This window comes from Haloferula sargassicola (assembly GCF_040362925.1).
Lineage (GTDB): Bacteria > Verrucomicrobiota > Verrucomicrobiia > Verrucomicrobiales > Akkermansiaceae > Haloferula > Haloferula sargassicola.
The window spans coordinates 1-57,671 of record NZ_BAABRI010000013.1 but is presented as its reverse complement, the minus strand read 5'-3'; the positions used below and the strand labels follow the sequence as shown (position 1 = coordinate 57,671).

General features: G+C 65.1%; 47 protein-coding genes, 1 tRNA gene and 1 pseudogene (1 of these 49 running past the window's edge). 38 read left to right on the top strand and 11 right to left on the bottom strand.

The window, feature by feature from the left end; genetic code table 11:
• Positions 1–884, bottom strand: partial view of an ABC transporter ATP-binding protein gene (locus tag ABXH26_RS12330; RefSeq protein ID WP_353567374.1) — the beginning only. Its footprint begins 997 nt before the window's first position; 884 of the gene's 1,881 nt are visible here — the first part of the coding sequence; the start codon lies at positions 882–884; its stop codon lies off the left edge, out of view.
• A 204-nt stretch (positions 885–1,088) separates the two neighbouring features.
• Between ABXH26_RS12330 and ABXH26_RS12325 the strand changes: the two are divergent.
• The 7 genes and pseudogenes from ABXH26_RS12325 to ABXH26_RS12295 form a co-directional block, all read left to right on the top strand.
• Positions 1,089–1,754: pseudogene (locus ABXH26_RS12325) on the top strand (ABC transporter ATP-binding protein); the annotation flags it as partial.
• A gap of 89 nt (positions 1,755–1,843) precedes the next feature.
• Positions 1,844–2,578, top strand: a complete 735-nt coding sequence (locus ABXH26_RS12320) for an ABC transporter permease (RefSeq protein WP_353567373.1) — start codon at positions 1,844–1,846, stop codon at positions 2,576–2,578.
• A gap of 40 nt (positions 2,579–2,618) precedes the next feature.
• On the top strand, positions 2,619–4,562 hold the full coding sequence (locus tag ABXH26_RS12315) for a Gldg family protein (RefSeq protein ID WP_353567372.1): 1,944 nt from the start codon (positions 2,619–2,621) through the stop codon (positions 4,560–4,562).
• 28 nt (positions 4,563–4,590) lie between these two features.
• A complete protein-coding gene (locus ABXH26_RS12310) occupies positions 4,591–5,892 on the top strand; it encodes a DUF4340 domain-containing protein (RefSeq protein ID WP_353567371.1) in 1,302 nt (433 codons plus the stop codon).
• Positions 5,893–6,022: 130 nt separating this feature from the next.
• Positions 6,023–7,609 carry an NAD(P)/FAD-dependent oxidoreductase gene (locus ABXH26_RS12305; RefSeq protein ID WP_353567370.1) on the top strand — a complete coding sequence of 529 codons (1,587 nt, stop codon included), beginning with the start codon at positions 6,023–6,025 and terminating at the stop codon, positions 7,607–7,609.
• Positions 7,610–7,698: 89 nt separating this feature from the next.
• Positions 7,699–7,773: transfer RNA gene (locus tag ABXH26_RS12300), tRNA-Met, on the top strand.
• Between the two features lie 169 nt (positions 7,774–7,942).
• Positions 7,943–8,176 carry a hypothetical protein gene (locus ABXH26_RS12295; RefSeq protein ID WP_353567369.1) on the top strand — a complete coding sequence of 78 codons (234 nt, stop codon included), beginning with the start codon at positions 7,943–7,945 and terminating at the stop codon, positions 8,174–8,176.
• 883 nt (positions 8,177–9,059) lie between these two features.
• Here ABXH26_RS12295 and ABXH26_RS12290 read toward each other — a convergent pair.
• Positions 9,060–11,480 carry a discoidin domain-containing protein gene (locus tag ABXH26_RS12290; RefSeq protein ID WP_353567368.1) on the bottom strand — a complete coding sequence of 807 codons (2,421 nt, stop codon included), beginning with the start codon at positions 11,478–11,480 and terminating at the stop codon, positions 9,060–9,062.
• Positions 11,481–11,839: 359 nt separating this feature from the next.
• Here ABXH26_RS12290 and ABXH26_RS12285 point away from each other — a divergent pair, with 359 nt between their 5' ends.
• On the top strand, positions 11,840–13,675 hold the full coding sequence (locus tag ABXH26_RS12285; protein ID WP_353567367.1) for a phosphoenolpyruvate carboxykinase (GTP): 1,836 nt from the start codon (positions 11,840–11,842) through the stop codon (positions 13,673–13,675).
• Positions 13,676–13,779: 104 nt separating this feature from the next.
• Here ABXH26_RS12285 and ABXH26_RS12280 read toward each other — a convergent pair whose 3' ends face one another.
• Complete coding sequence (locus ABXH26_RS12280) at positions 13,780–14,496, bottom strand: phosphatase PAP2 family protein (RefSeq protein ID WP_353567366.1); 717 nt, start codon at positions 14,494–14,496, stop codon at positions 13,780–13,782.
• Positions 14,486–15,298, bottom strand: a complete 813-nt coding sequence (gene fabG / locus ABXH26_RS12275) for a 3-oxoacyl-ACP reductase FabG (protein WP_353567365.1) — start codon at positions 15,296–15,298, stop codon at positions 14,486–14,488. The genes ABXH26_RS12280 and fabG overlap by 11 nt, the downstream gene beginning before the upstream one ends.
• Positions 15,299–15,559: 261 nt before the next feature.
• Here fabG and ABXH26_RS12270 point away from each other — a divergent pair, with 261 nt between their 5' ends.
• Positions 15,560–15,763 carry a ChaB family protein gene (locus tag ABXH26_RS12270; RefSeq protein WP_353567364.1) on the top strand — a complete coding sequence of 68 codons (204 nt, stop codon included), beginning with the start codon at positions 15,560–15,562 and terminating at the stop codon, positions 15,761–15,763.
• A gap of 1 nt (position 15,764) precedes the next feature.
• On the opposite strand, the gene ABXH26_RS12265 is transcribed toward ABXH26_RS12270, so the two are convergent.
• Complete coding sequence (locus ABXH26_RS12265) at positions 15,765–16,400, bottom strand: YcbK family protein (RefSeq protein WP_353567363.1); 636 nt, start codon at positions 16,398–16,400, stop codon at positions 15,765–15,767.
• Between the two features lie 95 nt (positions 16,401–16,495).
• On the opposite strand from ABXH26_RS12265, the gene ABXH26_RS12260 reads away from it, so the two are divergent.
• Complete coding sequence (locus tag ABXH26_RS12260) at positions 16,496–18,349, top strand: glycoside hydrolase family 15 protein (RefSeq protein ID WP_353567362.1); 1,854 nt, start codon at positions 16,496–16,498, stop codon at positions 18,347–18,349.
• 6 nt (positions 18,350–18,355) lie between these two features.
• On the opposite strand, the gene ABXH26_RS12255 is transcribed toward ABXH26_RS12260, so the two are convergent.
• Positions 18,356–18,943, bottom strand: a complete 588-nt coding sequence (locus ABXH26_RS12255; RefSeq protein ID WP_353567361.1) for a hypothetical protein — start codon at positions 18,941–18,943, stop codon at positions 18,356–18,358.
• 90 nt (positions 18,944–19,033) lie between these two features.
• Here ABXH26_RS12255 and ABXH26_RS12250 point away from each other — a divergent pair, with 90 nt between their 5' ends.
• The 10 genes from ABXH26_RS12250 (at position 19,034) to ABXH26_RS12205 (ending at position 30,130) form a co-directional block, all read left to right on the top strand.
• Positions 19,034–20,425, top strand: a complete 1,392-nt coding sequence (locus ABXH26_RS12250; protein WP_353567360.1) for a sulfatase-like hydrolase/transferase — start codon at positions 19,034–19,036, stop codon at positions 20,423–20,425.
• 56 nt (positions 20,426–20,481) lie between these two features.
• Complete coding sequence (locus tag ABXH26_RS12245; RefSeq protein ID WP_353567359.1) at positions 20,482–21,270, top strand: hypothetical protein; 789 nt, start codon at positions 20,482–20,484, stop codon at positions 21,268–21,270.
• Positions 21,270–22,820: a sensor histidine kinase gene (locus ABXH26_RS12240; RefSeq protein ID WP_353567358.1), complete on the top strand. Its 1,551-nt coding sequence runs from the start codon at positions 21,270–21,272 to the stop codon at positions 22,818–22,820. Before ABXH26_RS12245 ends, ABXH26_RS12240 begins: the two co-directional genes overlap by 1 nt.
• The gene (locus ABXH26_RS12235; protein WP_353567357.1) at positions 22,817–23,554 is read left to right on the top strand and encodes a response regulator transcription factor; all 738 of its coding nucleotides are present in this window, start codon (positions 22,817–22,819) and stop codon (positions 23,552–23,554) included. Before ABXH26_RS12240 ends, ABXH26_RS12235 begins: the two co-directional genes overlap by 4 nt.
• Before the next feature lie 36 nt (positions 23,555–23,590).
• Positions 23,591–25,177 (top strand): family 43 glycosylhydrolase, encoded by a 1,587-nt coding sequence (locus tag ABXH26_RS12230; protein WP_353567356.1) that lies wholly within the window; start codon positions 23,591–23,593, stop codon positions 25,175–25,177.
• The gene (locus ABXH26_RS12225; RefSeq protein ID WP_353567355.1) at positions 25,174–27,651 is read left to right on the top strand and encodes a beta-L-arabinofuranosidase domain-containing protein; all 2,478 of its coding nucleotides are present in this window, start codon (positions 25,174–25,176) and stop codon (positions 27,649–27,651) included. The genes ABXH26_RS12230 and ABXH26_RS12225 overlap by 4 nt, the downstream gene beginning before the upstream one ends.
• A 93-nt stretch (positions 27,652–27,744) precedes the next feature.
• A complete protein-coding gene (gene queF / locus ABXH26_RS12220) occupies positions 27,745–28,104 on the top strand; it encodes a preQ(1) synthase (RefSeq protein WP_353567448.1) in 360 nt (119 codons plus the stop codon).
• Entirely contained in the window at positions 28,101–28,787 is a 687-nt protein-coding gene (queC, locus tag ABXH26_RS12215) for a 7-cyano-7-deazaguanine synthase QueC (protein WP_353567354.1), read from the top strand. Before queF ends, queC begins: the two co-directional genes overlap by 4 nt.
• An 87-nt stretch (positions 28,788–28,874) precedes the next feature.
• Entirely contained in the window at positions 28,875–29,711 is an 837-nt protein-coding gene (locus tag ABXH26_RS12210) for a MotA/TolQ/ExbB proton channel family protein (RefSeq protein ID WP_353567353.1), read from the top strand.
• A complete protein-coding gene (locus ABXH26_RS12205) occupies positions 29,711–30,130 on the top strand; it encodes an ExbD/TolR family protein (protein ID WP_353567352.1) in 420 nt (139 codons plus the stop codon). Before ABXH26_RS12210 ends, ABXH26_RS12205 begins: the two co-directional genes overlap by 1 nt.
• Positions 30,131–30,144: 14 nt before the next feature.
• On the opposite strand, the gene ABXH26_RS12200 is transcribed toward ABXH26_RS12205, so the two are convergent.
• The gene (locus ABXH26_RS12200; protein ID WP_353567447.1) at positions 30,145–30,384 is read right to left on the bottom strand and encodes a hypothetical protein; all 240 of its coding nucleotides are present in this window, start codon (positions 30,382–30,384) and stop codon (positions 30,145–30,147) included.
• Between ABXH26_RS12200 and ABXH26_RS12195 the strand changes: the two genes are divergently transcribed.
• The 9 genes from ABXH26_RS12195 (at position 30,289) to ABXH26_RS12155 (ending at position 42,253) form a co-directional block, all read left to right on the top strand.
• Positions 30,289–30,687: a hypothetical protein gene (locus ABXH26_RS12195; RefSeq protein WP_353567449.1), complete on the top strand. Its 399-nt coding sequence runs from the start codon at positions 30,289–30,291 to the stop codon at positions 30,685–30,687. The genes ABXH26_RS12200 and ABXH26_RS12195 overlap by 96 nt on opposite strands.
• Positions 30,688–30,811: 124 nt before the next feature.
• Positions 30,812–31,807 (top strand): AAA family ATPase, encoded by a 996-nt coding sequence (locus ABXH26_RS12190; protein WP_353567351.1) that lies wholly within the window; start codon positions 30,812–30,814, stop codon positions 31,805–31,807.
• 8 nt (positions 31,808–31,815) lie between these two features.
• The gene (locus ABXH26_RS12185) at positions 31,816–32,667 is read left to right on the top strand and encodes a DUF58 domain-containing protein (protein ID WP_353567350.1); all 852 of its coding nucleotides are present in this window, start codon (positions 31,816–31,818) and stop codon (positions 32,665–32,667) included.
• Between the two features lie 10 nt (positions 32,668–32,677).
• Positions 32,678–33,427: a hypothetical protein gene (locus tag ABXH26_RS12180; protein WP_353567349.1), complete on the top strand. Its 750-nt coding sequence runs from the start codon at positions 32,678–32,680 to the stop codon at positions 33,425–33,427.
• Positions 33,424–34,338: a vWA domain-containing protein gene (locus ABXH26_RS12175; RefSeq protein ID WP_353567348.1), complete on the top strand. Its 915-nt coding sequence runs from the start codon at positions 33,424–33,426 to the stop codon at positions 34,336–34,338. The genes ABXH26_RS12180 and ABXH26_RS12175 overlap by 4 nt, the downstream gene beginning before the upstream one ends.
• Complete coding sequence (locus ABXH26_RS12170; RefSeq protein WP_353567347.1) at positions 34,332–35,336, top strand: vWA domain-containing protein; 1,005 nt, start codon at positions 34,332–34,334, stop codon at positions 35,334–35,336. Before ABXH26_RS12175 ends, ABXH26_RS12170 begins: the two co-directional genes overlap by 7 nt.
• Before the next feature lie 53 nt (positions 35,337–35,389).
• Complete coding sequence (locus ABXH26_RS12165) at positions 35,390–36,085, top strand: hypothetical protein (protein WP_353567346.1); 696 nt, start codon at positions 35,390–35,392, stop codon at positions 36,083–36,085.
• A gap of 24 nt (positions 36,086–36,109) precedes the next feature.
• Positions 36,110–39,736, top strand: a complete 3,627-nt coding sequence (locus ABXH26_RS12160; RefSeq protein WP_353567345.1) for a hypothetical protein — start codon at positions 36,110–36,112, stop codon at positions 39,734–39,736.
• Positions 39,737–39,874: 138 nt separating this feature from the next.
• On the top strand, positions 39,875–42,253 hold the full coding sequence (locus ABXH26_RS12155) for a tetratricopeptide repeat protein (RefSeq protein ID WP_353567344.1): 2,379 nt from the start codon (positions 39,875–39,877) through the stop codon (positions 42,251–42,253).
• On the opposite strand, the gene ABXH26_RS12150 is transcribed toward ABXH26_RS12155, so the two are convergent.
• From ABXH26_RS12150 to ABXH26_RS12140, 3 genes are all read right to left on the bottom strand, one after another.
• On the bottom strand, positions 42,254–43,420 hold the full coding sequence (locus ABXH26_RS12150; RefSeq protein ID WP_353567343.1) for a rhomboid family intramembrane serine protease: 1,167 nt from the start codon (positions 43,418–43,420) through the stop codon (positions 42,254–42,256).
• Positions 43,421–43,480: 60 nt separating this feature from the next.
• Positions 43,481–44,038, bottom strand: a complete 558-nt coding sequence (secG, locus tag ABXH26_RS12145) for a preprotein translocase subunit SecG (protein WP_353567342.1) — start codon at positions 44,036–44,038, stop codon at positions 43,481–43,483.
• 68 nt (positions 44,039–44,106) lie between these two features.
• Positions 44,107–45,426: an NAD(P)/FAD-dependent oxidoreductase gene (locus ABXH26_RS12140; protein ID WP_353567341.1), complete on the bottom strand. Its 1,320-nt coding sequence runs from the start codon at positions 45,424–45,426 to the stop codon at positions 44,107–44,109.
• A gap of 105 nt (positions 45,427–45,531) precedes the next feature.
• On the opposite strand from ABXH26_RS12140, the gene deoC reads away from it, so the two are divergent.
• From deoC to ABXH26_RS12115, 5 genes are all read left to right on the top strand, one after another.
• Entirely contained in the window at positions 45,532–46,458 is a 927-nt protein-coding gene (gene deoC, locus ABXH26_RS12135; RefSeq protein ID WP_353567340.1) for a deoxyribose-phosphate aldolase, read from the top strand.
• A gap of 177 nt (positions 46,459–46,635) precedes the next feature.
• Positions 46,636–47,097, top strand: a complete 462-nt coding sequence (locus tag ABXH26_RS12130; protein WP_353567339.1) for a hypothetical protein — start codon at positions 46,636–46,638, stop codon at positions 47,095–47,097.
• A 13-nt stretch (positions 47,098–47,110) separates the two neighbouring features.
• The gene (locus ABXH26_RS12125) at positions 47,111–48,598 is read left to right on the top strand and encodes an aldehyde dehydrogenase family protein (RefSeq protein WP_353567338.1); all 1,488 of its coding nucleotides are present in this window, start codon (positions 47,111–47,113) and stop codon (positions 48,596–48,598) included.
• Between the two features lie 139 nt (positions 48,599–48,737).
• Positions 48,738–49,574 (top strand): aldehyde dehydrogenase family protein, encoded by an 837-nt coding sequence (locus tag ABXH26_RS12120; RefSeq protein WP_353567337.1) that lies wholly within the window; start codon positions 48,738–48,740, stop codon positions 49,572–49,574.
• A 90-nt stretch (positions 49,575–49,664) separates the two neighbouring features.
• Positions 49,665–50,723, top strand: coding sequence for an alpha/beta fold hydrolase (locus ABXH26_RS12115; protein ID WP_353567336.1), 1,059 nt, complete (start codon positions 49,665–49,667; stop codon positions 50,721–50,723).
• Here ABXH26_RS12115 and ABXH26_RS12110 read toward each other — a convergent pair whose 3' ends face one another.
• Positions 50,724–51,017 (bottom strand): c-type cytochrome, encoded by a 294-nt coding sequence (locus ABXH26_RS12110; RefSeq protein ID WP_353567335.1) that lies wholly within the window; start codon positions 51,015–51,017, stop codon positions 50,724–50,726.
• A 275-nt stretch (positions 51,018–51,292) separates the two neighbouring features.
• Here ABXH26_RS12110 and ABXH26_RS12105 point away from each other — a divergent pair, with 275 nt between their 5' ends.
• From ABXH26_RS12105 to ABXH26_RS12090, 4 genes are all read left to right on the top strand, one after another.
• On the top strand, positions 51,293–53,578 hold the full coding sequence (locus ABXH26_RS12105) for a GH92 family glycosyl hydrolase (RefSeq protein ID WP_353567334.1): 2,286 nt from the start codon (positions 51,293–51,295) through the stop codon (positions 53,576–53,578).
• 95 nt (positions 53,579–53,673) lie between these two features.
• Positions 53,674–54,828, top strand: coding sequence for an MFS transporter (locus ABXH26_RS12100; protein WP_353567333.1), 1,155 nt, complete (start codon positions 53,674–53,676; stop codon positions 54,826–54,828).
• 25 nt (positions 54,829–54,853) lie between these two features.
• Positions 54,854–55,954 (top strand): ROK family protein, encoded by a 1,101-nt coding sequence (locus tag ABXH26_RS12095; protein WP_353567332.1) that lies wholly within the window; start codon positions 54,854–54,856, stop codon positions 55,952–55,954.
• 6 nt (positions 55,955–55,960) lie between these two features.
• A complete protein-coding gene (locus tag ABXH26_RS12090) occupies positions 55,961–57,373 on the top strand; it encodes a glycoside hydrolase family 125 protein (RefSeq protein WP_353567331.1) in 1,413 nt (470 codons plus the stop codon).
• The last annotated feature ends 298 nt before the right edge of the window (positions 57,374–57,671 follow it).

Below are 57,671 nucleotides of genomic sequence, written 5' to 3'. Positions count from 1 at the left end.
ATGACCTTGAGGTGGAGCTTGGTCCAGCGGTTGACGCCTTCGAAGTAGCGGTTGGAAAGCAGGGCCTCGAGATTGAACGCGCGGACTTCGCGGGTGGCGGCGAGCGTTTCCGCCAGGATCGCGGTGTTGCTCCCGGCCTCCTTCTGCATGTTCCCCGCCCGGCGCATCAGTTTTTTCCCGAGGACGCGGATCGGGATCACCGAAAGAGGAATCGTGAGCAGGCAGCCGAGCACGAACAGGGCGTCCGGCTCGGTGATACTCTGATAGATCAGGAAACCCACGCTGAAGATCAGCGTGAGCGGCTGCTTCACGAGGTCGTTGCCGACGATGGTGATCACGCCCTGCAGCATGGTCGCATCCGAGCTGACGCGGCTGATCAGGTCGCCGGATTTCTTGCCGCTGAAAAAGCCGAGCGGCAGCTTCTGGAGCTTGTCGAAGACCGAGTGCTGGATCCGCTTCAGGATGTGCAGGCCGGTGGCGGTGATCCAATAGGTGTTGAGAAATCCGGCCAGCCCACGGATCAGCGCCGCCAGGGGGATCAGGATGGTCGCACCGATCAGCATCACCTGCTGGCTGTGCTCCTCCCCCACATGTTCCGCCACCCAGGCCCGGGTCTCCATGACCTTGTCGCGGCTTTGCATCTCGCTCTCGAAAGCCTTGTTCAGCACCCGGTTCCCCTCCTCCTCGCCAGCGGCTTGGTGGACGTAGGCGATGACCTGCTCGACCTCGGGCTTGGGGCCGAAGATGACGGGGAAGACCACCTTGACCAGCAGCGGCATGCCGAAGCCGCTCGCCGCCGCGTACACCGCCCCCGCCGCCAGGCCGGCCAGGAAGGTCGACCTCGCTTCCTTCAGGTAGGCGAAGTAGGGGAAAAAGCGTTTCATGCGAAGGGCGGACAGCCTCCCCTGCCCTTCCGATGCCGGCAAGCCCGATTCCCTCCGCGGTCCGACGCGTGGATTTCCCTTGCATTCCGCGCCCTTCGATTTTTTTCAGACGCACGTCGGAAGCGGCAACGCTTGAGCCTCGCACGACGGCCAGAAGGCATCGCCCCGCGGCTCGGGCCGTTCCGCGCCAAATCCATTTCCACCATGATCGAAGTCGAGAATCTAACGAAACAGTTCGGATCCAAAACCGCCGTCGACCACCTCAGCTTCTCGGTCCGGAAGGGCGAGGTGCTCGGTTTCCTCGGACCCAACGGCGCCGGCAAATCGACCACCATGCGCATGGTCACCGGCTTCCTGCCGCCCACCTCGGGCGTCATCCGCATCTGCGGCGTGCCGGTCATCGACCGCCCGAAGGAGGCCAAGAAGCACGTCGGCTACCTGCCCGAGTCCGCCCCGCTCTACAACGACATGACGGTGATCGGCTTCCTCAAGTTCGTGGCCGAAATCCGCGGCCTCCGCGGCAGCGCCAAGTCCCGCGCGGTGGAGAGCGCCATCGACACCTGCTTCCTGCAGAGCGTGGCCAGACAATCGATCGACACGCTTTCCAAGGGCTACCGCCACCGCACCTGCCTCGCCCAGGCGCTGCTTCACGATCCCGAGGTGCTGATCCTCGACGAGCCGACCGACGGCCTCGATCCGAACCAGAAGCACGAAGTCCGGCAGCTGATCCGCCGCCTCGGCGAAACGAAGGCCATCCTTTTCTCCACCCACATCCTCGAGGAAGTCGAGGCCGCCTGCACGCGGGCGGTGATCGTCGATCAGGGCCGCATCGTCGAGGACGGCACACCGCAGGAGCTGATCGCCAAATCCGGCACCGGCTCGTTGACGGACCTGTTCCGTCAGGTAACCACCCGCGACACCGTCGAAACCGCCGCCTGAACCCCCGCTTTCCACCTCCCATGAAAGACGTCTGGACCATCTACAAACGCGAGCTCGTCAGCTACTTCAGCCAGCCGATCGCCTACGCCATCATCGTCATCTTCCTGCTGCTCTCGATGGTGTTCACCTTCACCCTCGGGAACTTCATCGAGGCCGGCGACGCGTCGCTGACCTACTCGTTTTTCCTCTACCTCCCCTTCATCCTGATGGTGCTGGTCCCCGCCGTGGGCATGCGCCTGATGAGCGAGGAGCTGCGCACCGGCACCATCGAGCTGGTCGGCACCTACCCGATCTCGCTGTGGGCCGTGATCGTCGGGAAATTCAAGGCCGCGGCGACTGTATGGCTGATCGCGATCGCCCTGACCTTCCCAATCTGGGTCACCGTCAACTACCTCGGCGAACCCGACAACCTGGCCATCTTTTCCGGCTACATCGGCGCGGTGCTGCTGGCCTGCACCTTCCTCGCCATCACCCTGCTGGTGTCCGCCTTCACCCGCGACCAGGTGATTTGCCTGATCGTCTCGTCGGCCATCTGCATCGGTCTGGTGTTCGCCACCTTCGACCCCTTCGTCCGCCAGTACTCGAAAACGCTGAGCCCCGGCATGCGCGACGCGATCACGTCCCTCGGGGTCTGGGAACACTTCCTGTCGCTGGCCCGCGGCGCCTTCCGCCTGCAGGACTTCGTCTGGTTCGCCTCGATCATCGTCGCCTCGCTGTTCGGCACCTCCGCCATCCTGTCCGCGAAGCGCTCCTAATCCCCTTCCCGAATTCCCAAGCTCCACGCTTTTCAAAACCATGAGCAAGGACTCCAAGACCCTTCACCCCGTCGCCCGCGCCGGCCTCGCCATCGGCGCGCTGGCCGCCATCGTCGTCGCCGGCAACATGCTCGTCGCCTCCCTCGGCATCGGCCACAAGACCCTCGACCTCACCGAGGAAAAGGTCCACTCGCTGTCGGACGGCACCAAGGCCATCCTCCATGACCTCGCCGCGCCGGTCGTCATCCGCTACTACGCCACCCGTAGCAGCGACTACATGCCGGAAGAGCTCAAGCTCCACATGCGCCGCGTGGACGACCTGCTCGCCGAGTATCAGAACCTCGCCGGCGGCAAGCTGAAGATCGAGAACCTCGACCCGCAGCCCGACACCGACGCCGAGGACGCCGCCAACCTCGACGGCATCAGCGGCCAGCAGATCAACGACGAGAACCTGTATTTCGGCATGGCCGTGTCCTGCCTCGACCGCACCACCACCCTGCCGTTTCTCAACCCGCAGGATGAGACGATGCTGGAGTACAACATCTCGCGCGCCATCGCCGAGGTCAGCGCCACCCGCAAGCCGACGGTGGGTGTGATGTCCGCCCTGCCGATCAGCGGAGGCGCCCCCTCGATGCCCGGCCAGCAGCCGCAGCAGCCGTGGGTCATCTACAACCAGCTCTCGCAGTCCTATCAGGTCGAGGACCTGACCATGACCCCGGGCGAGATCGATCCGGAAAAATACAGCGTGGTGCTGCTCATCCACCCGGCCGAGATCACGCCGGAAGCCGAGTTCGCGCTCGACCAATACGTGCTCAAGGGCGGCACGGTCATCGCCTGCATCGATCCCTTCTCGGTGACCGCCCAGATGATGGGCGGCGGCAATCCGATGATGGGCCAGCCGGGCACCCCGACCTCGTCCACCCTGCCGACCCTCATGAAAGCCTGGGGCGTGGAGATGCCGACCAACCAATCGGTGGGCGACGCCAGCTACCAGACCAACATGAACCGCGGCCGGCCCGGCCTCGCGGTGCTGACCGTGCCGGAAGACGGCATGCCGCAGAAGGACAGCATCGTCACCAAGAACCTCAACAGCGTGGTCTTCTTCCTGCCCGGCGGCATGACCGCATCCGGCGGTGCCGGGGTGGCGGTCGATACGCTGGTCAATTCCTCGAAGGACTCCGGCCTGGTCGACAACCTGCCGGCCTCGCGCCTGGATCCCTCGTTGCTCACTTCCTTCCGGCCCGATGACAAGGTCTACGACCTCGTCCTCCACCTGCACGGCAAGTTCAAGACGGCTTTCCCCGAAGGCGATCCCGCCAAGGCTGCCGAGAAGAAGGACGAGAAACCGGATGACGCCACCGCGGACGCTGATGCCAAAAAAGACGAGCCCAAGGAAGAAACCGGGCCGAAGGCGCTCACCGAAGGCGCGAAGGAAGGCAACGTGTTCCTGATTTCCGACGTGGATGCCTTCTACGACCAGTTCGCCTACGCCGTGCAGCGCCTCGGCAACATGCAGCTCGCCCAGCCGATCAACGGCAACTCCTCGCTGCTCTTCAACCTGATCGACCAGGCGGCGTCCTCGACCCACCTGATCGGCTCCCGCAGCCGGGCCGCGACCAGCCGGCCGTTCACCGTGTTCAGCAAAATGGAGGCCGATGCCAACCAGCGGGTCGGCGAGAAGATCACCGAATTCGAGACCAAGGCCGACGAGGCCCAGCAGCGGCTCAACGAGCTGCAGGCGCAGAAGTCCAAGGGCAACGAACTCTACCTGACGCCCGAGCAGGAAAAGGAAATCCAGGCCCTCCGCGAACAGGAGGTCGATGCCCGCAAGCAGATCCGCGAGCTGCAGAAGGACCTGCGGCGGGACAAGGACCGCATCGCCGGCAACATCATCGCCTGGAACATCGCCGGCATCCCCGCCCTGATCGTGATCGTCGCCGGGGCTCTGCTCATCATCCGCCGCGCCAGCACTCGTGCCCGCTGAACTCCGAAACCCCTTCATTTCCTGACCCATGAGCAAGAAACAAGTCATCGTCCTGTGGATCGTCGCCGCCGTGCTCATCCTCGCCGTGGTGGTGGTGAAATCCTCCAAGTCCGAGGCCTTCGAGAGCGCCACCGCGCGCGATCGGGGTGACACCCTGCTTCCCGATTTTCCGGCCGAACAGGTGGCCAAGGTCGAAATCAAGCGCGGTGACGACACCGTGACCCTGACCAAGGGCGAGGCCGGCTGGACCGTCGCCGAGCGCGACGCCTACCCGGCCAACGTTTCCAACATCAATGACCTGCTGCGCACGGTCGATGAAGTGAAGGTCACGCAGGGCATCGAGGCCGACCCTTCCTTCGCGCCGCGCTTTGGCATGGATCCCGAGGCCACCGACGAGGAGGAAAAGGGCACCGACCTGGTGCTGTCCGACGCCTCCGGCAAGGAACTCGCCCACCTGACCTTCGGCAAGACGCTGGAAGCGGCCAGCAACCCGATGAGCCCCTTCGGCGGCGGCTCGTCCGGCCGCTTCGTGATGAACCACGCCGACGAATCCGGCGTTTACGTCACCAGCGAGGTGTTCCCGACCCTGACCGTGATGGTCGAGCGCTGGCTCGACGACACCTTCCTCAAGGTCGAGAAGATCCAGTCGATCCAGGTCAGCAAGCCCGGCGAAGAAAACGAAACCGCGTGGGAGGTGACCCGCGACACCGAGAACGGCGACTTTTCCCTGGTCGGCAAGGCGGACAACGAGGAACTCGACCCGACCGCGCTGAATCCCCTCAAGAACCTCTTTTCCTACGCCCGATTCGAGGACGTGATCCCTGCCGACAAGGCCGAGGCCATCTGGAAGAAGGACCAGCGGCAGACGGCGGTCATCAAGACCTTCGAAGGCCTGACCTACCACGTGACCTTCGGCCCGGCCGAAAAGGAGGACACCGCCGATGCGGACGCCCCCGCCCCGGAAAGCTACGCCATGACCGTCACCGTAACCGGCGAGGTGCCCAAGGAGCGCAAGAAGGCCGAGGGCGAAACCGAGGAAGCTGCCAAGGAGGCCGACAAAGCCTTCGACGAGCGCAAGAAAGCGCTCGAGGAAACGCTCGCCAACACCCGCAAGCTCGAAGGCCGCGTGTTCAAGGTCAGCAAATACACCGTCGAGCCGCTGCTCAAGGATCGCACCGGCCTGATCAAGTCCGCGGCTCCCGCCCACACCGCCCAGCCAAACCCCGGAATGCCGGGATTGCCGGGCCAGGCCCCACGCCGTCCGGTGCAGGCCGTCACCCCGCCGATCCAGATCCCGCCGATGCCCCCGGCCAACGACGGCGGCGAATGACTCTCCCAAGCCCGCCCTCACCGGCGGGCTTTTTCTTTCCCTTCGCCGACCTCGACAAACCCTTGCCGATGTCAGAATCGGCGCTCCTCCCCTTGCCTCCACGCGCCTTCGGGGTCAGCATGCCGGCGTCATGGTCTCGCCTGCGGAAAGCCCCTCCGATCCATCCCGCTACGATGTCGTCATTATCGGCGGTGCTTTTTCCGGCAGCGCGCTCGGCATTCTCCTCAAGCGCGAGCGCCCGGAGATCCGCATCCTGATCCTCGAAAAATCCACCGAGTTCGACCGCAAGATCGGCGAGTCCACCTCCGAAGTGGCCGGCTGTTTCCTGACCCGCGTGCTCGGGCTCTCGAACTACCTCGCCCGCGAGCATTTCCAGAAACACGGGCTGCGGATGTGGTTCACCACGCCGGAAAACCACGACCCCGGCCATTGTTCGGAGATCGGCCCGTTTTCCCAGGCCCGTTTCCCCACCTACCAGCTCAACCGCGCCAAGCTCGACCAGCACCTGCTCGACGAAGCGCGGAAGCTCGGCTGCGCGCTCGTCCGCCCCGCCACCGTCAAGGACCTCGACCTCGCCGGCGCCGGGAGATCGACCGTCACCTTCAAGGCCGATGGCGTGACCCGCACGGTCACCGCCGGCTGGGTCGTCGATGCTTCCGGCAAGGCCGCCCTGATCGCCCGCAAGCGCGGCACCCTCGTCGGCCTTGAGGACCACCCGGTGCACTCGATGTGGGTCCGCTTCCAGAACGTGCGCGACCTCGACAGCCACGCCTGCCACATGGGTGCTCTGAAGATGCAGCCCACGCCCGTTGTTTCCCGCGGCTCGGCCACCAACCACCTGATGGGGCGCGGCTGGTGGTCCTGGATCATCCCGCTGGCCAATGGCGAGTTCTCCGCCGGCGTCACCTGGGACGAACGCCTCTGCACGCCACCGGCCGAGGGCCCCGTCGGGGAAAGGGTCAAGGCCCATATGCTCAGCCACCCGGTCGGCAAGTTGATGTTCGAGAACGCCGTGCCGGTCGAGAACGATGCCCGCATCTACAAGCACCTTCCCTACCGCTCCACCGAGGTCTGCGGCGATGGCTGGCTGGCGGTCGGCGATGCCGCGGGTTTCATGGATCCTCTCTACTCCCACGGCCTCGATTTCTGCGCCCACAGCGTCTACATCGCCAACCGCGTGATCCTTAACGCGCTCTCCGGCCAGTGCGTCAAAGCCCACCTCGCCGGGCATTTCGAGCAGTACCAGGAAAGCTACTTCCGCTGGTTCAACGCGCTCTACCGCGGGAAATACCAATATTTGGGCGACGCCCGGCTCATGCGAGCGGCCTTCCTGCTCGACATCGCCACCTACTTCATCGGCCCCGTCCAGTTGGTCTATCGCGTGACCGACCTGGAGTTCTCGAAGATGCCCTACAACGGCCCGATCGGGAACGTCTTCGCCAAGTTCATGGCGCTCTACAACCGGCGCCTGGAAGTCATCGCCCGCAAGCGCCTCGCCGCCGGCACCTACGGCAGGGAGAACCTCGACCACTCCTACCTCATCCGCACCCCCTTCAATGCCGGACTCGGGGCCATGCGACACTTTTTCCGCGGCGTCTCCATTTGGCTGGGCCTCGAGCTGGAGACCCTCTTCCGCAGACCGATTCCCGCTCCGCAGCACAAACCGAAGCCCGCCAAGCCGGTCGCAAGCTCCACCGAACACGAAGCCGTCGCCTGATAGATTGAAATCGGGGCGTTTTTCTGTTGTCAGTCCGGGAATCCGCTAGTAATTCCGCGGCCCCGGGGCGTTTCGTCCCGCGCGTCAATGGCAGGGTAGCTCAGAGGTAGAGCAGAGGACTCATAAGCCTTTGGTCGCGGGTTCAATTCCCGCCCCTGCTACCATCATTGAATCTCCAAGAGTCACGAGATTCCCCCAAAAAAGCCCAAGCCGGGAACGAAAGTGGGGACAAATCCAGCAAGGACGAACACGTTTTTAGCGTCCTTCAGTGCTCCGATTGATGCGCACTTCGTCTGATTGCAGCGGTGATTCGGACCTGTTAGTATCCGCGGCGTGAAGACCATTGATGAGGCCTTTGCTGAACAGCAGCTCGCTCTTGATCGGGCAGTCGCGGCCAGCCTTGCGCTGCAGCAGTTCCGCTCCCTCCACACCGCGGGAGAATGGACCCCTGAAATCGGCGGCGCCCTTCAGCCGCTCCTCAGGGAGCTGACCACCGCCGCGGAGTCCCTCGGCTACAAATCACGGGTTGCCCTACTCTACAACGAACGCAAGCTGGGTCTTCGCTGAAACGAAAAGAGCCTCGGCTGCTCGCAATCGGGTCCAGGGGCCGAGGTGGGTCGGAGGAAGACCGCCCTCAAAGGAACCTGGCTTACACCTCCGCCAGCGCGGGGGCGTCGGCTTCAGGACTGTGGAGGTTTCCCGGTCCCCACCCGCCCTTGAGGGCGAATGGAAGGGAACCGAGACGGGGATCGCCGGGTCACTGCTGCCCACACACCCACGCTCAGTAACGGAACCGATCCTCAACCAACTCGGCCGGGGCAAGGAGAAGCAAGAATACGTTCTCCGTGCTGCTTGCTTAATCTTTTGGAAGATAGCACTGGACTGCCTTCCGGTATCCAGGGCGAAGGTCGTCGTCATTGGGGGCAGTGGTACCAGAGCTTCGCAAGGGATTTCTTGAAGTGTGCTTCGAGGGCGTTCGGGAGCCGGACAACATTGACTTCGAGCAGCTTAAAGACGGGGAATATGGCCCAAGGACCTTCGGCCAGGAATGTCACCTCACTTGGCCCAGCTTTTGCAGCGGCGCCCGCCCTCGGCGGGCTTCACGTCGCCGAGAAACTCGAGTCCCACGCTTCATTCGACCCCTTCCGGTTATGGCGATCTCCTTTTCAAGAATCCTCTTCAGGTTCCTCCACAATCTTTTCAAGCCGAGGTGGCGTCGGCAATACGAGCGGATGCAACGACAGAGGCAACGGTGACCCTTCGACCCTGACGGTCCGAAGGCTTTTCATTCGTCCTCCAAATCCATCGCCCGCCCTTCGTGGCGGGCCCTCTTTCGCGCCTCACCGCCCTCCATGAAATGACAAGGGCTGATGACCGTGTTCCCCATAAGGGGCGGCCATCAGCCCGGTGGAATCATCGAATCTTCGCCAAACCGGCGAAGATCGTTCCTTTATTCTTCCTCCACCCGGATGAACAACTTCGTGCCCGGAGTGAAGGCGACGGTTCTGGACGTCTGGCCCGCCACGCCCGCGATGCCTTCCTCGAGCCGGGTGGACCAATCCTGGAGGTCGGGAGACGAGGCGATCCGATAGGTGGTGCTCGCATCGGACCTCCACACCAGAGTGATCTCACTGGTAGCGAAGTTGATGCTGTAATCAAGCAGCTGCAGTCCCCCACCGGAAATTGTCGGCGGTCCCTCGGTGACCACCCAACGCGTCACGTCATGGCTTTCCGCAAGGCCCCCGGTGCGGGCGGCGAATCCCATCCACGATTTTCCGTCCGAGTGGACGGCGCCGCAGTCTTCGAGCGTGATAGCCAGTCCCGTCACCACGGCAATGCCATCCATATAAACGTTGAGATTCCCCGGAAGATAGGCGACGCGCACCTGATAGGGAGTCGGCACGCTTTCGCCATCCGGCACCTTCCCAAGCCGCGGAAGATCCGCACCGACGCCCAGCTCGAGGCCGGCAACCGTGGTCAGGTCCACCGTCTGGAGCACCGTGCCGCCGTTCAAGACCCGCAGGACCGCGTTGCTCGGATCACCCGGGTCGCCCGCGTTCTGGAATCCATCGAAGGAAATGTTCAGCGAGTTCTCAGCCAGGCCCAACTCGTGGGTCGCGGGAGTCGCCAGCGTTCCCAAGGGGTGGTTCTGGATCATGAAACTCATGCCATCCGCACCCACGCCGCCGCTGACGACGTGCATGTCGAACTCGGCATCGAATCCCTCGGAAACCGCGACCCGTTCGCGCTCCCACGCCGTGCCGTTCTGGCTGTTGGTCCGGGGTGTGAGGCGCAGACGCTCACCGCCGCCGGGCAGCGCGATCTCCGGATCCACAAGGATCGCCGCGGCCCCATACAGCGCGAATTCGTCGCCCGCCGCATCGAAGGTCGGATAGTCGATTCCGTTCGGCAGCACGGGGATCACCGTGATTTCCACGTCCTCCGTCGCCGTCAGTCCCCCGTCGCCCACTGCGGTGAGGGTATAGGTGGTGGTTTCCGTCGGATACACCACGACCGATCCGCTGTCGGACACGGCACCGATGCCACTGATGCTTACCGTGTCCGCGCGCTTGACGTCCCAACTGAGGGCGACCCCCGAACCGCTCACCGCGATCGAGTCCGCCTCGAAGCTCTCCACCGAGGGCCCCAGGGGCACCAGCGACGCTCCAGGGAGGCTGATTTCCGTGATGGCCTTCCGGTTGGTGGTGGTGTTGAAATCGAAGCTGGTGACGTTTTCGATCAGCGTCCAAGGCCCCTCGGGATCGTTGCTCCCCTCCATATACCAACGCACAGGGTCCCGGGTCGGGGCATCGTTGGCGGTTTCGAGGCTGTAACCCATGATCGCCGGAGCCTCCTCACCGAGGTCGAGCTGCACCCCGCTGGTCTTGCTGAAATCCAGCCACTTGGTTCCCAGGTCCCCATCGATCAGGTTTTCCGGTCCCTCCGTCGCGTTGCTGTTGCCGCCCGGGAGGCTTTGCGCCGCGACCGGCATCACCACGTCGATGCCATTCGCATGGAGGAACAAGAGGTTCGCCAGCTGCACGCTGTTCGCCAGCTCGTTGGAACGCAGCTTCGTCGGGTAGAACCGGATGTAACGGTAGTTCACCGAGCCGCCGGCGATCGTCCTCACCGTCACTTCAGCGGTGGAGGTGCCGGCACTGTTCGTCGCCGTCAGGGTGTAGAGCGTGTCGCTGTCGTCTGCCGGGCTCACCGTGGTCAAGCCGGAGCCGGCGACGGAGCCGACCCCTTGGCTGATGCTGATCGAATCCGCCTGCCCGACATCCCAGACAAGATCGCTGACATCCCCATTGGCGATGATCACCTCTTCGGCGGAGAAATCGGCAATCACCGGAAGGTCCGGGAGGTCGAAGTTCTCGACGTAGGTTTTGCGGTCCGTTGTGGTCGGGTAAAACTCGCGCCGGTCGACCGGCTCCCAGCTCGTCATGTCATCACTGCCGGAGAGGGTCCAGACGATCGGATCCCGACCGTTGTCGTCATTGGCGGTGGCGAAGGTGTAGCCGTCGATGGTGACGTCGGTGCCGAAGTCGAAGATGATTGGGGAAAACGCCCCGCTGTACCACTTCGTATCGACGCTGCCGTCGATCAGCTTCTCCGCGCCCTCCGCGGCATCGACCGCATTCGTCCCGCCGGGGTTCTCGACCACCACGCCGGCCATGCTGACGGGAGATCCGCCGAGGCGGAATTGGAACTCGGAGAACTGGATCGCGCTGGCCCGGGTCCGCACCATGGTGGGTTCGAACCGGAAATAACGGTAGGTTTTTTCCGCGGCGGACAATGGGACCGCGGCGGCAAGAAGTAACAGCAGGGCACGGGACAGCCCCCCTGCCGGGTGATTTGGATTTGATTTCATGGGTTTTTAACAAGGCGAACGAGGCGATGAAGCCTCGGCAACGGAGAGGTCAATGGGACCTCTTGTTGGAACTCACTCCAGCTTTCGACCGCAGGTTTAGTGCAAGGAAGGATTCTCGGGGAAATCTGCCCAATTCGCGGTGGAAACGGACCCCGAACGAGCAGGGCCCCGGCAAAAGCCGGCAGCCCTCGAAGCGTTCCGGGGAGGGACCGGGGACCGGTCGGTCGAAGCGAATCCGCGCACGCACCCCGCATGTCTTTTCACCCGACAACCCCCACTGCGCGAATCTGGTTCTGTTTCGACCATATTATCGGATCCCATTGCCGTGCACGTGCGTTTCCCGCCATAACAACCCCGCAATGAGCAACCCTACCAAACACGAAGCCCTCGCCGCCTGGGTCGAGGAAATGACGCAGCTCTGCCAACCTGACGCCGTCGAATGGTGCGACGGTTCTCAAGAAGAGTGGGAACGCCTGACCCAGCTTCTCTGCGACAAAGGCACTTTCACCCGGCTGAATCCGGAAAAACGGCCGAACTCCTTCCTCGCCCGCTCGACGCCATCGGACGTGGCCCGCGTGGAAGACCGCACCTTCATCTGCACCCGCCGCAAGGGTGCCGCCGGTGGCACCAATAACTGGATGGACCCCAAGGAAATGAAGGCCATCCTCAAGCCGAAGTTCACCGGCTGCATGAAGGGGCGCACGATGTACGTCATCCCCTTCTGCATGGGCCCGCTCGATTCCCCGCTGGCCAAGGTCGGCGTCGAGATCACCGACAGCGCCTACGTGGTGACCAACATGCGGATCATGGCCCACATGGGCCGGAAGGTGCTCGACCGCCTGGAGGCCGAGATCGCCGGCGAGCTGCCGAAAAAGCGTGACGGCCACGGCACCTTCATCCCCTGCGTCCACACCGTCGGGGCGCCGCTGGAACCCGGACAGGAAGACGTCACCTGGCCCTGCAACGAGGACAAGTACATCTGCCATTTCCCGGAAACCCGCGAGATCTGGTCCTACGGCTCGGGCTATGGCGGCAACGCCCTGCTCGGCAAGAAGTGCCTCGCCCTCCGCATCGCGTCGAACATCGCCCGCGAGCACGACTGGATGGCCGAGCACATGCTCGTGGTCGGCATCGAGTCGCCGGAAAAGGAAAAGACCTACGTCGCCGCCGCCTTCCCCAGCGCCTGCGGCAAGACGAACCTCGCCATGCTCATCCCGCCGAAGGAATACGCGGACAAGGGCTGGAAGACCTCGATCATCGGCGACGACATCGCCTGGATGTGGGGCCACGAGGACGGCACGCTGCACGCGATCAACCCGGAAACCGGCTACTTCGGCGTCGCTCCCGGCACCTCTTACGACACCAATCCGATCGCCATGGACTCCATGAAGGAGAACGCGATCTTCACCAACGTCGCGCTCACCGATGACGGCGACGTGTGGTGGGAAGGCCTGACCAAAGAGCCGCCGGCCCACGCCATCGACTGGAAGGGCAAGGACTGGACGCCCGACAGCGGCGAGAAGGCCGCGCACCCGAATGCCCGCTTCACCGCGCCGGCCGAGCAGTGCCCGACCATCGATCCCGACTGGCAAAATCCCGACGGCGTGCCGATCTCGGCCATCGTGTTCGGCGGTCGCCGCCCGAACACCATGCCGCTCGTCTACCAAGCCTTCAACTGGTCGCACGGCGTCTATGTCGGTGCCACCATGGGCTCGGAAGTCACCGCCGCCGCGATCGGCCTCAAGGCCGGCGTCCGCCGCGACCCGATGGCCATGCTGCCCTTCTGCGGCTACAACATGGCGGAGTACTTCCACCACTGGCTGGACATGCGCGACAAGGTCAAGCACCTGCCCCGCTTCTTCCACGTCAACTGGTTCCGCCTCGACGAGAACGGCAAGTTCCTGTGGCCCGGCTTCGGCCAGAACATGCGTGTTCTCGAATGGATCGTGAACCGCTGCAAGGGCCGCGTGGCCGGTCACGAAACGCCGATCGGCTGGACTCCGAACTTCGAGGACTTCAACTCCGAAGGGCTCGAGGGATTCAGCGAAGAGCAGTTTCACAAGTGCATGGCCTTCAACCCCGACGAGTGGACCGACGAGCTGGTCGACCAAGGCAAGCTCTTCATCAAGCTCTACGACCTGCTGCCGAAGGAGATCGTGTTCCAACGCGAGCTGCTCGCCGCACGGCTCAGCTGACGGTTTTTCCAAAAACCCGACTTCAAGGGGTGGGCCACAGGGTCCACCCCTTTTCTTTCGGGAGGGTGGCACCCAAGCTTCAGTTCGCCATGCCGCGCGGCGGGCTAGATTTCACTCGCCACCCGCCCGCCCTCCATCAGCCCCGCGGCGATCCACACGAGCATCGCCCAGGCTCCACCGAGCGCCCAGCCCGCCAGGACATCGGTCGGCCAGTGGACCCCGAGGAACACCCGGCTCAGGCCCACGGCCAGCGTCACTCCGATCGAGACCGCCATCACGAAGGCCCGGACCCGACGCCTTGGCTGGATGCGGGAAACCAGGATCCCGAGGCTGAGATACACCAGCGCCGACATCATTGAGTGGCCGCTGGGGAAACTGGGGCTCGTCACCAGCGCGCCGTGCTCGACGAGGTCCGGACGCGGCCGGTCATAGCCGATCTTGAGCAACTTCATCGCTACCGTGCCCAGGCAAACCGACACCACACCGAGTGCCGCGAGCCGACGGTTTCCCGCCAGCAAGGTCATGCCGCAAGCCACGAAGGTCACGCAGGTCAGCAGGGTCCCGCCGCCCAGCGAGGTGATGTCGCGGGCCGCCTCGGTCAGCCCGGGCGGCCCGATCGGATCCTGGGGATCTCCGGTCTCGCGCATCGCGAGGAGGATGGTCTCATCGACCTGCCGGGTCTCCGACTCCCCGACTTCCTCGGCGATCTCGAAGAAGCCCACCACGCCGGCCAGCGCGGCCAGGGCCATCAGGTGCTTCGTCCAGTGCCGGCGCAGGTTCCGCCACATCCACGCCGCGCGGCGCTCGATTTCAGCCTCCATGGGAAAAGCTCGGGTAGGCCGTCATTCCGCCGTCAACCGTGACCGTCGTTCCCGTCACGTAGGAGGCGTCGTCGGAAACGAGGACCCGCGCGATCCGGGCCACCTCCTCGGGCTTGCCGACGCGCTGCATGGGAATCTTCGTTTTCAGGTCGGCCATCATGTCCGGATCGTCGCGCACCTCGGCATTGATCGGCGTGGCGATCGCTCCCGGGGCCAGCGCCACCACGCGGACCCCGACGTTTTGCAGCTCCAGTGCCAGCGATCGGGTCAGCATCGCAATCCCCGCCTTGGCCGCGCAGTAGGCGGCGTGGCCCGCCCACGGGATGGTGTCGTGGACCGACGTGATGTTCAGGATCACCCCGCGCCGCGCCAGGATCATGTCGGACAGCACCGCCTGGGTGCAGAGAAAATTGCCGCGCAGGTTGGTGGCGATGACCTTGTCCCACTCCTCGAGCGCGATTGACGCCACGGTGGCCTCGTCACCATCGATCCCGGCGTTGTTGACCAGGATTCCGATCGGTCCCAGCTCGCGGGTGATCGTTTCCACGCAGGCAGCCACGGACTTCGCGTCGGCCACGTCGAGCTGACAGACTTCGGCGGTGCCGCCCGCCTCGCGGATGGCATCGGCCGTTTCCTCGGCACCCTCACGGCCCGAGTGATAGGTCACGCCGACATTCGCGCCGGCGCGTGCGAGTTCGATCGCGATCGCCCGGCCGATCCCGGAGCTGGAGCCGGTGACCAGAGCCACCCGGTCGTTCAACGGTCGGCCATGGCCCTTAAGTTCGGGCTCGGGCTCGAGCATTTTTCGCGAGGCGGCCCCGGCAGCGGGCGAAGTTCCGGAAGGCTCCGGAGATAGACTGGTTGCCATGGCGCAGCTCCTCGCAACGCCCGTGCCGCCACCGGATGGCCACAAATTCCGAGCCCGGATGGCTTCCAGCATTGCATTTCACCCCTCTGGCCCGCCCGTGGTTTGCGATTTGAGCCGTCCAGCGGCCCGCAGAGAGCTCCAGCTCCCATGGCTTCGTGGTGTGCAACTCGGTACGGCAGACGCTGGACGTCTGATATGGAAATCGCATCCACACGCTATCTTCCGAAAGAGGTCAGAACCACGTTGCCCGACGATGCCCTGAAGGTCTACGACGAGGCATTTGCCAATGCCAAATCGAAATACGAGAACGACCCCGCCCGCGCCCACAAGGTGGCGTGGACGGCGATGGAGCAGGAGTTCTACCTCGATGATCGCGACGATCGCTGGAAAAAGAAATGACTCACCAAGTCGCGTTGTAGCCTCTCGTATCGACGTGAACGAAGCTTGGATAAAGCCCGACTCCGCCGCGGAAAAACCCCTCCGCACGAAGGTGCTTGGCCATCCGCGCCACATGCTCCGGCGAGGTGTCGAAAATCAGGTCAAGCGCCCGGTTTTCAATGTGCTGCGATCGCGTCGCAGCCCCGGGACATTGGGCATTGTAGGCCGGGCTGCGATAGACGGAGGCGATCACGCGCAGCGGCACGCCCAGCCGTTCCCGCATCTCATCGGCGACCTTGAGCGTCGGCCCGAGGCGTTCCCAGAGCTCGCGCGGCGGCAGGTGGTTCGGGACGCCGCAGCGGGTGCGGTGATGGGCGTTGATCACCTCGTGGGGGCGGATGTGGCGGAGGCCGAGGCCGCCGAGGTAGCTCGCATACGCTTTTTCCGTTCCGGAAAACCGCGGCTCGCAGGTCGAAGGACGCGGCTGAGGCGCATCGGACCTCGGGACGCCGATCGGCTCAGGGGTCGGAAGGTATTTCTCCCGCCACTCGCTGGCGAGTTCGCCCAGTTCGCGACGGTGCGCGCTGCTCCACAGGCCGACCATCGGGAGCGCCGCCGCGAGGGAAAAGGATCGGTCGATGAACGACCGGCGGGACATGGGTTTCATCGCCTGCTATCCAAGCAAAACACGGCCGGAAATCGTCGCGTGGAACCACGTAGCGACCCGCATTTCTCCGGCCCGCCTCCCCTTTCATGAATGACGACCCACGCTACCCGCCGATCGCCGAGTATGGCGTGATCGGCGACCTCCGGACCATTGCCCTGGTGGGCCCCGAAGGCAGCATCGAATCGCTGTGCTACCCGGACTTCGACTCGCCCTCGATTTTCGCCGCCCATGTGGACCGGGAAAAAGGCGGCCATTTCCGGATCGATCCGGTGCTCGACGAGCGCACTGAAAAACATCTCTACATCCCGGACACCAACGTCCTGATCACCCGCTATCTGTCGGAGGACGGAGTGGCGGAAGTGTCGAGCTTCATGCCGGTGGGCGAGCCCGAGGAAAACCTGCCGCAGGCGCTCGTGAGGCGGGCCAAGAGCGTCATCGGCGACATCGAGTTCGCGCTGCACTTCGCCCCGCGCTTCGATTACGCCCGGGCCGAGCACCGCACCCAGCGGATCGATGAAAGCACGGTGCTGTTCGAGTCCGAGGGGCCCGACCGCCTGCGTCTGAAGCTCCACGCCACCGTGCCGCTCGAGATCCGGGGGGGCGACGCGGTCGCCACCTTCACGCTGCCCCAGGGCGAGCACGCATCCTTCGTGATGGAGGGGCTCGACGAAGGGGACTCGGCCGTCTGCGGGCGGCCGGATTTCTCAGTCGAGGCCTTCAAGGACACCTGCAACTTCTGGCGCCGCTGGATCGGGCGCTGCACCTACAACGGACGCTGGCGGGAGGCCGTCCACCGCTCCGCGCTGGCGCTGAAACTCCTCACCTCCCGGCGCTACGGCTCGATCATCGCCGCGCCCTGCTTCGGCTTCCCCAACGAGATCGGCGGCGAGCGCAACTGGGACTACCGCTTCACTTGGCTGCGCGACGCCTCGTTCAGCACCTTCGCCCTGATGCGGATCGGCTACACCGAGGAGGCCGGCGCTTTCATGAAGTGGCTGGAGGACCGGATCACCGAGGACGAGGACGATGCCCGGCTGAAAACGATGTATCGCATCGATGGTTCCGACATCGATGGCGAGGTCCATCTCGATCACTTGGAGGGTTACCGGAAATCCAAGCCGATCCGGGTCGGCTCCACGAACTTCGACCAGCAGCAGCTCGACATCTATGGCGAGGTGATGGACTCGATCTATCTCTACGACATCGCCGGCTCGCCCGTCTCCCACCGGCTGTGGCGGAACATCCGCGAGCTGGCCAACCACGTCTGCCGCCACTGGGACGAGCCCGATGCCTCGATCTGGGAAGTCCGCAGCGGCGACCGGCACTTCCTTTTCTCGCGCATCATGTGCTGGGTGGCGCTGGATCGTGCGATCCGGCTCGCCGCCAAGCGCGGCCTGCCGGGCCCGGTGAACGACTGGGAACAGCAACGCGACGCGATCTACGAGCAGGTCTTCGATGAATTCTGGGACCCCGGGCAGCGCGCCTTCGTGCAGTTCCGCGGCGGCACCGCGCTCGATGCCTCATCGCTGGTCATGCCACTGGTGCGCATGATCAGCCCGACCGATCCCCTGTGGCTCGACCATCTGGACGCCATCTCCAAGTCCCTCGTCCACGATTCCCTGGTCGACCGCTACAAGGTCGGCGAGGCGTTTTCCGACTGCCTGAGCGGCAAGGAGGGCAGCTTCACGATCTGCTCGTTCTGGTTCATCGAGTGCGTTTCGCGCAGCGGCGACCTCCAGCGGGCCCGGCTGATGTTCGAGAAAATGCTCGGCTACGCCAGTCCGCTCGGCCTGTTTTCCGAGCAGCTCGGCAAGCGCGGCGAGTCGCTCGGCAACATCCCGCAGGCCTTCAGCCACCTCGCGATGATCAGCGCCGCCTTCGATCTCGATCGCCGCCTCAGCCGTGAGCCCTCCGCGCACATCAGCGGCGGAAAAGGCTGACCGCGCTCAGCAGCCTTGCTCGAGGTAGATCTCCAGCACTTCCTGCGCGGTGGCGGCGTTGAGCAGCGGCTTGGCCCGCCCGGCGTGGAACTCGGCCTCCACGTCCGGCGGCACGTCCTCCTGCTTCTTTTGGGAAAGGATCGTCGGCAGAGCGTCGGGGTCCTTCGAGGTGGCCGCGCGCGACAGGTGACGCACGCATTTCCCCTCCTCATCGTAGTAGTAGCGGTCCTCGCGCCGCGTGTCCTCGGTGACCGGCTTGTCCGGCGTGCCGCCCTCGGCGAATCGCCACGACTGGCCGACGAGATAGATGAAGAACACGTCGCCGTTCCGGAAATAGTAGTGATCGGTGCCGCCCCCGTGATCGCCGGCCACGTAGTCCACGGTCACCGCCGCCAGCCCGTCCGGGAAGTGCCGGATGCTGACCGTGCCCGAAAACGGATCGCCTTCCTGCTCGAACTTCAGCGTTTTTTCGCTGACCGGCTTGCCATCATCGATGGCCGCATACCACTTGCGGATTTGGGCGATCCTGTCCTCGACCTCGGCGGAGGCGAGGGCGATGGAGGCCACGAAGAGGCAGAGGATTTTCGCGATCATGACCGGAATCCTGCGCCGGAATCCCCGTCATGGGGAAGCCGAATGATGGTTTGCGTGTAACAATTGGCCTCCTCGGGGAATACCAAGAGCATGCTCCGTGCGATTCCCATTCTGCTGCTCGCTCTCGCTTCCCTGCTTCACGCCGCGCCCCGGCCCAATGTCATGCTGGTGTTCATCGATGACATGGGGTGGGGCGACTTTTCCTGCTTCGGCAACGAGGCGGTGAAAACCCAGCACATCGACAAGCTGGCCTCCGAGGGCCTGAAGTTCGAGCAGTTCTACGTCAATTCGCCGATCTGCTCGCCCTCCCGCACCGCCATTTCCACCGGCCAGTATCCGCAACGCTGGAAAATCTCGTCGTACCTCGACAACCGCGCCCAGAACGAGCGCCGCGGGATGGCCCAGTGGCTCGACCTCAAGGCCCCGATGCTCGCCCGCTTTCTGCACCAGTCCGGCTACGCCACCGGGCATTTCGGGAAATGGCACATGGGCGGCCAGCGCGATGTCGGAGACGCCCCGCTGATCACCGAGTATGGCTTCGACCAGTCGCTGACGAACTTCGAGGGCCTCGGCCCGCGCGTGCTGCCGATCCTCGATCCGCACAACAGCAATCCCACCAGCCGCTGGGACCTCGGCAGCGCCAAGCTCGGCCACGGACCGATCGAATGGGAGGACCGCTCCAAGGTCACCACCCGCTTCGCCGATGCAGCACTGGATTTCATCAAGAAGGCGGAAAAGAACGACCAGCCCTTCTACGTCAACGTCTGGCCTGACGATGTCCACTCGCCCTTCTTCCCGCCCGGCGACCGCAAGGGCGAGGCCAAGCGCAAGCTCTACCAGCGCGTCCTTGATGCCGCCGACGAGCAGCTCGAGACCATCTTCGACTACATCCGTAGTAGCGACAAGCTGCGCGACAACACGCTGATCCTCGTCTGCTCCGACAACGGCCCGGAAAAAGGCGCCGGATCGGCCGGGCCCTTCAAGGGCTACAAGACGGAACTCTACGAGGGCGGCGTGCGTTCCCCGCTGATCGTCTGGGGCCCCGCCTTCGTGGCCAAGGACCAGACCGGCAAGACCAACACGAGCTCCTTCATGGCCGCGATCGACCTCGCGCCCTCGCTGCTCAAGTTCACCGGCACCGAGGCTCCGGACTACAAGCCGGACGGCGAGGTGCTCACCGACACCCTGCTCGGCAGGGCCACTGATTCGCGGGAAAAGCCGCTCTTTTTCCGTCGCCCGCCGGATCGCCCGGGTGAAAAGGGCCAGGACCTTCCCGACCTCTCGGTTCGCGATGGCAACTGGAAGCTCCTTTGCGAATACGACGGCTCCAAGCCCCAGCTCTACGACCTTTCCAAGGACCGCGAGGAGCGAAACAACCTCGCCAGCGGCAAACCGAAGGTCGTCGCGCGCCTGAAGAAGGAACTCCTGGCCTGGAATCAGTCGATGCCCTCCGACAAGGGCGCGGATTTCGAGCGGGAGTGATCTTTTGACAAAGTTCTGACGCAATCACTCCGCGAGTCCTGCATGCTCGCGGCGTGATGAAAAAAATCCTGCTCCTGTCACTGCTCGGTATCGGCAGCGCTTTTGCCCAAGAATCGGACGACCCCTTTGCCGATCCCTCGAAGGTCCGCCCGCCCGACGACCCGGTCCACCGGGCGGACGATACGCGTCGGGTTTCCTGCTGTTTTGAGGTCTTCAGGCTGAGCCAGCAAGACGCCCTCGAGCTGACCGTCCAGCAACTCGATGACGAGGCTTTCTACCATTCACTGGTCGAACAATCGGACGCGGGAGATGCCAGCCGGGAGATCCTCCACATCATCCGCGGTCGTTCGAATGAAAAGGTGACCGGGGAGGCGGTGACCGAATTCATCTATCCTACGGAATACGAACCGGTCGGGCCGCAAGCCACGAAAGCGCCTGCCGAAAGCGGCGATGAACTCGAAGGCGAGGCGACCGACCAGGATCCCCCTCACCATCCGGCGATTCAAGGGATCGACAGCATGTATGTGGTCCCTTGTTCCTTCGAAACGAGGAACATTGGAACCTCAGCTGAAATGATCGTCGGCCTGGACGAATCCGACGAGTTGGTTGAGCTGAAGCTGAGCCTCGACCGGGTCCTTTACCTGGGAAATCAAGTCTGGGGGGAAGGCCCGGCGAAGGTGGAAATGCCCATCTTTTCAAATCAGGGGATTCAGACCACGCTCAATGGGCGGATTGGCAAGGTGATGTTCGTCGGTTCGTTCAATCCCCCTGTGAATGCCAAGGATCCGGACTCGTCGGATCAGGTGTGGCTGGTATTCGTGACACCCACCCTGTCCCGCCCCTGATGCGCCTCGCGCTTTTCACCCTGCTGCCCATGCTAACCGCCGCGGTCCTGGTGACCATCGCGGGTGAGCGCTGGGCTCGCCGCGCCACCGAACACCGCTTCCCTATCGATCGGAGCCGGCTGCTCGATTTCGATGAATCGCTGCGCGACGAACTCGCCCGATTGGACGCCCTTTACCTCACCTATCTCCGGCGAAATGCCGAGGAACTGCTTTCCGGAAAGGAGCTGACCGATCCTGGAACCGGCGTCCGCAGGATCACCCTGTTCCGGACCCAGGGCCCGGATCTCAGCTACGATCCACAACCGCATGAGGTCGGCCCGCCGGAAATCGCCATCGAAGACGGCACTTCTCCTTTCGACCCCGGAAACGCGGTCGTGCTCGATCGCAAGTGGCTCCGCGAAGACCTCCCGGCGGAAGGGAAATGGCTGCCTACTCCTTCCTCGTCCTATCGCGTCCACCTTTTAAAAATCCGCCATCAAGTGCTCGCCGCGTCTTTAGTCGATACGGACGAGGTTCGCACCACGGTAGCCACCTATCTTGCAGGGTGGGCATCGACTCCCCTCACTCCGCTTCGGGAGTCGGATGAACGCCTGATCATCACGGCACCGGGTGGGGAGCAGCTGATTGCCCTCGGACCCGACCATCACGGCCCCTCGGCCGCCGTCATTCCCATCCGCACCTTCATCGGCACCTGGGAAATTCGGGCATGGGACGGAGTCACCGTTCGCCATCACCACGACCCCGCCTCGCTCGCCGCCGCCCTCGTCGTGGCGGTGCTGCTGATCGGCAGCGGCCTATGGCTCTTCCTTGCCCAACGCCGGGCCCTGCGGCTCGCTGCCGAGCGGGTCTCGTTTGTCAATCGCGTGTCCCACGAGTTCGGCACCCCTCTCACCAATCTCTCCCTCAATCTCGATCTCGCCCGAGACGCGCTGGAATCCGACTCCGGAGCCGCCCGCCAACGGCTCGGGCTGGTCAACGAGGAAATCGCCCGGCTTTCCCGACTCGTCGCCAACGTGCTCACCTTCTCGCGCCGCGAACGGCAATCGCTCGAAGTCCATCCCACCCGCTGCATTCCGGATGACGTTTTGCGACGCGTGATCGACTCGTTTCGTCCCGCCCTGGCTCGACGCGGCATCGAACTCGAGTCGAAGCTCGACGCCGCCGAGCCCGTGATGACCGATCCCGACGCCCTCGAACAGATCGTCGGCAACCTGCTTTCCAACGTTGAGAAATATGCCGCGACGGGAAAGCACGCATCGCTCACCTCGGCCTGGACGGCGGACTGCCTGCGCATCCTCGTATGCGACCGAGGCCCCGGCATCCCTCCGCAGCTGCGACAGCGGGTATTCGAACCCTTCGAACGCATCCACACCGGCACCAATGAAGGTTCCAGCGGCACCGGTCTCGGCCTCACCATCGCCCGCGAGCTGGCCCACCGGCTCGGCGGCGGCCTGAAGATCCTCGAAACTTCAGCCGGAACCACCTTCGAGCTCCGCCTTCCGTCGAGGGCGTCCTTGAAAGTCGTCCCGTCCAGCCCCCACGCGGCATGAAGGTCCTCATCGCCGAAGACGATCCCATCACGCTCGAGTCGCTGGCCACCTGCATCGAGCAGGAAGGTTACTCCACCCTGCGCGCGGCGGACGGCCGAATGGCCTTGGAGCTGTGGAGGTCGGAAAAACCCGACATCCTTTGCTTGGATATCATGATGCCGAAAATCGACGGCTTCGAACTCTGCCGGCGTGTCCGAGCCGTTGATTCGGAGCTGCCGATTTTGTTCCTTTCCGCCAAGAACCAGGAAATCGACGTCGTGGCCGGTCTGGACATGGGGGCCGATGACTTCATCCGGAAGCCATTCACGCGCAGCGAGGTCCTTGCACGTATCCGTGCCGCCCTCCGCCGACGGCACGGGCCGACCGCGAAGTCCTTCAACCTGGCCGACCTCATCATTTTCCCGAAAAGCCTCATCGCCCGGCGCGGTGAAGAGGTCATCGACCTCACTCCGCGCGAGATTTCCCTGCTTCATCTCCTCTACCAACATCGAGGTCTGGCCGTCAGTCGGGACGCCTTTCTGGACGCTTGCTGGGGCGTCGATTATTTCCCGGACTCGCGCACGCTGGACCAGCACATCTTCGTTCTGCGGCGAAAGATCGAACCCGATCCATCGAACCCGTCGCTGATCGAAACCGTGCGGGGCATCGGCTATCGACATCCGCTGCGCGATGGTCCGGATTTCGAAGGGCAATCGGGCGGGATGACGCCGGAAAATGACGCCAAACCCTTGTAAGCCGACCGGTGGCCTCCGAGTATGGTGGGGACCACGATGCTTGCTGCCAAACCCCTGATTTTCACGCTCTTCGCGGCGCTCCCCGCGCTCGCGGCCGAGACTTTCACGAACCCGATCGGTGAAGGTGCCGACCCCTGGCTGACCCGCCAGGGCGACCAGTACGCCTGGTGCCAGGCACCGGGAAACCGACAGGTCTCGCTGTGGCTGACGGACTCCCCGACCTCGCTCGGGACCGAACACGTCATCTGGCATGCGCCGGAGAAAGGCCCCTACTCCCGCGAAGTGTGGGCCCCGGAAGCGCACTTCATCGACGGCCACTGGTACATCTACTTCGCCGCGGACGATGGCAACAACGCCAACCACCTCGCCTACGTGCTGGAGTCGAAAACCTCCGACCCGCTCAGCGAATACGAGCTTCACGGCCCGTTCGCCACCGGCGAGGGCGAGGACGGAAAGTCCCCGAACCTCTGGGCGATCGACATGACCGTGTTCGAGCACGCGGGCAAGCTCTACGCCATCTGGTCGGGCTGGGACGCGCCGGGCACCGACCAGCAGTATCTTTACATCGCGCCGATGAAGTCGCCCACCGAGCTGTCCGGCCCGCGGGTGCTGCTGTGCGACAACGACGACTACCTTTGGGAACGCACCGAGGAGCGCGAGGGATCCCGCGGGCTGAATGAAGGCCCGCAGTTGCTCGAGCACGAGGGCCGCACGTTCCTGACCTACTCTTGCGGTGCCTCCTGGGACACCACCTACAAGCTCGGCATGCTCGAACTCACGGGCAAGGATCCGCTCGATCCGGCGAGCTGGAAAAAGTTTCCCGAACCGGTCTTCAAGAGCACCGAAAACACCTACGGCGTGGGCCACGGGTCGTTCGTGAAAAGCCCGGATGGCAAGCAGTGGTGGCACGCCTTCCACGCCAAGCGCTCGCGCCAACATGGCTGGCAGCGCGCGATCTTCGTGCAGCCGTTTTCCTTCGGAAACGACGGCCTTCCCGACTTTGGCGAGCCGGTGGAGGCTGGATCGCCGATCGAGGTTCCGTCCGGCACCAAAACGCCATCCGTTTCCCTGCCCTACCATGCGAAGCTCACCGACGCCGCCGACCAGAACGACTTCGCCTACTACGGCCACCAGCAGTTCTATGCCGTCCGCGATGATGGCGCGCATCTCGGCGTGGTGCCGAAGGAGCCGGTGAACGGCTATCGCTCGGGCGAAAAGCTGGTCCTCCGCGGGGGCGATTTCACCGATCTTGCCGCGAGCGTCGACATCCACTTCATTGAGGGCGACCGCGATGCGGGCCTGCTTTTCCGCGTGACCGATCCGACCGTCGGCTTCGATGCGCAGAAGGGCTATTTCGCCGGCATCCTGCCCGGCCAGGAGGCGGTGATCCTCGGAAAAACGGACGGCAACGCATGGACCGAACTGGCGCGCGAAAGCGTCCGCCTCGGAACCCAGCGGGAAGCCCTGCTCGCCGTGTCCGCCCGTGGCGAAAAGATCACCGTTTCCGTGAATGGAAAAACCCTGATCGAGACCGAGGATGACACCTGGTCCCACGGCACCCTCGGCCTCCGGGTGGTCGACACCCACGCCTGCTTCAAGAACCTCTCCATCGAGCGTCCATGATCCGACTTTTTCCCCTGCTCGCCTTGCTCGTGGTGCCGGCCTACGGCCAAAAGGCGCCGGTCCCGAACCGTGCGCCGCTGGAGACGGTGCCGATGACCGCCCTGCCGCTGGGCAGTGTGAAACCCGAGGGCTGGCTGCGCGAACAGATGGAACTGCAGCGCAACGGCCTGACCGGTCACGCCGAGGAGCTGCTGCCCGCCGTTTCCCCCGATTCCGCCTGGCGCGGCGGCCAAGGCGAGGACTGGGAAAAGGGTCCCTACTACGTGAAGGGACTGATCCCGCTGGCCTGGGGACTGGAGGACGACTCGCTCAAGCAAGAGGTCAAAAAATGGATCGAGCCCATCCTCGCCAGCCAGCGCGAGGACGGCTTCTACGGTCCGTCTAGTAATGACGACTGGTGGCCGCGGATGGTGGTGAACTACCTGCTGCGCGATTACTACGAGGCCACGGGCGACGAGCGCGTGCTGCCTTTCCTCACGAAATACTTCCAGCACATGGGTCGTGAGCTGCCGGGCCGACCACTGCGCGATTGGGGGAAATCGCGGGCCGGCGACGACATCGACACGATCTTCTGGCTCTACAACCACACCGGCGATGAATCGCTGCTGCCGGTGGCGAAACTGCTGGCCGAGCAGGCCTACCCGTGGACCGACATCTTCACGAACAACCGGTTCCTCATGTTCGAGGAATTCCAGCCGCGGCACGGGGTGAACATCCCGCAGGCCCTGAAGATGCCGGCCGTGTATTCCCAGCTTTCAAAGGACGAGGCCGACAAGCATGCCTACGCCAAGGGCCAGGAGCATCTGATGCAGGACCACGGGCTCGCGGTCGGCATCAACTCCGGCACCGAGTTCCTCGCCGGGCGCAGCACGGTGGAGGGCATCGAGCTGTGCTCGGTGGTGGAGCGGATGCTCAGCGATGCCACCGTGGCCCGCATCCTCGGCGATCCCGCCATCCAGGATCACCTCGAGCTGATGGCCTACAACCTCCTGCCCGGCTCGCTTTCCCCGAACATCCACCAGCACGTCTACTACTGCGTGCCGAACAACGTCATCGCCGCCTTCGGGCCGAAGGGCTACGACCAGGATCACCACAACGCCACCAACCCGTCGCCCATCTCCGGCTTCCCCTGCTGCTGCTACAACTTCCACATGGGCTGGCCGAAGCTCGCCCAGAACTCGTGGGCCGCGACCTCCGACGGCGGCCTTGCGCCGCTGGTCTACGCTCCGACCACGGTGAGCACCGTACTTCCGAACGGCATCAGGGTGCGCATCGAGGAGCAGACGAGTTACCCCTTCGGCGATGAGGTCCGCTTCGTGTTCCATCCGGAAAAACCGGCCACCTTCGCCTTCCACCTGCGTCAACCGGGTTGGTGCGAGACCCCGGAGATCGCCCTCAACGGCGAGAAGGCCGACGGTTTCTCCACCCGCGTCGAACGCGAGTGGAAGGACGGCGACACGCTGGTCCTCCACCTGCCGCGCGAGGTGAAGTCCGAGACCGGCATCAAGCACTCCGTTTCCTTCCGCTACGGCCCGCTGGTGCTGTCGCTGAAGGTCGATGAGCACTGGCAGTCGATCGCCAAGGCCTCGCGGGAGGGCTTCGACTCGTTCCGCATCGATCCCACCTCGCCCTGGAACTACGCGCTGGAGGTCGATCCCGCCCAACCCGCGGCCTCGATCGAGGTCGAGGCGAAGCCGCTCGAGGGCAATCCTTTCGACCCGAAGACCACCCCGATCCACGCCAAGGTGAAGGGCAAGCGGCTGCCCGGCTGGGACCTCGCCTGGCACGGCCGGCTGGCCAACGACCCGCCGACCAGCCCGGTCCGCTCCGACCAGCCGCTGGAGGACCTGACGCTGGTCCCCTTCGGCAGTGAAATGCTGCGCGTGACGAGCTTCCCGGTGCTCGGGGAAAAGGAGGCGCCGAAGAGCTTCAGCGATGATTTTTCCGACGGCAACTTCGACGGCTGGCTGACCTACGGCGGGAGCTGGTTCGTGCTCGATGGCCGGCTGCAACCCGCCACCAACGCCCACTCCGGCTCCTTCGGTTCGCACGGCGTCAAGGCGGTCGCGGTGGACACCGACTTCGCCGACCTCGAATACGAGGGCACGGTCTCGGTCGGCGATGCCGGCGACTCCGGGCTGATTTTCCGCGTCCACACGCCGGCGCTCGGCAGCGATGCCTACCACGGCTACTACGCCGGCATCAGCGCCAGCGACGACCGCGTGATCCTCGGCCGCGCCGATGGCGACTGGACCGAGCTCGGCACCTTCCACGGCCCGATCGATGCCGACCACGACTATCGCCTCAAGGTCGAGGCGATCGGTCCCCGGATCCGGGTTTTCCTCGACGGGAAAAGGGTCATCGAGACCGAGGACGCGACCTTCTCCTCGGGCATGATCGGCGTGCGCAACTACAGCGCGCAGACTGACCGGCTTCTGGCCCAGTTCACGCGGCTGAACGCCGTCGCGCGCTGAGTTTTCCCGCCATCGACACGGCGGCCGGAGCGTCCTAGTTTCGCCGCCGTGAACGCCAACGACCTGACGCTCCTCGGTCACTCCGAGAACCGCCTGCCAGCCTCGCCCGACGAGGCGAAGCTGGAGACCTTTCCCAACTGCCGGCCCGGCCGCCGGTTCTGGATCCACCTCGATTGCCCGGAGTTTTCCTCGCTGTGCCCCGTGACCGGCCAGCCGGACACCGCCCACCTCGTGATCCGCTATGTCCCCGGCGAGCGCTGCGTGGAAACGAAGTCGCTGAAGTTCTACATGGCTTCGTATCGCAACCTTCCGGCTTTCAACGAGGAAATCGTCAACCGCATCCTCGACGACCTGGTCGCCGCGCTTGATCCGGTCGAACTCCACGTTTCCGGAAAATTCGGCGCCCGTGGAGGCATCCAGCTCACCTGCGAGGCCAGCCATCCCGAGGCATGAAGGCGGTCGTTCTCCTCAGCGGCGGCATGGACTCCGTGACCGCCTTTTACCAGGCGCTCAACGAGCACGAGGTCGTGGCCGCGCTGTCCTTCGACTACGGCTCGAAGCACAACGCCCGCGAGATCCCCTTCGCCCGCCTCCACGCGGAAAAGGCGGGCGTCCGCCATGAGACGATCGAGCTCGGCTTCATGGACCGGCTTTTCCAGTCCGACCTGCTCGGCAGCGGCGGCGAAATCCCGGACGGCCACTACGCCGAGGACAACATGAAGCGCACCGTGGTCCCGTTCCGGAACGGCATCATGCTCGCGATCGCGTGCGGCTTCGCCGAAAGCGCCGGCGCGGAGGGTCTGGTGATCGCCGCCCACTCCGGCGACCACGCCATTTACCCCGATTGCCGCGAGCCCTTCATGGCCGGCATGGCCCAGGCGATGCGCGAGGGCACCTACGCCCGCGTCGAACTGCTGCGGCCCTTCATCGACATGGACAAGACCGCGATCGCCCGCCGCGGCGCGGAGCTGGGCATCGATTTCGCCGACACCTGGTCCTGCTACAAGGGCGGCGACATCCACTGCGGTACCTGCGGCACCTGCGTCGAGCGCCGCGAGGCCTTCCTGCTGGCGGGCGTGCCGGATCCCACCCGCTACCTCGCCACCCCGCCGATTCCACAGGCCCCCGGCGCATGAAAAGACAAGCCCGCGGGCCCGTATCGCTCTCCGGGCGCGGTTCTTGCGTTGCCCGCGAGGGCCGCTAAGCTCTGCGCAACCCCACTCATGACGCGGCAAGCACTCCATTTCCTCATCCCGACGCTCGCGCTCGTCCTGCCGGCCGCGGCCGCCGACGAGACACCACCCGCCGAGGGCATGAGCTTCGATTTCATGCAGCTCATCGATAGCGGCGGGCCGATGATGTACCCGCTCGCCCTGCTCTCGATCGCGGCGATGGTGCTCATCCTCCTCTACCTGCTCACCATCCGCCGCAATGCCGTGGTCAGCGATCGTTTCATGAACACCGCCGAGGCCCTGATCCGGAAGCGCGACTTCCAGGGGCTCATCGGCTACTGCCACCGCCAGAGCCAGTGCATGGCGCGGATCACCCAGAAGAGCCTCGAGTTCCTCACCCGCAACGAGACGGTCTCCTTCTCCGAGGTCCGGGAAATCGCCGAGTCGGAGGGCTCGCGCCAGGCCGGCATCCTCGGCTCGCGCATCACCTATCTGGCGGACATCGGCTCGATCGCGCCCATGGTCGGCCTGCTCGGCACGGTGATCGGCATGATCCAGAGCTTCCTTTCCATCTCGCAAGGGCACTTCGAGGGCGTGAAGCAGATGGAGCTCGCGTCCGGCGTGTCGCAGGCGCTCATCACCACCGCCGCCGGTCTCAGCATCGGCATCCCGGCACTGGTTTTCTACTCGCTCTTCCGCGGGCGGGTGCAGCGCTACGTTTCCGAGCTGGAAGCGGCCACCACGCACCTGATGGCCATGCTCCACTCGCAGGTCCAGCTCCAGCAGCAGCCGTCGAACCGCCCCCCGGAGCCGGTCCGCCGCGACGAGTATGCGATGCCCCTGCCCTCGCCGCTGGCCGGCGAGCGACCTGATCTCCACGGGATCTGATGAAGTTCCAGAACCGAATCCCGCCGCCCGCCGGCATGCAGTTGGCACCGATGATCGACATCGTGTTCCTGCTGCTCATTTTCTTCATCGTCACCTGGCAGTTCTCCCGTGAGGAAATGGACCTCAAGATCGCCGTGCCGACCTCCGAGGAAGGCGCCGATCCGCAGCGGGTGCTCGGCGAGATCATCCTCAATGTCCGTACCGACGGCACCGTGTCCGTGTGGGGTCAGGTCAAAACCCTCGACCAGCTCGCCGGCACTCTGGCGGAAATCGCGGCCCAGCACGAAAACCAGCCCGTCAGGATTCGCGGAGACGCCACCACGCAATTCCAAGAGATCGTGAAAGTCATGGACGTCTGCCAGCGCTCGGGCATCTGGAACATCTCCTTCGCCACCCAGACGCCGAAGCCGGCGGAGTGAGTTGCCTTCGTCGCTTACCGATGTCGCAGGCCGAAGCGCGGGTCTCGATGATCGTGCCGGACCACAATGATCCGGTTGCAATCCAGCCTCTCTTCGAACAGAAGATGGTAGGGAAACTTCCCGAGGTTGCATCGCCGATAGCCTGAGGAATCGAAGTGATGACGTTCCGGATTGAGGGCTACCTTGTCGATGGCCTTCTCGAGTTCGTCCCAGAAACGCTCATACAAGGCCTCCGAAACGCGTCGATAACGCAGGCCTATTTCACGGGCATCACTCGCCGCCCGCGGGTGAAAAACGAGCTTCTTCGTCATCCGGCCTCAGCGCCCGCAGATCCTGCGAAACTCCTCACGCGTAATCCCCTCGACGGCTCCGGAGTCAAGATCCCCGGACCTCCGAACGACTTCTTCATCATCAACGAGGTAGATTGCTTCCTCCAGGGTATCGAGAAGGAAAGCGGCAAGCTCCGCCCTCTCCAGATTCGGAAGATTGGCGGCGGCATCGCGGATCTGATCCATGTCCGACATGGGATGCAGATTACCCTCCGCACGCCTGGCTGACCACATGGAAATTTCGGCCATAACTCCCTGCGGCATCCACCTTGGATGACCTTGCCAGCAAAGATTTACAGACAAATCATCGGCTTTCCGCCATCTAGTTCCTGATAGGCGTTTATTTGATCCGATGAGTTCCACTTCTCCCCCCGCCAGCGGCGACACCTCCACCTTCCTCAGCGCGATCCGGGAACGGGTCGGAACCATCGTCGTCGGCCAGGAGGTGGTCGTCGAACGGATGCTCATCGCCCTCCTCACCAGCGGCCACCTGCTGCTCGAAGGCATGCCGGGGCTCGCCAAGACGCTGCTCGTCAACGCCATGGCCCGCGCGATGCACCTGCAGTTCCGGCGCATCCAGTTCACCATCGACCTGCTGCCCTCCGACATCCTCGGTTCGGAAATCCTCGACGAGCGCACCGGCAACTTCCGCACCCACCAGGGCCCGGTTTTCACCAACCTCCTGCTGGCCGATGAAATCAACCGCGCCGCGCCGAAGGTCCAGGGCGCCCTGCTGGAGGCGATGCAGGAACGCCGCGTGACCATCGGCAACCAAGGCTACGCGCTGCCCGTGCCCTTCCTCGTCATCGCGACCCAGAACCCGATCGAGCAAAGCGGCACCTTCGAGCTGCCCGAGGCCCAGCTCGACCGCTTCATGCTCTGCCACCGGCTCGGCTATCCGAGCGTCGACGACGAGGAGGAAATCCTCCGCCGCAACCTCAAGCTCGGCGTACGAAAGGAAGGCGCCGGTGCCGTGGCCAAGACCGAGTTCGACATGATCCGCGAGGAGGCCATCGGCAGCGAAGCCGACCTGGTGGCCGCGATGGAGGCCGCCAACTCGGTCCATGTCAGCGATGTCTTCCTCAAGCACGTCGTCGACGTGGTCGACCGCACCCGCCACCACCCCGAGCTGGAACTCGGCTGCTCGCCGCGGGCCGGCATTTCCCTGCTCAAGGCCTCCCGGGCCCGCGCGCTTCTGCATGGCCGCGACTATGTTGTGCCCGAGGATCTTTTCGCGCTGGCGGAGGACGTCATGCTGCACCGCATCCGCCTGAGTTACGAGTCGCTGGCCGAGGGCAAGACCGCGGCGCAGACGCTGCAGAACATCCTTGAGGAGTCCATTTCCTGATCGCCGCCATGCAGTCGCAGCTCGACGTCCAGCCGCTCGACAGCCGCCAGTTCTTGCTGGCGGTGAAACGCGTGGCCGATTCCCTGAGCTACGGCACTGACCGTAGTCCGTTTCTCGGGCAAGGCCTCGAATACGTCCAGAGTCGCCGCTACGAGCCCGGCGATCCGGTGAAATCCATCGACTGGCGCGTCACCGCCCGCACCGGCAAGACCCACGTCAAGCAGCACGAAACCCCGCGTCAGATGCCCGTGTGGCTGGCGGTGGACACCTCGGCTTCGATGGCGCTCGCCTCCCGTCCGCCGGGGAAATACGGGCTCGCCCTCCAGGTCGCGGGCGGCTTGGCGCTGGCCTCGATCGACCGCGTGTCACCGGTCGGCGTGCTCGGCATCGGCGGCCGCGACCTGCGCATCCAGCCGTCGCTTTCGCGCGATGTCCTGCTGCAGTGGTTCCACGGCCTGCGCTCATATCGTTTCGACGAGCCCACCCATCTCGCCGCGCGCCTGCTCTCGCTGGAGCCCTCGCTGCGGCAACGCGCGCTCGTGGTGGTGCTCAGCGATTTCCACGACCCCGACGCGCTTGCCGCCATGAAAGTGCTCGGGGCCCGCCACGATGTCATCGCCCTCGTGTTTCGCGATCCGGCCGAGGAAATGCTCCACGGCGCCGGCTTGTTCCGCGCCCGCGAGGTCGAGTCCGGCCGCGAGCTGCTGGCCCACGGCCGGCACCTGCTTTCGAGCAGCGAGCGACTCACCGAGGCCTTCAAGCGGGCTTCGATCGACCACTTCCTGATCTACACCGACCGGCCCTTCCTCGGTGCCGTGCGCCACTTTCTGAGAGCCCGCGGCGTGTTCAAGCGCCGCTGACCTGCCACCCATGCGTCTCCTTTTCCTGATCCTGCTGCTCGTCGCGCCGCTCGTCGCGGAGGAGGGGCCGATGGCCCGCGTCGGCCAGCCGCTGCGGATCGAGGAAATCTACATCCCCGGCGATCAGGTCGCTCCGGCTCCCCGCCGCGATCGCGAGCCGCCGCTGGTCGTCCGCGTGCTCGACGTCCGCCCTGCGGCCGACGGCTTCCGCTACGACTTTGAAGTCCAAGGCCTCGATCCCGGCTCTTACGATCTCGCCGATTTCCTCGAAGGCTCCGACCTCCCCGCCATTCCGCTGACGATCACGACGGACCTGCCCGAGGGCCCGCCGCTTCCGCAGGACCTCGCCCCCGCGCCGCTGCCGAAGTTCGGTGGATATCGTACTTTCCTCGTTATCGCGGGCGTCTTTTGGCTGGCCGGGTTGCTGGCCTTGATTCTGGTGCGGAGAAAAAAGCCGACTACTTCCGAAAACCAGGCCCCGCCGCCGTCGCTCGCGGAACGCCTCCAGCCGCTGGTCGCCGCCGCCTCGACCGGCGACCTTGATGCCGAGGGCCGCGCCAAGCTGGAGCGGCTCGTCATCGGCTACTGGCGGGAACGGATTCCCGCGATCGCCGGACTTCCGCCGTCGGAGGCGCTGGTCCAGCTGCGTCGCCACGACGAGGCCTCCCCTCTCCTGCTCGCGCTCGAACGCTGGATCCACGCGCCCGACCGCACGCGGCCGGACAATCTGGACGACTTGCTGGCGCCCTACCGGTCATGATTTTCGCCCATCCATGGCTGCTGGTGCTGCTGCTCCTGCCGATCGGGCTGGCGGTGCACGCGTGGCGTCGCGGCGGTCATCGGGTACCACTGCCCTTCGATCACGCCCCGCTCCGACGCCGACGCCTGCTGGCTTTTCTCCTCAACAGCGCCGACACCCTGCCGGCGCTGCTGTTGGCGGTGGCGATCCTCATCCTCGCCGGGCCGCGTCGTTTCGAACAGCCCCGCTCGGAGCGGGAGATGACCAACATCCAGTTCTGCCTCGATGTCTCCGGCTCGATGATGGCGGACTACGGGTCCGCCACCCGCTACGATGCGGCGATGGAGGCGGTGAACTCCTTCATCACCCATCGCAAGGGCGACGCCTTCGGGCTGACCATCTTCGGCAGCAGCGTGCTGAACTGGGTCCCGCTGACCACCGACGTGTCCGCCTTCCGCTGCGCGCCGCCGTTTTTCCGCCCGGAAAACCTGCCGCCCTGGTTCGGCGGCACCATGATCGGCATGGCCCTCCGCTCCGCGGAAAAGGTGCTTACGTCCCGCGACGAGGGCGACCGGCTGATCGTGCTGATCACCGATGGCGAAAGCTTCGACCTCTCCAACGGCCAGGACATGGCGCTCGCCCAGAGCCTCAAGGACCATGATATCACCGTCTTCGCCATCCACATCGCCGAGGGCGCGCCCTCGGATTCCGTTGGCGCGATCACCATGATCACCGGCGGCGAAATCTTCAGCGCCGGCGATCCTGCCGCGCTCGATGCCGTGTTCGCACGGATCGACGAGATGAAAAAAGCGCCGCTCAAGCGCGTCACGCCGGACCCGGTCGATTTCTACCAACCCTTCGCCATCGCCGGCCTCGGCCTCGGCGCCCTCCAGCTGCTTTCCTTCTTCGGACTCCGCGCCACGCCATGGTGACCCTCGTTCCCATCCTGCTTGCTACGGCGTCCCTCGTACTGATGGCCGCCGCGGAGCTGATCCATCACCGCCGGGTCCGCGCGGTGGCACCGTTGGTTTTCGGCCCCTCCGGGAAACCGACGATCCTTGGCCGGCTCGGCGCGTCGCTGCGGGTGGCATCGGTCACCGCGCTGGTCTGGGGACTGGCCACCTTGTTGCTGCTGCCGCCCGCCGCGCATCGCTCGATCCCGGTCGAGACCGAACCCGCCGACCGCGAGCACCTGCTGATCGTGCTCGATGTTTCCCCCTCCATGCGGCTGCAGGACGCCGGACCGGACGGCAAGGAAAGCCGCACGGCCCGCGCCCGCGCGGTGCTCGACTCGGTGTTTGCCCGCGTCGCTCGCGACCGGCTCTTCATGAGCGTGATCGCCGTTTACAATGGCGCCAAACCGGTGGTCGAGGAAACGCGGGACATGGAGGTCATCCACAACCTGCTCAACGACCTGCCGATGCACTACGCCTTCCCCTCCGGGAAAACCAAGCTGCTCGACGGCATCGCGGCGGCCGCCGAGACGGCGAAAAAGTGGCCGCGCGGATCGGCCACGCTGGTGCTGGTGAGCGATGGCGACTCGGTCCCGCCGACCGGCATGCCGAAATTGCCTCCGGCCGTCGGGGGCGTGCTGGTCATCGGCGTCGGCGACCCCTTGAAAGGCACCTTCATTGATGGACGCAATTCCCGCCAGGACGCCGCCACGCTGCGCCAGATCGCCAACCGGCTCGGCGGGCAGTATCACGATGCCAACCAGAAGCTGGTTCCGACCGCCACCCTCAGCCGGCTCGGATCGCTCGACACCGCCGATCCCGACCACCAGCTCGGCCGCCGCGAGTGGGCGCTGCTTGCCACCTCCTCCGGCGCGCTGGTCCTCGGCCTGCTGCCGGTTTCCCTGCTGCTCTTCGGCACCCGCTTCCATCCCGGACCCACTCGCCCGAGGATTCCCTTCCTGGCCGTTAGAGCCTGATCCCGATCTTTCGATTTCCACATCATCCCGAATCTGCCAACCTGTCTGACATCATGAGAATCCTGTTCATTGCCCTCTGGTGCCTTCTGCCGCTGGGACTGGTCGCGTTCCACTACGGTCCCGGTCAGGAAAAGATGGCCCTCGATCACTCCGGGGCCGCCCTCGACCGCGCGCGCGCCCACCTCGACGCCTCCGAATGGGAGGCCGCGATCCCCGAGCTGGAGGCCGCGCTTGCCGCCCTGCCCGAGGGCCACGGCTCGGAGGCCCAGCGCATCCAGCTGGAGCTGCTCAAGGCGCGCATGATGACCGGCAAGCTGCCCGAGGCCCGCGGCGAGCTTGAGGAGCTGCTGGCCCGCGTCGATGCCTCGGCCGAGCCCGAACTGCATGCGGACGTGCTCGAAGCCCTTTCGAGCGCCCGTTTCCACATGACCTATCTGATGAAGCTCGAGGGCCTGCCGGAAACCGAATGGGGCCCGGAAATCGACGCCGCCCGCCAGGAAAGGAAGCTGCTTCTGCAGCAGGCCGGCTCGCCCGCCGCGGCCTCCCGCCAGGCCGATGCGCTGGAGTCGGCGATCAAGCTCGCGCGCATGGATCCGGCCGAGCTTTACGGCAAGGCGATCCCCAAGCAGTGCCAGGGCTGCTGCTCGGGCAAGTGCAACAAGCCCGGCAAGAAGCCCGGGAAAAAGAAGCTGCCGAAAGATGCCCGCGGTGCCTCTTCGGGTCCGCCGATCGATGGCGAGGGTTCCTAAACGCAGCTTCCACACGATCCCCTCATGCGCTACGCGATCCTCGCCCTTGCGGCCCTCATCCTGTTAGGTTCCCCGCTCGCCGCCGCCGGCCCGCCGCCCGGGGACATCGACCTCAACCGCCTTCGCCAGCTCCTGCAGGGAGGCCAGGAGAAAAAGAAAACGCCGGAGGAGATGCGGACGGAGATGCTGCAGCAGATCCAGTTCGATCGCTCGGCGGCGGGGATTCTCCAAGCGCGGCTGATGGAGTCGCGGGAAAAGGCGTCGGAAGGTGAGCCGCCCAAGCTGGAGGGTGAGGAGATGATCAAAGCGGAGGTCTCGAAGCTGGCTCGCGACGTCACTCTGTCGCGCTGGGAGCAGGTTCGTGACTACCTCGCCGGACTGCCGGACGACGCCGGCCAGCAGGCATATCAGGCCATTCTCTCCAAGCTGTCCCAGCCGGTTTCGGTGAATCCCTCGAAGGAACTCCAGGCCAGCGGTGCCAAGCCCTACACCCAGCAGCCCTTCCTGCCGCCAGCCGATTTCCTGGGCCTGCTGGCCGCCGCGCCGAAGGAACCGGACACGAAAACGCTGACGCTGCTGGCGAAGGTCTTCCCAAGATCGCCCCGGCCGCCGGAGTCGTTTTTTCAAGCCATCGCGGCCGGCGTCCCACACCTCGGCGGCGATGACCCGAAGAACCGGCTCCGCGCCGCCGAGCTCTACCTCGAGGCCGGGCTCACCGAGGAAGCCGGTCCGTTTCTCCCGACCATCGATGCGGCCCGCGAGGACTCGAATCACCACGCGCTGAACCTGATCGCCCGCCACCGCGCCGAAATGTGGCGGAAGGATCGGGAAAAGGCCGGCGACGACGCCCTCAAGACGGCTTGGGAGATCTCGACCTCCTTCCTTTCCGACGACAAGGCCCCGCCGCCCGAGCGCGCCGAGGCCCTGTTCCGGGCGCTTTCGTTGATTCCCGAGCTGGAGGGAAAAGCCGGCGAGGACTGGCTGGCCGCCACCTTCGGCGGCAGCTCGACGGAGGGACTGGAAATCCTCGCCACGCTGGGAACCCTGACCGACCAGTCGCGCGAGAATCCCGATGCCGGCGAGCGTTTGAACCTGCTGAAACTCCAGCACGACTCGGTGGCCACCCTGCTCGCCGCGCCCGGCGTGGACGCGGAAAAGTGGTCGCCGATCCTGACGCTTTTCGCCCGTCAGTGGGTCCATGAGGCGGACGTGACCCAGAACAAGGACCAGAGCGACAGCCGCCGCATGGTGCCGCAGTACGATGACTGGGGAAACGTCTTCTTCACCCGTCCCGCGGCCACCTACCGCGGCGAAGGCACGCGCCCGATCGCGGCGGCCTCGATGATCGAGGTCGGGCCGGACGCCGCGTGGCTTTCCCATGTGGAGCCGACCGTCCGCATCGACGCCCTCCAGCGGGCCGCGCGGCTTTTTCTCAAGGTGAAGGAGGAGCAAAACGCCATCCCGTTGGTCGCCGAACTCGCCGCCACCCATCGCGACCTCGCCATCGAGCTGGTCCGCGAGACGATCCGGGTCTGGTCGCAGAACCACAACCCCAACGACGAACAGGACTACCGCTCGCGCTACTTTTACTACTACGGATATAATAATCAGGCCGAGTCCATCCCGCTGACGCGCTCGAAGCAGGAGCGGAACCTGGTGGAGCTGGCCGGTCTGGTCGAAAAGATCCGCGGCCTTGATCTTGACGAAGATTTCAGCGTTCCGCTGGCCGAGGCCTTCATTTCCTCCCACAGCCAGGCCGAGGTCTGGCGGGTCGAGGCGATCGAAAGCGTGTTCGGAAAAAGCGACCAGCTCGATGCCCCGGTCACCGCCGCCCTGGTCGAGCGCATGCGGCTGAACCTCTGCAAGCTGTGGCCGGACCCGAAGCTCCAGCAGGCCTACAAGACCCAGCGCAAGGACAAGGAGCTGCAGGAGCAGATTTTCCATGGCTACGCCGCCGCCATCGGGCTGGTGGAAAAGGCGCTCGCCCGCCGGCCGAAGGACCCGTGGCGGCTCGAGGTGCAGCTCGCCGCGCTGCGCTACGAAGAGAGCAACTACCGTTCATCGATCCAGCCGAAGAACGACCACGTCCGCATCGTCCGCGAGTCGCTCGACCAGCTCGCCGCCGCGGCGGACGACTACCTTTCCACCCTGCCCCGGCCGGAAAACGAGGAGACCACCAGCGTGTTCGAGACCTGGTTCTACGCCGCGCTCGGATCGACTTCATTGGAATCCCTCAAGGCCCATCATCCCAACCAGCCGGGCGAGGTCCCGAAGATCAAGGCGGCGCTGGCCAAGCTGCCGGAGGCATCGCGCGAGCGCCATCTGAAGGCCTTCGCCACCACCCTCAACAACCGGCTGGCCAACGTCTCGCCCGATCTCAAGCTGCGCTACCTCGAGGCGGCGGCTCCGATCGTCGGCGAGGAGGAAAGCTTCCGCGATGCCGCCGACGTGCTGGCCTACTACCGGGACCTGGTGACCGAAATCGAGTTGTCCGCCACCCTCGACGGCCCCGACACCGTGTCCGCGTCCTCGCCCTTCGGCCTGAAGGTAAACCTCCGCCACACCCGCGAGATCGAACGCGAGGCCGGCGGCTTCCAGCGCTACCTGCAGAACCAAACCGGCGCGCAGTATGCCTACAACTTCGGCCGCCCGCCGGAGGATTACCGCGACAAGTTCGAAAAGGCCGCCGTCGCCGCCCTGTCGGAGACCTTCGACGTGATCTCGGTCACCTTCCATTCCGACAAGGTCGAGTCCCGCACCGACCCCGAGTTCGGCTGGCGCCTGACTCCCTATGCCTACCTCCTGCTCCAGCCGAAGGGCCCGCAGATCGACCGCATTCCGCCGCTCTCGATCGATCTCGATTTCCAGGATACCTCCGGCTACGTGGTGCTGCCGATCACCTCGGCGGAGATCCCGATCGACGCCTCGGGCAAGGCCGCGCCGCGGCCCGTCCGGAACCTGCGACTGACCGAGAATCTGGACGCCCGCAGCGAGTCGGAAAAAGGCAGCCTGTTCCTCGAAGTCCGGGCCTCCGGGGAAGGTCTTGTGCCGGAGCTGGACGAGCTCGTTTCCCTGCCGGTCAAGGGTTTCGAAACCACCGCGATCGAGGACCGGAAGCTCCAGGTCAACGAACTCGACGCCAACGCCGACGACCTCGCGCCGCTGACCGAGCACGAATGGCGCCTCGAACTGAAGCCCGCCGGCGGCGCGATGCCGGCCCGCTTCACCTTTCCCGAACCCAAAGTGGACCTCGCTGCGGAGGACGGGCTGACGCGACAGATCTACGACGACGTCGATCTCCTGCCCGTCGAGGCCGAGGTGCCTCTCGGCGTGACCGGACGGCGCGTCTGGCCATGGGTGTTCGCCCTCGCGCTGTTCGCCGCCCTCGCCGCCGCCGTCCTCTACTATTTCCGCCGTAAAAAGCCGGCCGTCGAGGTGGTGCCGGCCGTGCCGCTGCCCTCTCGCCTCACTCCCGTGACCCTGCTCGGCTGGCTGGAGCGGTTGAAAGAGCAGCCCGGCCTGTCGCCCGAGCTCCGGGAATCCCTCGAGGTGGAAATCCTCGGCCTGGAGGCCCGCCATTTCGGCCCCGCCGCCGGACGCCCGGATGCCGAGCCGCTGGAAGCGATCGCCCGCCGTTGGCAGGCGGCCTAGGGCGGGGCAAGCCGCAAAACTCCGACCGGAGCGGCTCGAGACGGGAATTTTCACACGATTTCCGGGGCTGGGGTCGCTCCCTCGATTGAGCCCGCCCCCGGCTTGCCAATCCGGCCCCTGCCGCCCCATGCTCCCGCCATGCGCCGCCTGCTGACCCTTGCCCTGCTCGCCCCCGTTTCCGGGGTCGCCCAGGAACCTCCGCGCGCCGTTCCCGTCGATCCCGCTCTGGTTCAGGATCCGGCGCAGGACTGGTTCCAGCACGGGCGGAACGTCTACGAATCGGCCAAGCGCGCCAGCGGTCAGACGCAGCTGAACCTCTACGACCGGGCCCGCGAGATTTTCTCGGACTACATCAACAACAACCCGAACCACGAGAACACCGAGGCCGCCTGGTGGTATCTCGGGCAGTCGTGCTACAACACGGGCCACGTGGACGAAGCCAAGCGCTCGTTTCACGCCCTGCTGAACCGCTACGGGAAAGGGCGTTACGCCGCCGCCGCCGCCTACACCCTGGCCGCCGATCATTTCAACAACCGGCAGTACGGGCTGGCCGCCACCTTGTTTGAAAAGCTGGCCTCCATCGCCACCAAGCCGGTCGACCGGCTGCGCGGCCACTACTACGCCGGCAAGAGCTACGAGCTGCTCGATCAGGACCGCTCCGCCGCCCGGCACTACAAGGCGGTGATCGATGATCCCGAGCCCGGCAACATCTACCGCACCAAGGCGGCGCTCGACTACGGCCGCATCCTGGCCGCCGACGACAAAAACGAGGAAGCGCTGGCCCTGTTCGAGGAGGTGGTGCAGTCGAGGATCGAGTCCGCCGAGACCCGCGGCGAGGCGGCGCTGGCCGCGGGCGCGACGTCCGCCAAGCTCGGCCAGTTCGACAAGTCCGAGCAGTATTTCCAGCTCATCCTCCGCACGCCCGGCATGGACAAGCAGCGGGCCGCGGCCCAAACGGCGATGATGGCCTCCCGCTTCAAGCAGAAGCAATACCAGCAGGTCATCGAGGTCTTCCGCGGCAACCCGACGGCCACCGGCGAGGGTGAAAACGAGGCCCGTCGCCTGATGCTCGCCGCCCGCGCCTACATGATGCTAGACCGGAATGCCGAGGCGCTGCCGTTGTTCCGCGAGGTGGAGCGCCTCGAGCCGCCGGCCTCGCAGCGGGCCTTCGATGCCGCCTACTACCGCCTGCTCTGCTTCTACCGGGTGGAGGGCCGCCATGTGCTCGAGCAGGTGGATGCGTTTCTCCAGCTCTACGGGCGGAAATACGGCAAGGACCCGAAAATCCACACCGCCCGGCTGATGAAGGCCGAAACCCTCTTCTCGGAGGGCAAGAACGAGGATGCGGCCGATGTTTACCGGGAAATCGACGGCAGCATGCTCTCCGACAAAAACCGCAGGGGTCTGAACTACCAGCGGGGCCGCTGCCTCTTCGAAGCCGGGGATTTCGCCGGGGCGATCAAGTCGCTGAGCGAATTCATCGACTCCAATTCCGAGGATCCGCGCCTCGCCATGGCCCGCACCACCCGCGGGCGTGCCTACTCCCGCACCGGTTCCGATGCCGCGGCGCTGGCGGACTTCAAGGCGGTGCTCAGCACCTCGGACGACCGCAACCTGCTCACCATCGCCCACCTCGATGCCGCCGAGATCGCCAAGCGCGACGGGGATCTGAAGGAAATGGTGGCGTCCTATCAGCGCTTCCTCGAGGCCAAGGTGACCACCGATCCCGAAGCCATCGCCAAGGCCAGCTACTGGGCCGGCTGGGGCCTGGTGAAAACCGGCAGCCCGGGCGATGCCATCGACTACCTCACCCGCGCCCGTTCCCTGGCTCCGAAGCGCTATGACAAGCACGCGGGCCTGTTGATGTGCCTCGTTTACCTCCAGCAGAAAAACCAGCAGGAGCTGATCCCCGAAGTCGGCAAGGCGATCGAGGGCGGCTATGCCATCGACCTGCCCGAGCCGCTGATCCGCTGGGCCGCCGACCAGGCCTTCAACAACGGCGATTTTCTCAATGCCGCGCGCTTCTACGATCTGATCGCGGACAGCGAGAACCCGGAGCTGGCCCCGAAGGAGGTGTGGCGCTTCCTTGGCAAGGCCCGCCTCCGTTCCGGCGATCCGGCCGGCGCGCTGATCGCCATCAACCATGCCCTCGACGTCGAGGAAGACCCCGCCTGGCGGGCCGACGGGCTGGCCGACCGCGGCGCCGCGCAGCTGAAGCTGGGCAAGATCGACAAGGCCACCCAGGCCGTGGAGGAAGGACTCGCGCTGCGGCCCGAGGGTCGCACCGGGGCCCAGCTGAACCTGGTGCGCGGCGATATTTTCATGGCGGAAAAGAAGCCGCAGGAAGCGGTCCGCGCCTACATCCTGCCGGTCGAGCTGATGGACGATGGCGACCAGGTGGTGAAACCGCGTGCCTACTACCAGCTCATCCAGGCCCTGAAGGCGGCCGGCAAGGAAGCGGACGCCAGGAAATACGAGCAGGAGCTCAAGCGGAAGTATCCCGACTGGAAGCCGTGATCAGGAAGTGATCCGGACGAGCGTCCACAAGGCCGCGGCCACGAAAACCAGCCCCGCCGCCCCGCCGCCGATCTGGTCGGCCCAGGTCAGGCGCGGGCGGGTGGCGGAATTCGACGAAGGAAACACGCCGAAGGCGTAGGCCATGCCGAGAACCAGGCCGCCGCCGTGGGCGGCATTGTCGATGAACTTGAAGCCGACGATGCCGATGCCCGCCGTCAGCAACAGGCCGGCGATGAGGCGTCGGCGTGAGCTTTCCGGCACCAATCGGCGGTGCAACCACTCGAACACGAGCAGGAACCCGAGCATGCCCATGAGGCCGCCCGAGGCACCGAGGGACGGCGCTTCCACCCAGCGGGATGAGCATTCCCCGCCGACCCATGCCGAGAGCACGAAGACCAGCAGCACGTGCGGCCAGCGCACCAGCACCTCCATGCGGCGGCCGAGGTAGAGCAAGGCCGAGCCGTTGAAGAACAGGTGCAGCGGATGCCCGTGCAGGAAGGGCGCGGTGGCCAGCCGCCACCAATCCTCGGGGCGGCCGTTGAGCTTGATCAGGCCGGCCGTCTTCACCTGCTCGGCCAGACTCTGCGGGCCGAGCCATTGCACCAGGGCCACGACGCCGATGGCGCCCATCATGAGCTTGGTCACCGGGGCCTTCTGAGCCATCAGCCAGGTTTCGAAACGCAGGCCTTCCAGGTCGGGCAGTCCTTCCTCGGCGCGCCACGCCCGGGCCCGGCGCAGGCGTTTTTTTCCGCGATACCACGGGAAGAAACCGAGCATCAGGAACAGGATGAGGGCCAGCCCCAGGGTCCCGGTCATGGCCGAGGCGCCCCGGGTGAAGAACGCGAACAAGGCGAAGCCGGCCATGAACAGGCCGAAGATCTTCATCTGGCTGAGCCCCTCGCGGATTTCCCACTCGGCCCAGCGCACCCGCGCTTCCTTCAGCGCCGGCAGCAGCGGCGGCAGCTCTTCGGGCAGGACCAGGTGCGGGTGGTCCGGCGTCCACACCATGTCCACGCTGGCACCGGCGTCATCGACGATCGCCGCCGAGAGTTCGGCAATTCCCTCGCAGACATGGCGGCGGCCCTTGCGGTCGACCCAGCCCCATCCTTCGCCGGCGGCGGGAAAGGCGTCAGGGCGTTGCCAGGCAGGCTGGTCGGAGTCCGGCATTTCGCTGGGAGAAGCGCCGCAAGCGGCCGGTTCCGCGCAAACTTGTCGCCGCGCCGGACCTTATTCCGGCTTGTCGGCCGGGTCCTCAGCCGGCGTTTCGGACGGCTCGGTCGCCGCGCCGTCGTCGGTGGCGGGCGCCTCGGTGGCTTCGTTTTCCGCCGGGGCGGGCGTTTCCTCCGGGGTCATTTCCGGCTCGGCCGCGGGGGCCTCATCGGGGGCGGTCGGCGTCTCCGCGGCCTCGCTGGATTCCACCGGGATGGATTCCTCGAGCGGCGGCGCGGTTTCTTCCTTCGGAGCCTCGACCTGCTCTTCGGCCGCGGCCGGCTGCTTGACCATGGTCTTCCGCTCTTCCAGCGTCGTGCGGCGCGAGTAGAGGATCGCCAGCGTCAGCGTCAGGATGAAAAAGATGGTGGAAAGGTAAACGGTCGCCTTCTGCAGCACGTTGGTGGTGCGGGCGCCGAACATCTGGTCGGTCATGCCCGAGCCGAACGCGGCACCGAGGCCTTCCTGCTTCGGACGCTGCATCAGGATGACGAGCGAAAGCAACAGGGCGACGATGACGAAAACGACCAGCAGGAGATTGATGCTGATGGAGAGCCAGTCGGCAGCGAGAATCATGGGGGCGGGAACCTGTCAGAGCCCTTGCGCGATGTAAAGAGGGGTTTTGCACCGGAAAAACCGGCCTTTCAGGTGGGTCTCGAGGCCTCGGACGGCGGGTTGGTGATGATCCGCGCGCCGGGTTGGTTGCTGACGTAGGCAAAGGCCCAGCCGAGCAGCACCACCAGCTTGTTGCGGAAGCCGATGAGGAACAGAATGTGCACCAACAGCCAGGCGAACCACGCCATCAATCCCCGCAGCCGCAGCTTGCCGGATTTCACCACCGCGGCGTTCTTGCCGATGATGGCCATCAGCCCCTTGTCGAAATACCGGAACTTCGGCCGCAGGTCGTAGCGCTCCACATCCTCGCGCCGGTCCCTCATCCTCAGGTCGTCCTTCAGCACCTTGGCCACGTGCTTGCCCATTTGCGTGGCCGCCGGAGCCACCCCCGGCACCGGCTTGCCCTCGGTGTCCTTCATCCGGACGAGGTCGCCGATCACGAACACATCGCGGTTTCCCGGCAGGGAAAGATCCGGCTCGGGAGTGACCCGCCCCGCCTTGTCGGCGAGCTCGATCCCGAGCTGGCGGGTCAGCGGGTTGGCCTCCACGCCCGCCGCCCAAATGATGGCACCGGCCTCCAGACTGCCGCCGTCGCTGAACCTCAGTTTCCCCTCCCCCACGTCGGAAACGCGCGTCCCGGTCATGACCTCCACGCCCAGCGACTCGAGCCGGTGTTTCGCGTAGGCGCTCTGGTCGTCATCGTAGGCCTCGAGAATCCGGTCGGAGCCCTCGATCAGAACCACCCGCAGCTGGCCGGTGTCGATGTGACGGAATTCGTCCTTCATCGAGCGATGGATCAGGTCCGCGAAGGCGCCGGCCAGCTCCACGCCGGTGGGGCCGCCGCCGACGATGCCCACCGTCATGAGCACGCGGCGTTCGTCAGGATCGTCGCTGCGCTCGGCCCGCTCCAGATTCGCCAGCACCCGACGCCGGACCCCCTGCGCATCTTCGAGCGACTTGAGGCCCATCATGTGGCGTTCCCAGTCGTCGTTTCCGAAAAACGAGGTCTTCGCCCCCACCGCGAGCACGAGGGTATCCCAGTGGTATTCTTTTCCCGAGCGGCCGATCGCCCGCCGGCCGCGCATGTCGAGGGTGTCGATCTCGTCCATCAGCACCTGCACGTTGCGCGCGTCCTCCAGCACTTGCCGCAGCGAGCGGGCGATGTCCGGCGCGGCCAGCGAGGCGGTCGCCACCTGATAGAGCAGCGGTTGGAAAAGGTGATGGTTGGCGCGATCGACCAAGGTCACCTGGAAGCGCCGGTCGTTGGCGAGTTCGCGGGCGCAGGTCAGGCCGCCGAAGCCGCCGCCGAGGATCAGGACTTTGCGAGGGGCTGTACCGGTTTCTCCCATGGGCCCAACATTCCGCCGCTTCGTGATCCCGCAAGCGGCGACTCGCCCGCCGGGCCGATGATCCGCCTTGTCCGCGCGGGCCCCGTGCGCTCCTATTCCAGACACATGCCCGCACCCGCCTTTCGCCGCCTGCTTGATGACATCGGCCCCGTCGACGCCGTGGGCGTCGATGAGCGCGTCGCCAAATACACCACCCGCTCGATCAAGAAGCAGTCGAAGGTGTTCGGACTGAAGCTCGCCGTCACGATGGTCGACCTCACCACTCTTGAAGGCAAGGACACGCCCGGCAAGGTCGCCTCGCTGTGCCAAAAGGCGCTCTGCCCGCATCCCGAGGGCGATGTCCCGCAGGTCGCCGCCGTCTGCGTTTATCCCGCCATGGTGAAACACGCGGCCAAGCATGTGAAAGGCACCGGCGTGCGCATCGCCAGCGTCGCCACCGCTTTCCCCTCCGGTCAGGCCCCGCTGAAAACCCGGCTCGCCGAGGTCAGACAAGCCGTCGCCGACGGCGCGGACGAGATCGACATGGTCATCAACCGCGGCGCTTTCCTCGCCGGCGAGTTCGCCGGGATGCAGGACGAGATCGCGGCCGTCGTCGAGGCCTGCGGCGACGCCACCCTCAAGGTCATCCTCGAAACTTCCGAGCTGGAAACCTACGACAACATCCGCGCCGCCAGCTTCCTCGCCATGCGCGTGATCCGCCCCGGCGACTTCATCAAAACGAGCACCGGCAAGACCTCGGCCAACGCCACCCTCGGCAACAACCAGGTCATGCTCGACGCCATCCGCGACTTCTACCTCGAGACCGGCACCGAGATCGCCATGAAGCCCGCCGGCGGCATCAAGACCGCCAAGCAAGCCCTCCAGTTCCTCATCGCCGTCAAGGAAACCCTCGGCGACGCCTGGCTCACCAACACCCGCTACCGCTTCGGCGCCTCCTCCCTCCTCAACGACCTCCTCCGCCAGCTCGAAACCCAGCGCACCGGTGCCTACCAAGCCCCCTGGACATTCACCGAAGACAGCGGCGGATACTAACCATGGAAGCCCCCGAAAAAGACCGCTCGCACTGGCCCCAAGCCAAGCTGGGATCCTTCGACGAAGTCCGCGCCTACCGCATTCGCCAGTGGCAGGAAGCCGGCTGCGAGGCGCGCCTTCAAGCCGCTTGGGAACTTGTCTACGACTACTGGGTCGGGATGAAAAACTTGCACCCTGATGAACTCAGACTTCAAAGATCTATTGCGAATCTTCGCCGAAGAGCAGGTTGAATATCTCGTCGTCGGAGCATACGCCGTGATTCACCACACCCAGCCGCGATACACCAAGGACATCGATCTCTGGATCAAGCCCTCGGAAGAGAATTCGTTTCGTGTCGCTCGAGCGTTTCATCGTTTCGGTCTTCCGCTGATTGAGGTCACTCGCGAGGACTTCGCTGGTCCCGGCTTGCAGTACGTGGTGGGCGTATCTCCCTGCCAGATCGACTTCCTGACCTCTCTCCCCGGGGCCGGTGAGTTTGAAGACGCTTGGAAGCACCGCTCGACAGGAAAAGCCGGCACCTTTCCCATTCACTTTCTCGGCAAGAACGAACTGCTTCAGAGCAAGACCTTGGCTGGACGCCCGCAAGACCTCGCCGACATCGACGAACTCCTCCGCGCCAACAACCCCACGGATCACTGATCACTCTCTTCCCATGCCCGCGAAAAAATCACCCCGCTCGAAAACCCAGGCCCGAGAACTCCTCTTCGGCGACCTCTGGGAATTCGACCCCGCACCCGAGTCCGCGCCCGCCTATCTCGAAGATCGCTACAAGCTCTTCATCGATGGCAAACACGTCGCTCCCTCCTCGCGGAAATGCTTCGACTCCATTTCACCGCGCGACGGCAAGAAGCTCGCCGAAATCCCCCAGGCCACCCAAGCCGACGTCGATGCCGCCTTCGCCGCCGCGAAGAAAGCCTTCGTCTCCTGGTCGAAACTCCCCGGTGCCGAGCGCGGCAAGTACCTCTTCCGCATCGCCCGCCTGTTGCAGGACCGCTCTCGAGAGTTCGCCGTGGCCGAGACTCTCGACGGCGGCAAGCCGATCAAGGAATCGCGCGACTTCGACCTGCCCATGGCCGCCGCGCACTTCTTCTACCACGCCGGCTGGGCCGACAAACTCCAGTACGTCGCCCCCGGCCGCACGCTCGAACCCCTCGGCGTTGTCGGCCAGGTCATCCCGTGGAATTTCCCGCTGCTGATGCTCGCGTGGAAAATCGCGCCCGCGTTGGCTACGGGAAACACCGTCGTCATCAAGCCCGCCGAGACCACCTCGATCACCGCGCTCAAGTTCGCCACCATCCTCGAACAAGCCGGTCTCCCGCCGGGCGTCGTCAACATCGTCACCGGCGCGGGCGAAACCGGTGCCGCCATCGTCAATCACCCCGACGCCGCCAAGATCGCCTTCACCGGCTCGACCGAGGTCGGCAAGATCATCCAGCGCTCCCTCGCCGGCAGCGGGAAAAAACTCACCCTCGAGCTCGGCGGCAAAGCGGCCAACATCGTTTTCGACGACGCTCCGCTCGATCAGGCCGTCGAGGGCATCGTTAACGGCATCTTCTTCAACCAAGGCCACGTCTGCTGCGCCGGCTCGCGGCTGCTCGTGCAGGAAGGCATCGAGAAAGAACTCGTCGCCCGCCTCAAGCGCCGCCTCGCGACACTCCGCGTCGGCGATCCCATGGACAAGAACACCGACATCGGCGCCATCAACTCGCAGGAGCAGCTCACCCGCATCAAGGAGCTGGTGAAAAGCGGCATCGACGAAGGCGCGGACATCCACCAGCCGACCTGCAAGCTGCCCGGCAACGGCTTCTATTTCCCGCCCACCCTCTTCACCGGCGTCGCGCAAAGCCACCGCATCGCGCGCGAGGAAATCTTCGGCCCGGTCCTTTCCATCATGACCTTCCGCACGCCGGAAGAGGCCATCGAAAAAGCCAACAATACCTGCTACGGCCTCAGCGCCGGCGTGTGGACCGACAAGGGCTCGAAGATCCTCAAAATGGCCGCCGCGTTGAAGGCCGGCGTCGTCTGGGCCAACACTTACAACAAGTTCGATCCCAGCTCGCCCTTCGGCGGCTACAAGGAGTCCGGCTTCGGCCGCGAAGGCGGCAAACACGGCCTGCTCGACTATTCTTCGCTTCGCTAAGTTTGCTAGTTTTCAGTGTTCAGTTTTCAGTCTCACCAAACCCGTTCCACCCTCGCCTCCATGCCTTCCCTGAACACTGGAAACTGAACACCAGCAAACTCCCGCCCGCCAACTCACCGAGCGCCCACTCGACCTTCACATGATGACTTCCCTGAAAATCACCAAAACCCCCAAGTGCTACGTCGGCGGTGCCTTCATCCGCTCCGAGTCCGGCCGCGTCTACGAGATGCGCAGTAGCTCCGGCGAGTTCCTCGCCAACATCCCGCTCTGCTCGCGCAAGGACCTGCGCAATGCCGTCGAGGCCGCCGCCAAGGCCGGTCCCGGCTGGGCCAAGCGCTCGCCCTACAACCGCGCCCAGATCCTCTACCGCATCGCCGAGATGATGGAGTCGCGCTTTTCCGAAATGTCTGCCGCCTGCGGCGAAACGGAAGTCCGCGCCACCATCGACCGCATCGTCCACTTCGCTGGCTGGGCCGACAAATACGAGCAGGTCCTCGGCAGCGTGAACCCGGTCGCCACCCCGCACTTCAACTTCACCATCACCGAGCCCATGGGCATCATCGGCATCCTCGCGCCCGAGGAGTCGCCGTTGCTCGCCCTGATGACCCTCATCCTGCCGGCCATCGTTTCGGGAAACGGCGCCGTCGCCCTGGCCTCGAAGTCGCAGCCTTACGCCAGCATCCTCCTCGGCGAGATGCTCGCCGTCTCGGACCTGCCCGGCGGCGTGATCAACCTGCTCACCGGCGACCGCGCCGAGCTGATCCCGACCTTCGCGACCCACGAGCACCTGCGCGCCGTTTCCGCCACGGCGGACAAGGATGAAGCCACCACCCTCCAACAGGGCGCGGCCGAATCGGTGAAGCGTGTCGTCCTCCACGCGCCGGACACCGACTGGACTTCGAAGAAACACGACTCGCCCTACGCCATTCGCGATTTCCTCGAGGTCAAGACCGTCTGGCACCCGATCGGCAGCTGAGCGGAAATGCTGCGAAAACCTGGGAAGCTTTCCCGGCGACAAATGGCAAAGTCGGTGTTTGATGCGCTCATGCGTGGTGTGTTCCTCCCGATGATCCTTGCCCCCGCCCTCACCAGCGGGGCGGACTTCTTTTCCCAGCTCGATGCGGACGGCAACGGGCGCATCACCCTCAACGAGATTCCCGAGGAGGCGCGGCCGTTCGTGAAACTCGTCGATGCCAACGGCGATGGCGAGCTTTCCCACGCCGAGTTCGGCCGCATCGCGGCGAGCCTGCGCCAGATGATCCCCGAGGAACCGGGAGAGGTGACGGAAACGCAGAACGTCGACTATGTGGGAGCCGGTCATCCGCGGCAGACGCTGGACCTCTACTTCCCGCAGCCGAGTCCCGATGAACCCCTGCCGCTGATCGTTTACCTCCACGGGGGCGGCTGGATGGGCGGTACCAAGCAGGAAGCCCGGCCAGTCGCCGACGCCCTGACCGCCACCGGCGACTACGCCGTGGCCTCGATCAACTACCGCCTGATCCAGGATGCGTTGTGGCCGGCCCAGCTCGACGACTGCAAGGCGGCCGTCCGTTTCCTGCGCGCCAACGCCAAGACCTATGGGATCGATCCGGACCGCATCGCGGTCATGGGCGTCTCCGCCGGGGGCCATTTGGCCTCGCTGCTGGGCACCACCTCGGGTGAGGCGGGCACCGAAGGGGCTCTCGGCAAATACCCTGGCACCTCGAGCAAGGTCGCGGCCGTGGTGGACCTGTTCGGCCCGACGAATTTCGAGACCTTCTTCGGCGAGGACACCGACATCGTGGGCATGAGCCGCACCAACGCCGCCATCCGCGTGCTCGGCATGAAAGATGAGGACATCCTCCGCAACGCCCGGCTGGCGTCACCCGCCCACTGGGTTTCGAAAAACGATCCGCCGTTTCTCATCGTCCACGGCACCCGCGACGACGTGGTGCCCTTCGCGCAGTCCGCGGAATTCGAAGAGATGCTGAAGGCCAAGGGCGTCGATGCCCGCCTGATCGCCGTGGAAGGCGGGGGTCACGGCTTCCGGAGCGACGAGCTGAACCAGCGGATCAAGCGCTTCCTCGACCGCCACCTGCGGGGTGGCACGGCGGAAGTATCGACGACCCCGATCCGGCTGCGCTGATCAGTCGCGCTGCTTCCGGGGCGTGGCTTCGAGCTGGGCGGCGACGAGATAATTCAAGAGGTCGGCCTGGTCGGCGGGCAGCAGGTCGGCGTGGTCGGCCATGTGCGGGACGTAGCCGGTCCAGTAGGCCGCCGACTTGCCGCGGACCGCGATCGGATCGTGGCAGTTGGCGCAGGCCTGCCGATAGACCGCCCGTCCGTTTTCGAGATGGTCGCGATCGACCGGGGAAAGCGCCACCATTTCCTCGGAAACGGCCGGCATGGTGGACGGCGCGCACTGGGCGAGAAAAACCACGACGGGCAGAAGACAAGACCACTTCACCGCGGCATCCTGAGTCGCCCGCCTGGCGGCCGCCAATCCCGAATCCGGCGGCGGGCCCGGATTTTCCCGCCGACGACGGATCGCGTCAGGAAGAATCCTTTCTTGGGCAGATTTGGCTGGTCGCCGCGCCCTGCTTCCGGTTTTTGCTCGGGGGATCGCCCGATTTCGCCCGCTGACGCGATTCTTGCCTGTCCGGGCTGCAAGACTTTGCAGTTTCCTGAGGTAGCAAGACCGACCCAAGAATGTTCATGTCAACCCAAGCTCCGCTCCGATTTTTCTGTCCGTTTGCCGCGGCAACCCTGTTGCTCGCCCCCGCCCTCGCTGAGGAAACGCCCGCCGACCAGGTGGTCACGCTGCAGGGGTCCGATTCGACCGGCGGTTTCTCCCACGGCAATACCTATCCGGCCGTCGCCATGCCGTTCGCGATGAATGCCTGGTCGCCCTTCACCCAGCCGGTGAAGGACTCGTTTTTCTACCAGTACCGGCAGCCCAAGCTGCGTGGCCTGCGCCAGACCCACCAGCCGAGCCCGTGGATCGCCGATTACGCCGCCTTTTCCGTGATGCCGGTCAGCGGCGAGCTGATCTGTGACGAAGAAGGCCGCGCGTCCGAGTTCAGTCACGACAAGGAGGTCGCGAAGCCCTTCTACTACAGCGTGGAGATGGACACCTGGAACGTGAGCGCCGAGATGACCGTCACCGAGCGCTGCGCGTCGTTCCGCTTCACCTATCCGGAGGAAAAGGATGGCTACGTGATCCTCGACGCGTTTCCGAAGGGATCCTCGGTCGAGGTCCAGCCGGACCAGCAGCGGATCGTCGGCTGGGTGAAAAACAACAGCGGCGGGGTGCCGCAGAACTTCGCCAACCACTTCATCATCCAGTTCGACCAGCCTTTCCTCGACCAAGGCACTTGGAAGCCGGGCGCGGAGCCGTCGAAGGACCTCAAGGCGGAAGACGAGCACGTCGGGGCATGGGTGAAGATCGATCCGAAAAAGGGCCCCGTCACGTTCAAGGCGGTCTCCTCTTTCATCGACCAGGCCCAGGCGGAAACGACGCTCGGCCTGGAAATCGGCGACAAGGATTTCGACGCGGTCATGGAAGCCGGCAAGAAGCGCTGGAACGACACGCTGGGCAAGATCGAGATCGAAGGCGGCCTGCCCGACCAGCGCCGCACCTTCTACACCGCTATGTATCGGGCCACGCTGTTTCCGCACCGCCTCAACGAGCCGGGTGCCGACGGCAAGGATCGCTACTACAGCCCCTATGACGGCAAGGTTCACGAGGGCGTGATGTTCACCGACAGCGGCTTCTGGGACACCTTCCGCTGCGTCCACCCGCTGTTCAACATCCTGTTCCCCGAGCTGAACGACCAGATCCTTCAGGGGGTCCTCGCCGCCTACGAACAAAGCGGCTGGCTGCCGGCGTGGGCGAGCCCGGGCCACCGCGGCTGCATGATCGGCAACCACGCGTTCTCGCTTTTCGCCGACGCGTGGGCGAAGGGAAACCGGAACTTCGATGCGAAGAAGGCCGTCGAGGCCATGCTGCACGACTCCTCCCACGAAGGCCCGATCGCCTCGATCGGCCGTGATGGCGCACCCTCCTATCTCCAGCGCGGCTACGCCTCGGATGACAAGACCCACGAGTCCGCCGCCAAGACGCTGGAGTATGCCTACAACGACTACTGCGCGATGATCGTGGCCGAGGGAGTCGGCAACCAGGAAGCGGCCGAGACTTTCCGCAAGCGGACCGGCAACTACAAGAACCTGTGGGACCCGGAAGTCGGCTTCATGCGCGGCAAGCTCTCCACCGGCGAGTGGAAGCCGGACTTCGATCCCGCCCGTTGGGGGAGCCCGTTCACCGAGGGCTGCTCGTGGCACTACACCTGGAGCGTGTTCCACGACATGCAGGGGCTCATCGACCTGATGGGCGGCGACCAGGCTTTCACCGACAAGCTCGACGACGTCTTCCAAGCCGACCCGCGGGTCAACACCGGTGCCTACGGCGGCATGATCCACGAGATGGCGGAAATGATCGCCGCCAACATGGGCCAGTACGCCCACGGCAACCAGCCGATCCAGCACATGATCTATCTCTACGGCTACGCCGGCCAGCCTTGGAAAACCCAGATCCACGCCCGCGAGGTGATGGCCCGCCTCTACCACCCCACGCCCGACGGCTTGTGCGGCGACGAGGACAACGGTCAGACCTCCGCCTGGTATGTCTTCAGCGCCCTCGGCATGTATCCCGTGAATCCCGCCAGCGACGAGTATGTGATCGGCAGCCCGATCTTCGACAAGGCCACGGTCCACCTCGACAACGGCAAGACCTTCACCGTCACGGCCGACACCAACGGCCCGATGCGCCCCTACATCCAGGAAGCCAGCCTGAACGGCGAGCCGCTCAACCGTTGCTTCCTGCGCCACGGCGAAATCACCTCCGGTGGAGAAGTCCGTTTCCGCATGGACTCCTTCAAGAAGGAAGACTGGGCCGCCGGCCCGGACTCCCGCCCGTCCTCGCAATCGCGGCCGGCGAAGTGATCCGGGATGACTGTCATCACGGCATTCCCATCCTCGTCCTCGCCGCGACCTTCTGCTAGAAAGCCCATCTCGTTTCAGATCCCAACCTAACATCCATGAACATCAAAACCCTACCGATCCTGTTGGCCTTCCTCCTCATGGGCGTGGCCGACGCCATGGGCCCACTGTCCGACGCCGTGAAGGAGCAATTCCAGCTCTCCTCGGTGATGGCCGCGCTGATGCCCTTCTTCGTGTTCATCGCCTTCGCGATCTTCAGCGTCCCCGGCGGCCTGCTGGCGGCACGGATCGGGAAAAAGAAGGTCCTGCTCCTCGGCCTCGGCCTCAACACCATCGCCGTGGCCGTCCCCGCCTTCATGAACCCGCCCTACCCCCTGCTGCTCGCCTGCATCTTCCTGCTCGGCGTCGGCACCACCTTTCTCCAGGTGGCGGGGAATCCGATCATGCGCGACGTCAGCGCCAGCGGCAACTACAGCCGCAACCTGGCCCTCGCCCAAGGCTTCAAGGGCATCGGCAGCTCCGCCTCAGCCCTGCTGCCCTACGTCATCGGCGGCGTCGCCCTCCTCGCCGCCATGGGCTGGCGCGGGGCCTTCCCGATCTTCTTCGCGCTCATGGCCGTGGCCTTCGTTCTCGTCGCGATGATGAAGATCGATGAAACCAAGGCCGACGTTCCGCCCAGCATCAGCAGCTCGCTCGGCCTGCTTGGCATCCCCACCTTCGCCATGGCGGTGCTCGGCATCTTCCTCTACGTCGGCGCCGAGGTCTGCATGGGCACCTTCCTCAAGCCCACCCTCGCCGAGCTGGGTCTCGCCGAGGAAAAAGCAGCCGGTTTCGGGCCCACCATGTTTTTCGCCTTCATCACCGTCGGCCGGCTCGTCGGCGGCGTGGTGAAGATCAACCCGCACACCTTTTTCCGCATCTCCGCGCTGGTCGGCCTGATCGGCGTCGGCTGCATCATGTCCGGCATGCAGCAGCTCGCCCTGGTCGGCGTGGTGCTCGGCGGCCTCGGTTTCGCCAACATCTGGCCGATGCTGTTCTCGATCACCGTCGAGGAAAAACCGGAGTCCGCCAGCGAGCTCTCCGGCCTGATGTGCATGGCCATCTCCGGCGGTGCCCTGGTCCCGCTGCTGATGGGCAAACTGGTCGATGCCGACATCGCCAAAGCCCTGACCTTCGTGGTTCCCGGCGTGTGCTTCGTTTATCTGCTCCTGCTTTCGCTGAAGAGCGGCAAGACCGCCCCGGCCGCCGCCTGATCCCCAACCCGCGAAACCCCGACCCATGCCCATCGAATCCGATCCCCGCATCGTCCTCACGCTCGACGCCGGCGGCACCAACTTCCGCTTCGGCGCGATGCGCGGAGGCAAGGCCATCGTCGAAGGCGTCCACCTGCCCTCGAATGCCAACAACCTCGAACTCTGCCTGAAGGGCATCGTCGAGGGCTTCGAAACCGTCGCCGCCCGCTGCCCCGAGCCGCCGGTGGCCATCAGCTTCGCCTTCCCGGGACCCTGCGACTACCCCGCCGGCATCATCGGCGACCTCGGCAACCTGCCCGCCTTCCGCGGCGGCGTGCCACTCGGGCCGATGCTGCAGGAAAAGTTCGGCATCCCCGTGTTCATCAACAACGACGGCGACCTCTTCGTCTACGGTGAGGCCATCGCGGGTCTGCTGCCCTACATCAACGGCCTGCTCGAGAAGGCCGGCAGCCCGAAGCGCTTCAAGAACCTCTTCGGCATCACCCTCGGCACCGGCCTCGGGGGCGGCATCGTCCGCGATGGCCACCTTTTCGTCGGCGACAACTCGGTGGCCGCCGAGGTCTGGACGGTCCGCAACAAGCTCGACCCCGGCACCAATGCCGAGGAAGGCGCCTGCATCCGCGCGGTCCGCCGCATCTACGGCGAGCGCACCGGCACGCCTTTCGAGGAAACGCCGGAACCGAAGGTGATCTTCGACATCGCCCAGGGCATCGAGCCCGGCGACGCGGAGGCCGCCAAGGAAGCCTTCCGCAGCCTCGGCGAGGTCGCCGGCGACGTGATGGCCACCGCCCTCACCCTGCTCGATGGCATCGGCGTCATCGGCGGCGGCGTCTCCGGTGCCTGGCCCGCCTTCCTGCCGGCGCTGATCGACGAAATGAACAGCGATCTCACTTCGCCCGACGGCACCAAGTTCCGCCGCATGCCCGACAAGACCTTCAACCTTGAAGACCCCGCCCAGCTGGAAGCCTTCCTCAAGGGCGACTCGCGCGAGGTCCGGGTCCCCGGCAGCGACCGCACCGTCCTCTACGATCCTCTGCAGCGCACCGGCGTCGGCATGAGCCGCCTCGGCACCAGCGAAGCCATCTCCCTCGGCGCCTACGCCTACGCCCTCCAACAACTCGGCTGACCCCTCATGAAAGCAACTCAGGTTCTGACCTCACTCCTCACCGCCGCGGCCTTGGCCCAGCCCCTCGTGGCGGCCGATGCCCCGACTGCGCGCCCGCCGGTCGATCAGCGCCATTTCCACAGCGATGCCGTCGAGGCCTTCATCGACAAGGTCGCCGCCGACATCGCCGACGAGGAAACCTCGCGCACCTTCCGCAACTGCTTCCCGAACACGATCGATACCACCGTGTATTACTCGGAGGAAAACGGCGTGCCGGACACCTACATCATCACCGGCGACATCGATGCCATGTGGCTGCGCGACTCCTCCGCGCAAGTGAATCACTACATCCCGCTGGCCAAGGACGACGAGAAACTCGCCAAGCTCATCAACGGCCTGATCCGCCGCCAGACGCGCTACATCCTCATCGACCCCTATGCCAACGCCTTCTACCGCGAGTCTGACAAAGTCAGCGAATGGAAGAGCGACCACACCGACATGAAGCCCGGCGTGCACGAGCGGAAGTGGGAGCTCGACTCGCTCACCTACTGCATCCGCCTCGCCTGGAAATACTGGAAGGCCACCGGCGACACCTCGCCTTTTGACGACCAGTGGCTCGATGCCATGCAGCTCGCCGTGGACACCATGATCGTCCAGCAGCGCAAGGACGGCAAGGGACCCTACAGCTTCATGCGCACCACCCAGTGGCAGACCGACACCGTCCCCGGCGCCGGCTTCGGCAATCCGGTGAAGCCCAACGGCATGATCTGCTCGACCTTCCGCAACTCGGACGACGCCGCCACCTTCCTGTTCAACATCCCGGAAAACCTCATGGCGGTCGTCAACCTCCGCCGCCTCGCGGAGATGCTCGATGCTCTCGGGAAAAAACCGGAGCTCGCCAAAACCTCGCGCGACCTGGCCGACGAGGTCGAGGCCGCCGTCAAGCAGCACGGCATCGTCGAGCACCCGAAATACGGCCGCATGTATGCCTACGAGGTCGATGGTTTCGGCAACGCCCTGCTGATCGACGACGCCGGCCTGCCGAGCATCGTCGCCATCCCCTATCTCGGCTATGGCTCGATCGAGGACGAGGTCTACCAGAACTCCCGTCGTTTCGCACTCAGCGAGGACAACCCGTATTTCTACAAGGGCAAGGCCGCCGAGGGCACCGGCAGCGCGCACCTCGCCCGTGCGGGCGACAACCTGATCTGGCCGATGGGCATTTCCTCGCGGGTGCTCACCAGCGATGACCCGGAGGAAATCGACAAGTGCCTCTCCATGCTCGTCGACAACACCGCCGGCACCGGTTTCATGCACGAGGGCTTCAACGCCGACGACGGCAACGACTACACCCGCCCTTGGTTCGCCTGGTCGAACTCGCTCTTTGGTGAGGCCGTGGTCCACACCTGGGAGAACCACCCGGAGGTGCTGAAAAAATAAGCCGAAGCGGCGGCTCCGGGAGGGGCGGCGGGCATCCTAAAGGGGCGGCGGGCATCGACCGCCGGACAGGGCCCACCGATCTTGCTCGTCTTGCAAGGCCGCTTCGAGTCCCTTCGACATCGCGTCAAGGACCTCGATGCGGCTTCGAGGAACTTCGAGTTCTTCCTTCCTGCCCGGCGGTCGATGCCCGCCGCCCCCGTTCCCTTCGACATCGCGTCAGGGACCTCGACGCAGCTTCGAGGAACTTCGAGCTCTTCCTTCCCGCCCGGCGGTCGATGCCCGCCGCCCCCGTTCCCTT

Bases quoted from the DNA above. Each gene is read 5' to 3' on its own strand.
- ABXH26_RS12225 (WP_353567355.1), top strand. From the start codon at position 25,174: ATGATCCGACTTTTTCCCCTGCTCGCCTTGCTCGTGGTGCCGGCCTAC.
- ABXH26_RS12290 (WP_353567368.1), bottom strand. From the start codon at position 11,480: ATGAAATCAAATCCAAATCACCCGGCAGGGGGGCTGTCCCGTGCCCTG.
- ABXH26_RS12230 (WP_353567356.1), top strand. From the start codon at position 23,591: ATGCTTGCTGCCAAACCCCTGATTTTCACGCTCTTCGCGGCGCTCCCC.
- ABXH26_RS12245 (WP_353567359.1), top strand. From the start codon at position 20,482: ATGAAAAAAATCCTGCTCCTGTCACTGCTCGGTATCGGCAGCGCTTTT.
- ABXH26_RS12125 (WP_353567338.1), top strand. From the start codon at position 47,111: ATGCCCGCGAAAAAATCACCCCGCTCGAAAACCCAGGCCCGAGAACTC.
- ABXH26_RS12170 (WP_353567347.1), top strand. From the start codon at position 34,332: ATGGTGACCCTCGTTCCCATCCTGCTTGCTACGGCGTCCCTCGTACTG.
- queC (WP_353567354.1), top strand. From the start codon at position 28,101: ATGAAGGCGGTCGTTCTCCTCAGCGGCGGCATGGACTCCGTGACCGCC.
- ABXH26_RS12255 (WP_353567361.1), bottom strand. From the start codon at position 18,943: ATGATCGCGAAAATCCTCTGCCTCTTCGTGGCCTCCATCGCCCTCGCC.
- ABXH26_RS12130 (WP_353567339.1), top strand. From the start codon at position 46,636: ATGAACTCAGACTTCAAAGATCTATTGCGAATCTTCGCCGAAGAGCAG.
- ABXH26_RS12235 (WP_353567357.1), top strand. From the start codon at position 22,817: ATGAAGGTCCTCATCGCCGAAGACGATCCCATCACGCTCGAGTCGCTG.
- ABXH26_RS12150 (WP_353567343.1), bottom strand. From the start codon at position 43,420: ATGCCGGACTCCGACCAGCCTGCCTGGCAACGCCCTGACGCCTTTCCC.
- ABXH26_RS12185 (WP_353567350.1), top strand. From the start codon at position 31,816: ATGCAGTCGCAGCTCGACGTCCAGCCGCTCGACAGCCGCCAGTTCTTG.
- ABXH26_RS12320 (WP_353567373.1), top strand. From the start codon at position 1,844: ATGAAAGACGTCTGGACCATCTACAAACGCGAGCTCGTCAGCTACTTC.
- secG (WP_353567342.1), bottom strand. From the start codon at position 44,038: ATGATTCTCGCTGCCGACTGGCTCTCCATCAGCATCAATCTCCTGCTG.
- ABXH26_RS12280 (WP_353567366.1), bottom strand. From the start codon at position 14,496: ATGGAGGCTGAAATCGAGCGCCGCGCGGCGTGGATGTGGCGGAACCTG.
- ABXH26_RS12305 (WP_353567370.1), top strand. From the start codon at position 6,023: ATGGTCTCGCCTGCGGAAAGCCCCTCCGATCCATCCCGCTACGATGTC.
- ABXH26_RS12180 (WP_353567349.1), top strand. From the start codon at position 32,678: ATGCGTCTCCTTTTCCTGATCCTGCTGCTCGTCGCGCCGCTCGTCGCG.
- ABXH26_RS12195 (WP_353567449.1), top strand. From the start codon at position 30,289: ATGACGTTCCGGATTGAGGGCTACCTTGTCGATGGCCTTCTCGAGTTC.
- ABXH26_RS12140 (WP_353567341.1), bottom strand. From the start codon at position 45,426: ATGGGAGAAACCGGTACAGCCCCTCGCAAAGTCCTGATCCTCGGCGGC.
- ABXH26_RS12265 (WP_353567363.1), bottom strand. From the start codon at position 16,400: ATGTCCCGCCGGTCGTTCATCGACCGATCCTTTTCCCTCGCGGCGGCG.
- ABXH26_RS12090 (WP_353567331.1), top strand. From the start codon at position 55,961: ATGAAAGCAACTCAGGTTCTGACCTCACTCCTCACCGCCGCGGCCTTG.
- ABXH26_RS12165 (WP_353567346.1), top strand. From the start codon at position 35,390: ATGAGAATCCTGTTCATTGCCCTCTGGTGCCTTCTGCCGCTGGGACTG.
- ABXH26_RS12160 (WP_353567345.1), top strand. From the start codon at position 36,110: ATGCGCTACGCGATCCTCGCCCTTGCGGCCCTCATCCTGTTAGGTTCC.
- ABXH26_RS12250 (WP_353567360.1), top strand. From the start codon at position 19,034: ATGCTCCGTGCGATTCCCATTCTGCTGCTCGCTCTCGCTTCCCTGCTT.
- ABXH26_RS12095 (WP_353567332.1), top strand. From the start codon at position 54,854: ATGCCCATCGAATCCGATCCCCGCATCGTCCTCACGCTCGACGCCGGC.
- ABXH26_RS12115 (WP_353567336.1), top strand. From the start codon at position 49,665: ATGATCCTTGCCCCCGCCCTCACCAGCGGGGCGGACTTCTTTTCCCAG.
- ABXH26_RS12175 (WP_353567348.1), top strand. From the start codon at position 33,424: ATGATTTTCGCCCATCCATGGCTGCTGGTGCTGCTGCTCCTGCCGATC.
- ABXH26_RS12205 (WP_353567352.1), top strand. From the start codon at position 29,711: ATGAAGTTCCAGAACCGAATCCCGCCGCCCGCCGGCATGCAGTTGGCA.
- ABXH26_RS12100 (WP_353567333.1), top strand. From the start codon at position 53,674: ATGAACATCAAAACCCTACCGATCCTGTTGGCCTTCCTCCTCATGGGC.
- ABXH26_RS12105 (WP_353567334.1), top strand. From the start codon at position 51,293: ATGTCAACCCAAGCTCCGCTCCGATTTTTCTGTCCGTTTGCCGCGGCA.
- ABXH26_RS12315 (WP_353567372.1), top strand. From the start codon at position 2,619: ATGAGCAAGGACTCCAAGACCCTTCACCCCGTCGCCCGCGCCGGCCTC.
- ABXH26_RS12155 (WP_353567344.1), top strand. From the start codon at position 39,875: ATGCGCCGCCTGCTGACCCTTGCCCTGCTCGCCCCCGTTTCCGGGGTC.
- ABXH26_RS12190 (WP_353567351.1), top strand. From the start codon at position 30,812: ATGAGTTCCACTTCTCCCCCCGCCAGCGGCGACACCTCCACCTTCCTC.
- ABXH26_RS12270 (WP_353567364.1), top strand. From the start codon at position 15,560: ATGGAAATCGCATCCACACGCTATCTTCCGAAAGAGGTCAGAACCACG.
- fabG (WP_353567365.1), bottom strand. From the start codon at position 15,298: ATGCTCGAGCCCGAGCCCGAACTTAAGGGCCATGGCCGACCGTTGAAC.
- ABXH26_RS12210 (WP_353567353.1), top strand. From the start codon at position 28,875: ATGACGCGGCAAGCACTCCATTTCCTCATCCCGACGCTCGCGCTCGTC.
- ABXH26_RS12240 (WP_353567358.1), top strand. From the start codon at position 21,270: ATGCGCCTCGCGCTTTTCACCCTGCTGCCCATGCTAACCGCCGCGGTC.
- ABXH26_RS12260 (WP_353567362.1), top strand. From the start codon at position 16,496: ATGAATGACGACCCACGCTACCCGCCGATCGCCGAGTATGGCGTGATC.
- ABXH26_RS12285 (WP_353567367.1), top strand. From the start codon at position 11,840: ATGAGCAACCCTACCAAACACGAAGCCCTCGCCGCCTGGGTCGAGGAA.
- ABXH26_RS12120 (WP_353567337.1), top strand. From the start codon at position 48,738: ATGATGACTTCCCTGAAAATCACCAAAACCCCCAAGTGCTACGTCGGC.
- deoC (WP_353567340.1), top strand. From the start codon at position 45,532: ATGCCCGCACCCGCCTTTCGCCGCCTGCTTGATGACATCGGCCCCGTC.
- ABXH26_RS12310 (WP_353567371.1), top strand. From the start codon at position 4,591: ATGAGCAAGAAACAAGTCATCGTCCTGTGGATCGTCGCCGCCGTGCTC.